The following is a 45271-nucleotide window of genomic DNA, read 5'->3' as shown; positions in this document are numbered from 1 at the left end:
AAACCAGACCGTGGTGTTCAGCGCCAACGTCGGTTCCGGCCCCGTCTTCATCCGCGTCAGCTAGGTATTCCCGGTGCCGGCCTGAACGGACGCCGGCCAAAGGATCGCCTCAGGGACCCCTGCCAACAAGGCAGGGGTCCTTTGTTGTTAAAATCTCCCAGCAGGTCGCGTTCACTCGGCTTCCCGCCCCGGCCGCCAGAGAGGGCCGCCGCGTGGGCGATTACCTGATTTTGCACTTCTTTGCTTACTCTTGTGATGTCGATCCATAGCCCGGACATGCCGAGGGCAGCCGGCCCTCGTGCCCCTGACGGGTGCGGCCGTGAAGAGGTAAGTGCATGCGCACTCTCGTTCTGAATGCTGGATATGAACCGCTGGCGGTAATCACCTTCCGCCGGGCGCTGGTGCTTGTGCTCACGGGCAAGGCCAGCGTTGTGGCCGAAGGGGACGACCCCGTTGTGGGCCCAACCGACGTCCTGGGGCGCCCGTCCGTGATCCTCCTCAACAGATACATCCGGCCCCGGTACAACCACTCCACGGCGGTCAGCCGCAGGGGTGTGCTCCGGCGCGATGGACACAAATGTGCGTATTGCGGCAAGGCGGCGCACACGATCGACCACGTGCACCCAAAGTCACGCGGCGGGGCCGATTCGTGGGAGAACCTGGTAGCCGCCTGCCTGCGCTGCAACAACGTCAAAGGTGACCACACTCCTGCTGAGATGGGTTGGACCCTGCGGTTTGTGCCCGAGCCGCCGCGGGGAACGATCTGGCAGATCAAGGAACTCGAGAAGCCAACCCCGGCATGGGATCCCTTCCTGCTTCCGGAGCGCGCTGCCTGATCCGTCCTGCGTCCGATGGAGCGTCCGGTCGCTAGGCTGGGTGGATGGAAGCGAACAGGCTGGTCTTTGATGCCCTGGTCCTGGCAGGCGGACGTTCTTCGCGGTTGGGCGGCGTCCCCAAACAGTCGCTGGTCTTCCAGGGCCAGACGCTGCTGGAGCGTGCCGTGGCTGCCTCGGCGGGCGCCCGCCGAACGGTTGTAGTGGGCGGGATTGATGTCCTGCGGGCCGGCGCCTCTACTCGGATCCCGCTGGTTCCGCCGCCCTGGGCGTCCGGCCTGCTGACCTGCCGGGAAGATCCACCTTTTGCCGGCCCCGCGGCTGCCATCGCCGCTGGCCTGGCCACCCTGGCGGACAATGCGGGACCAGCACCACACACCCTGGTGCTGGCCTGCGACATGCCGCTGGCGGCCGGGGCTGTGTCAGTGCTGCGTGACGCACTTGCCGACTGCCCTGCCCCACGATTGGCCGGGGGAGCCATCCGGGGCGTCATGGCGAAGGATGAGGGCGGCAGGGTACAGCCGCTGGCAGCTTTTTATAGCACGGCGGAGCTAAATAGGGCGTGCGGGGAATTGGCCGCACGCAACGCCCTGGTCAACGCGTCCGTCCGTGCGCTCCTTGCTAGTCTGGACATGCAGCTAGTCACAGTCCCCGCCGGGTCCACCTCCGATGTGGATACCTGGGAGGATGCTGCCGCGCTGGGGATCGCCGCCGGGAACCAGTGCGGGAGCGAGGACCGGCGTGCAGGCGGAGCTAACGTGGGAGGCAATACGTGAAAAGCCAGGACGAAACGCTGGAAGAGTGGTGCAGGGCGCTCCTCCAGGCCTACAAGCTTGAGGACGTCCAGGTGGACGTCAACGCGGTGCTGTCACTTGCAGGCGTCGCCGCCCATGCCGTCGTCCGGCCTGCCGCTCCGCTGACCACCTTCATTGCCGGCTTCGCTGCAGGCCTGGCCGCTGCACCGGGCAGGGAAATGGACTCCGCCTCCATGGATTCGGCGCTGGCCGTAGCGCGTTCCCTGGCAGTTGACTACGGCAAGGAAGCCACCGCCGGGACTCCCGGCGAATGACGGCAGGACCCCTGAGCCGTCCCCACGATCCGCCGGGGACGGAAGCACCAGCCCGGGCCGGAGAAACCGAACCTGCAGAAGCCAGCACCGATGGGGCAGGACCAGTGGATGCCGGCCACGGCGAAGCTGAACCGCATCACATTGCCCACCATCACGCTGCCCACACTTGGGAAGAGGCAAGGCAGGCGGCGTACGATGCCGCCACTCCCATTCCTCCGGGGCCCGTGGCGTTGCGGCTGGCCCTGGGCCGCAGGCTTGACCAGGACATCGTGGCACTTCAGGACATGCCGCATTACGCCTCTTCAGCGATGGACGGCTGGGTGGTCAATGGAAGCGGCCCGTGGATTCCCGTGGAGCCCGGAACCAGGTTGGCGCCGCACCAGGCGAGCCCCATAGCCACGGGAGGGCTGATCCCTTCCGGCGGCAAGGCGGTCCTCCGCACCGAGAGCGCTGTCCTTGGCCGGGACGACGACGGCCTGCCCGTCCTGATGACAGGGGGCAAGGCGCGGCCCGGAGAGCCCCGCGCCGGCGAACACATCAGGAAGGCCGGGGAGGAAGCCCTTGAAGGGGACATCCTGGTCAAGGCTGGGGTGGAACTCAACCCCGCCCATCTGGCCCTGGCAGCCCTGGCCGGCTACGACGAAGTGCAGGTCCAGGGCAAGCCCGTGGTGCGCCTGGTGCTGACCGGCGGCGAGGTGGTGGAACGCGGCACCCCCGCCCCCGGACAGGTGCGCGACACGTTCGGTCCGCAACTGCCTGACGTCGTTTCGATGCTGGGTGGCATTCCTGCGGGGCAGCAGCGGATCGGCGACTCGTACGCTGAATGGCTCGCAGCGCTCGAAGACCTGGTGCCGGCGGTGCCGGACGTGCCGGACCTTCCTGCCGACGTCGTCATCACCACCGGAGGTACTGGCCGTTCGGGAACAGACCATCTCCGGCGCGCAGTGGCCGAACTGGGCGGCCGGCTGATCATCGACGGCGTGGCCATGAGGCCGGGCCACCCTGCGGTTCTCGCCGAACTTCCGGACGGGCGCTTTGTCCTGGGATTGCCCGGCAACCCCCTGGCAGCCATGATGGCCCTCTCCACCGTCGGTGGCCCGCTGCTCGCTGCCCTGGGCCACCGTGCAATGCCCGCGGTGGAGGAGGTTCCCTGCGGGACAATGATCGAACCAGACCCCGGCCGTACGAGGCTCATGCCGTTCCGCCTGCTGTACGGCATGGCCGCCCCGGCACAGCACACAGGGCCCGGGATGATGCGCGGGCTCGCCGCTGCCGATGGTGTGCTGGTGGTGCCCCCGCACGGTGTGCAACTGGGTGAGGCAGTACCTGCCTTTGCCCTGCCCTGGGGGCCGCCGATACAGCGGACGCAGGAAACGCCGGCGAAACCTAAACCGCGAAGCAGTCCCCGGACCGGACAAACCAAAGGCAAACCGGCGAACAGCGGACCCGTGGACTGGAGCGCGCTCCTGGGCTGAAGCGCTTGGGCTCCTGCACAGGGGCCGACCGGATGGTGCCATGATGGAGTAATGATCAGGCAGGCTGGAACATGGGACGCGTAACCCAGCGCCGCAAGGTGCACAAATATCTCCTGGACGGTTCGCCGGGTGCACTTGAATACCCGGTGCGCCACCGCGAAGACGTCCTCGCTGTTGAAGAACCGCTCGAAATCCGGCTGGGCACGCTGTCCTACTCGGTAACCATGCGCACCCCCGGCGACGACTTTGACCTGGTGGCGGGGTTCCTGGTGTCCGAGGGCGTCATCTGGACACCCGGCCAGCTTGTCTCCCTGCGGTTCTGCGCCGGCGAGGACGAGGACGGCGTCCAGACCTTCAATGTGGTGGAAGCCCAGTTGCGCCCGGACGTTCCGCTTCCCGATACCGGCCGGAAGGTCTACACATCGAGCTCCTGCGGCATCTGCGGGACGGACTCCATCGAAGCCGTCCGGAAGTCTTCCCACTTCAGTCCCAAGGACGACCCGCTGGAGATTGATGCACGGGTGCTCGCTTCCCTTCCCTCGCTGCTGCGGGAATCCCAGCGCGTCTTCGATGACACCGGGGGCGTGCACGCAGCGGGCCTTTTCAGCATTGACGACGACGGCGCCCCGCGGCTTCTGTGCCTGCGGGAGGACGTTGGCCGTCACAACGCCGTGGACAAGGTGGTGGGGTGGGCGCTCCGTGAAGGCCTCCTGCCGCTGGCCGGCACGGTTCTCCAGGTGTCCGGCAGGGCGTCCTTTGAGCTGGTGCAAAAGGCGGCCCTCGCCGGCATCCCCGTCCTGTCCGCTGTCAGTGCCCCTTCCAGCCTCGCCGTCGAACTGGCCGAGGCGAATGGGTTGACTGTGGCCGGCTTCAGCCGCGGCACCAGCTTCAACGTATATGCGGGGGACTCCCGGATCCTTCGGCCCCAACCCGTGGTGCCAAGTGCCTAGGGCCAACAGCGGGCGGCATGGGCAGGGGGTTGGTTGCGGTGACTCCAGCAGGTAGATTTGTCCATCGAATGGACGCGATGATCCAGTCTCAAGGTTAAAGAGGACACATATTGCATGACGACCGCAGGATCACGGAAGTCCGGCTGGCAAGGTTTGTGCGCGAGCGCATCGACCCTGCCGTGTACAGCAGGTCGGTCCCGCTTGCCTTAAGCAGCTGGGAAGTCCCTGACGAACCGGTTCCTGCGCTGGAAGCGATGCGGCAGGAGTTCCAGCCGCAGGAGCACGGCGCCGCGTGGGGGCGGCCATGGGGCACCACCTGGCTGCGGCTGCAGGGGGAGGTACCTGAGTCCTGGGGCGGCCCGGACACCACGGTGGAAGTGGTGGTGGACCTCGGGTTCACTACCGAAGCGCCTGGATTCCAGTGCGAAGGCATAGCGTGGCGGGCTGACGGCAGCATCATCAAGGCAATCTCGCCCCGGAACCAGTACATCCCGCTCAAACTCCTGGGCAGCGGCATGGCAGTGGACTTTTACGTCGAGGCGGCAGCAAACCCTGATATGGCGCAGGGCTGGACTTTCGCCGCCACCCCGTTGGGCGACAAAGCGACCGCCGGGGGAGCGCCGCAGTACCGGCTGGGAAGCATTGCCATTGCCGAGCTGAACCAGTGTGTGTGGGAACTTCAACAGGACATCTGGACGCTGGCCGGGCTGATGGAACAACTCCCGCTGGAACTTCCGCGCCGCCACGAGATCCTGCGGGCCCTGGAACGCATGATGGATGTCATGGATCCCGACGACGTCGCCGGGACCGCCGCGGCCGGCCGCCGCGCGCTCGCCGAGGTCCTCGCCCGGCCCGCCTACGCCTCCGCGCACCAACTGGTTGCCACCGGACATGCGCATATCGACTCCGCCTGGCTGTGGCCCGTGCGGGAAACCATCCGCAAATGCGCCAGGACATTTTCCAACGTCGTGGCGCTCATGGACGAGGACCCGGACTTTGTCTTTTCCTGTTCATCCGCCCAGCAACTGGCCTGGATCAAGGAGTTGTACCCGGAACTCTTCAGCCGGATCCGCGACAAGGTGCGGACGGGCCAGTTCGTTCCGGTAGGCGGCATGTGGGTGGAGTCGGATACCAACATGCCCGGTGGCGAAGCCATGGCCAGGCAGTTCGTGGAAGGCAAGGGCTTCTTCCTGGCCGAGTTCGGCATCGAGTGCAGGGAAGCGTGGCTTCCGGACTCATTCGGCTACAGTGCGGCCCTGCCGCAGATCGTCAAGGCTGCGGGCAGCCGTTGGTTCCTCACGCAGAAGATCTCCTGGAACCAGACCAACAGGATGCCGCACCACACCTTCAACTGGGAGGGGATCGACGGCACCCGGCTGTTCACCCACTTCCCTCCGGTGGACACCTACAACTCCGACCTCAGCGGCAGGGACCTGGCCCATGCCGAACGAAACTACCGGGACCACGGGCGCGGCACCGTGTCACTGGTGCCGTTCGGTTATGGCGACGGCGGCGGCGGCCCCACCCGCGAAATGCTTGCGGCAGCAGCACGCACCGCGGACCTGGAAGGATCCCCCAAGGTCCGCATCGGTTCAGCGGAGAGTTTCTTCCTGCAGGCCGAGGAAGACTATCCGGCCCTTCCGGTCTGGGTGGGCGAAATGTACCTGGAGCTGCACCGCGGCACCTATACCAGCCAGGCCCGCACCAAGAAGGGCAACCGGCGCAGCGAACACCTGCTGCGCGAAGCGGAGCTGTGGTGCGCCACTGCGGCAGTCCGGTCCGGCGGCACCTTTGAGTACCCCGGGGCGGAGCTCAAGCGTCTTTGGCAACTGGTGCTGCTGCAGCAGTTCCACGACATCCTTCCGGGCAGCTCCATCGCGTGGGTCCACCAGGACGCCGAACGTAACTACCAGGCCATCGCGGCCGCGTTGGAGGCACTGATCAGCCAGGCAGTTGCCGCCATGCTGGGATCCGGTGACCGGACGTTCCTGCTTAACGCTGCCCCGCACGCCAGGGACGGTGTCCCCGCGCTGGCTGTGGGCGAACCGGAGCCTTCCCCGGAACCGGCACGGGTCCTGCCGCAGGACGGCGGCTACATCCTGGACAACGGGATCATCCGCGCCGTGGTGGACGCTGACGGACTCATCTCCTCCCTGCGCGATTACGCCAGCGGCCGCGAGGCAATCGCCCCGGGTCAGAGCGGCAACCTCCTGGAACTGCACCGGGACACCCCCAATGAATGGGACGCCTGGGACATCGACGAGTTCTACCGGCGGAACGTCACCCCACTGGTCCATGCGGAGTCTGTCCGCAGTGCCAGTGACGGCGGGAGCGCCGTGGTGGTGGTGGAGCGGCTGGCCGGCACGTCGCCGTTGACCCAGCGCATCACCCTGGCCCCGGGCAGCCCGGCCCTGGAAATCACCACGTCCGTGGACTGGCAGGAGCGCGAGAAGCTGCTGAAGCTTGGCTTCGCCCTGGACGTCCGGGCGGACCGGTCGGCTGCCGAAACGCAGTTCGGCCACGTCTTCCGGCCCACGCACACCAATACCTCCTGGGAGGCGGCGAAGTTCGAAATCTGCGCCCACCGGTGGATCCATGTGGGCGAGGCCGGCTACGGCGTGGCGGTGTCCAATTCGTCCACGTACGGCCACGACGTTGCCAGGAGCATCAGGGATTCCGACGGCGGGACCACCACCACTGTGCGCCTGTCCCTGCTGCGGGCGCCTAAGTTCCCGGACCCGGACGCCGACCGTGGCCATCACGAGCTGACGGTAACCGTTCGGCCAGGTGCCGATATTGCCGACGCCGTCCAGGAGGGGTACCGGGCCAACCTTAGGCCCCGGCACGTTCAGGGCGCCTCGGCGGTGCAACCGCTGTTCTCTGTCGATAACCCCGCCGTGGTTGTTGAGGCGGTGAAACTGGCCCAGGACGGTTCAGGTGACGTGGTGGTCCGCCTCTACGAGTCCCTGGGGCAGCGCTCCGCCGGAACCCTCACCGCCAATTTCCCGGTTCAGGATGTTGCGGCTACGGATCTTTTGGAGCGCCGTGCCGAAACCCCCGGAGTTGTGACCGGTGCGGGCAGCGCCGAGCTGACGCTCCGCCCGTTCCAGCTGGTCACCCTGCGCTTCGCCAGGAAGTAACCGGGGCGGCGGGTCGGCGGGCTGTTTGAGCCTGAAGGGGGCTTAAACAGGCTGAGTGGGGGCGGTTCCCCAACGATCCGCCACCACTCATCCCCCCAATGTGTGCAAAGGCCCCCGGGGCTCCGGCATTCCAGAATTTATCCCCGTTCGAAAACGCCGGGCAGCCCCGCCTTCACACATTCATAATTGTTTCACATTCTAATGATTTTGTGAAAGCCGGAGAAGGTTACGTTTCGGTAGATGTCCTGCGCCGGGCCGCACTGCGTCCGTTGACCACCCTTGCGGCCCAGATCAGGGCCAGTCCAATGACAAAGCACAGGATGGCCGTGTAGTTGATGATGAACTCAATCGAGCCAAGCGAGGGCGGGATAACCGGAAACAACAGCGTAAGGGCCACGGCGATTCCGCCCAGGGCCAGCAGCGCAGCGGCGATGCGGACCAGCACGGGGAGCCTGTCGCGGACGGCCCGCACCATGGACGGCAGCAGGGCCAGGGCAACGTAGGCGGGATAGGCGCGGCCTGCCGCGCCATAGTACTCAACGAGTGCGAAATGGCGGGCATCCTTCCCGGAAATGGCTACCAGTCCGGCGGAGGACCCGGAAGTGTCCATCATGAAGAACAGCGCAACCATGACAACTGAGACGGCGATCAGGACCACCATCCCGGCCTTCCCGGTGATGAGCCGGTGGGCGCTGTCAGCCCCGAAGCCCCTTGAGATGCGGATGCCCAAAAAGAAGATGGCCCCGAAGATCACAAAACGCAGCAGCAGGTTGGCCAGGTTCATCCCGCCCATCGCCTGGTCAATCACCACGTACGGCCCCTGGATGCTCAGCAGGATCGCGAGGGTCATCAAGGAAAAAATGCCGAACAGGGAGCGGTTCTCCCCGCGGAGGGTGCTGGGGATGCGGGCCGCTGCGACAAGGGCGCAAATCGCCAGCGTGCTCCACTGAAGTATCTCGATCATCCCAGGTTCTCCCAAATCTTCTCTGTCTGCGCTTGGTCCTGCTCCTGCCGGCGCAGCACTTTCCCCAATGATTGAAGCCTCTCCCCGGCAAGTGCCGTGAGCTCCCCGTCGGAGAGGCTGTCGAGGGCTGCCTGCCTTGCCTCCGGAGGCCAGCCCGCCTCCTCCTCAGTGATGACCCCGGTTGCCACCAGGCCGCCGGCCGGGCCCACCCCGGCCGCCAGGGCCGTAGCCACCGCAAGCTCGGGGGAGAGCCGATTGGCCGTTAACTGGGCGGAATAGTTTTGCGGGGCCACCCCCGTGGCGGCAGACACGCGGTGCCGCACCTCGCCGTCGTCAATGGCGTCCACCCAGTTCTTGACCGAGGTAGCGTGCGGGGCAGGGGTGAGCGCGGGTGCGGCCGGTCCGCGGACCGGGTCCATGGCTGGCCGGGCAAGCAGCGCGCGCAGGAGGTCCGCCGTGGAGATCTGGCTTACCAGTTCATTCCTGGTGGGGGGACGCGTCGGCCCTGCAAGGACCCTGTAGGCGTCAAACCCGGCAAGCGCGGCGAAAGGATTGATGTTGTAGGCGCGGCTGACGCTGACTACCGTGCTCACGGATACCTTCCCGCGGACCAGCTGCTGCGCCAGCGTGGTCCGTTTGATCCCGGAGATCCGGCAGACATCGGCGGTGCTCGCATCCGGGGCGATGCTTTGCAGCCAGCGCTGGAACGCCTTGGCGGAAAGGGTCATGGAGGACTCTCTGCGGGATGGTAGGGGTGTGACTGATTTTACCGTGGCCGGGCCCGTGCGCGGTGCCACGGATTTTGCCGACAGTCCGCAGTCGTCTATAGTTGATGGTCGAGCCCGCTGGTCCGTACACCCCCCAAGTCCGGACCAGCGGGTTCTTCTATGTCCTGCAGCCCCAGCGGCGCCGCGGCCCGGTTTTTGCCGCCTCTGCCGGCCGTCAAAGGCTGCCCGGGCAGCGGCGAAAGGACGAATTCGATGACTGCAACCCTTGTTGCCAAGGACATCTCCGGAGGCCACGGCCACCGCACGCTTTTTTCCAGGCTCTCGCTGACGGTGGCCCCGGGCGACGTGGTGGGCGTTGTCGGCGCCAACGGTGCCGGAAAGTCCACCCTGCTGCGCCTCCTGGCCGGCGTGGACCAGCCACAGGAAGGGGCGGTCAGCCTCGCCCCCTCGGACGCCTTTGTCGGCTGGCTGCCCCAGGAGCACGAGCGCGTCCCCGGGGAGACAGTAGCCGCCTACATCTCCCGCCGGACCGGCTGCACGGAAGCAACCCGCGAGATGGAATCCACCGCCGAGGCTTTGGGGTCCGGGGCTCCGGGCGCCGACGACGCCTACGCCCGCGCCTTTGACCGCTGGATGGCCTCCGGTGCCGCCGACCTGGACGACCGCATCCCGGCAGTGCTCGCGGACCTCGGCCTGGACGCCGGCCCGGATGCGCTGATGACCGGGCTTTCCGGCGGCCAGGCGGCCCGCGTGGCCCTGGCCGCCCTCCTGCTGAGCCGCTTCGACGTCGTCCTGCTGGATGAGCCCACCAATGACCTCGACCTCGCCGGCCTCGCCACTCTCGAGAACTTCGTGACGGGGCTGCGCGGCGGAGTGGTGCTGGTGAGCCATGACCGCGAGTTCCTGGCCCGCTGCGTGACCCGGGTGGTCGAGCTGGACCTTGCGCAGAACAGCGTGGCCGTCTACGACGGCGGCTACGACGCCTTCCTGGAGGAACGCGCCGTCTCGCGCCGGCACGCCCGCGAGAAATACGAGGAGTTTGCCGCCACCAAGGCAGACCTGGTGTCGCGCGCGCGGACCCAGCGGGAATGGAGCTCGCAGGGCGTCAGGAACGCCATGAAGAAGAACCCGGACAACGACAAGATCCGGCGCGCCGCCAGCACGGAGTCCTCGGAGAAGCAGGCCCAGAAGGTCCGGCAAATGGAATCGCGCATCGCCCGGCTGGACGTGGTGGAGGAGCCCCGGAAGGAATGGCAGCTCCAATTCAGCATCGGCCAGGCACCGCGCTCGAGTGCCGTCGTCGCCACTTTGCGCAACGCGGTGGCACGCCAGGGCGGGTTCACGCTGGGACCGGTCAACCTCCAGCTCAACGGCGGCGAGCGGGTGGGCATCACCGGCCCCAACGGGGCCGGCAAGTCCACCCTCCTGCGCCTGCTGCTGGGAACCCAGGAACCGGACGACGGCGATGCCTCCATGGGCGCCTCCGTCGCCGTCGGCGAAATCGACCAGGCCCGCGGCCTGCTGGACGGGGGGCTGCCTCTGGGCGACGCCGTCGAAGCGGTGCTGCCGGACTGGAACAGTGCCGACGTGCGAACGCTCCTGGCCAAGTTCGGCCTCAAGGCGGACCACACCTCGAGGGCCGTGGACTCCCTGTCGCCGGGGGAGCGGACGCGGGCAGCCCTGGCCCTGCTCCAGGCGCGCGGCGTGAACCTGCTGGTGCTTGACGAACCAACCAACCACCTCGACCTGCCCGCCATCGAGCAGCTGGAAGAGGCCCTTGAAAGCTACGACGGAGCACTGCTGCTGGTCACCCACGACCGCCGGCTGCTGGAAAACGTCCGACTCGACTACCGGTGGCACCTGGAAGACGGCACGGTCCAGGAGCTCCACCACACCCCAAGCCAGGAGAAATAACCATGAGTATGGACCGCGTGGCCTGGAGCTCGCTCTACAACATCAGCACCGCCAAGAGCGGCTCCAAGCCGTTCTCCAAGGAAACCCTGAAGCGGGTGCTGGCATTCGCCGCTCCCCACAAGGGCAAGCTCATCGCCTTCGTGCTCTCTTCAATCGCAGCGGCCTTCCTGGCCGTCGCCACCCCGGTGCTTGCCGGCCAGGTGGTTGACGCCATCATCGCCAAGACAGATGCCGGTACCGTGATCTGGCTGGCGGTGCTGATCGCCATCGTGGCCGTGGGCGAAGCGGGGGTGGGGCTGTTGACCCGCTGGCTGTCCTCGACCATCGGCGAAGGCGTCATCGTGGACCTGCGCACCCGGGTGTTCGACCACGTGCAGCGCATGCCCATTGCCTTCTTCACCCGCACCCGGACTGGAGCCTTGGTCAGCCGCCTCAACAACGACGTCATCGGAGCGCAGTCCGCCTTTGCCGGCACGCTCTCCGGCGTGGTGAGCAACTCCGTGGCGCTGGCCCTGACCCTGGTCGTGATGCTCAATAAGTCCTGGCTGGTCACCGTGCTCGCCATGGTCCTGCTGCCGATCTTCCTGATCCCGGCCCGGCGCATGGGCTCCAAACTGGCGGACCTGCGCCGCGAAGCCGCTGCGCACAACGCCGCCATGGGCACCCAGATGACGGAGCGGTTCTCCGCACCCGGCGCCACGCTGGTGAAGCTGTTCGGCCGCCCCGATGAGGAATCCCGCGAGTTCGCTGCCCGCGCGGGCCGCGTCCGCGACATCGGCGTCCGCATGGCCATGCTGCAGTTCACGTTCGTCACGGCCCTGACCCTGGTGTCCGCGCTCGCGCTTGCGCTGGTCTACGGACTGGGCGGCTGGCTCGCCCTGGGCGGCCAGCTCGCGCCCGGGGACGTGGTGGTCCTGGCGCTGCTGCTGACACGGCTCTATGCCCCGCTCACGGCGCTGTCCAACGCCCGCGTTGAAGTCATGAGCGCACTGGTCAGTTTTGAACGGGTCTTTGAGATCCTGGACCTGAAACCGCTGATCCAGCAGAAGCCGGACGCCGTGCCCGTTCCTGCCGGGCCCGTGTCCGTGGAGTTCGACAACGTCCGGTTCGCCTACCCCTCCGCGGAAAAGGTCTCCCTGGCATCCCTGGAAGAAGTTTCGACCCTTGACACCAGGGGCGGCGAGGAAGTGCTGCACGGCGTCAGCTTCCGGGTGGAACCAGGGCAGACGGTGGCCCTGGTGGGCTCCTCCGGCGCCGGCAAGTCCACGATTGCCCAGCTGCTGTCGAGGCTTTATGACGTCGACTCGGGCGCCGTCCGGCTCGGCGGCACCGCGCCGGGGACGGGGCTGGACGTCCGGGACACTACCTTCGACTCGCTGCGGGACACCCTGGGCATGGTCACCCAGGACGGCCACCTGTTCCACGAAACCATCGCCTCGAACCTTCGGCTGGCCCGGCCCGACGCCACGGACGACGACATGTGGGACGTCCTGCGCCAGGCCCGGCTGGAGACCATGATCAGGTCCCTGCCGGACGGCCTGGAGACAGTGGTGGGGGAGCGCGGTTACCGGCTTTCCGGCGGCGAACGCCAGCGCCTGACCATCGCCCGGCTCCTCATTGCCCAGCCGCGGGTCGTCATCCTCGATGAGGCCACTGCCGCGCTCGACTCCACGAACGAAGCCGCCGTGCAGGCAGCCCTGGGCGCCGCACTCGAGGGGCGTACCGCCGTCGTGATTGCGCACCGGCTCTCCACCGTCCGCGCCGCAGACGCGATCCTGGTGGTGGAGGGCGGCCAAATCGTGGAACGCGGAACCCATACCGAGCTGCTGGCAGCCGGCGGCCGCTACGCCGAGCTGTACCGGACGCAGTTTGCCGAGGCCACGGCCGTGGCGCAGGAAGCCGTCCCCGAGTTCTAGTCCCGCAGTTCCATGGGGGCGGCCGCCAGCAGGGGCAGGATGTGGTCCGTCAGCAGCGGCGCCAGGTCCCGGGGGAGGGCCTGGCCGCCGCCAGGACCCCTGATGTCCAGCCACCGGATCTCGGCGATCTCGGCCGCCGGGCTGGCCTGCCATGTGCCCGGGGCGAGGAATACGGTAGCTTCGATGTCTGTGGCGGCCTCGTTGGCGGCGTCCGCGATCCAGACCCCCAAGAGTTCAAGATCCTCGGGTTGGACCACGATGCCCACTTCTTCGGCGAGCTCACGTGCGGCGGCCTGGACCGCGGTCTCGCCGGGTTCGGGTTTGCCGCCGGGATGCATGAACATGCCCGTACCGCGTTTCCGTACGGTCAGGAGGCGTCCGCCGTCGTCGAAGACGCAGACGGCGGACACCACGATCCGGTCCTTCATGCGCAAATCCTTTCCAAGTGCGAGACCAGCAACAGGTCCTTGCGGGGGCCGGTGACATCCCAGCTGTAGCTGAAAGCGTCCGGGCCCTGGCGGGTGTAGGAGACACGGTAGGTGTCGGGGTCGCACCAGTGGGTGTCCAGGCTGGCATCCGGGGTGAAGCTCATGCGGTGGAACGGGCGGCCGTCTGGAAAGAACACGTCCAGAGCGTCGGGGCGGGGCGCGCGCTTCAGCACATACTCACGCGTGGCGGGGCCGGTGAAGGATGGCCAGCGCATGGTGCCTTCCTCGCGAAGGAACAGGCCGGCGTCGTCCATTGGAGTGAAAAGCACGACGCCGGAAAAGGTTCCGCGGGTGCCGTCCGACCTGTCCAGCAGGTCACGCTCCACCTGCCAGCGGCCCGCTGCACCGGGCGCGATGGTCCGGTGGCTGCCCAGCAGGTAGGCGCGGAGGCCGGGCTCCGGGGAACTGGAGTTCAAGTGCCCTCGATTGGAATCGAACCAACGACACCGGCTTTAGGAGAGCCGTGCTCTATCCACTGAGCTACGAGGGCGGGCATCCGGCGGTTCGGCTGGGCCGGTCCGTCCGGACACGGTTACAAGCATACAAGGTGCCGGGCCGTACTACGCTCAAGGCATGAGTCCAGCCCCTGGTGCCGCTCCTGCCGTTGCCTTCATCCCGAACGTTGCGTCTACCCGGCATTACATCGGTGCGTGGGCAGTTTTGAGCGTCCTGCAGTATTTCCTGGCGGAAGCCGTGGTGGCTATGGCATGGGCCGGCCCCCGCCCCTACAACCTGCGCACCGGATACATCAGCGACCTGGGTGCACTCCGTTGCGGGATCTACTCGGGCCGTGATGTCTGCTCGCCGTTGAACTGGCTGATGAACGCCTCATTCGTGGTCCAGGGCCTGGGGCTGATGGTGGGCGCAGTTCTGCTGACCTCGGGGCTGCTGCGGGTGGCCGCCCGGGCCGGCACGCGGGTGGACTGGGGGAGCAGGAAGCCGTGGCTGGCGGCCACCGTGGTCCGCCTGCTCACCGGAGCCGCCGGGGTTGGAACCGTGGTGGTGGGACTGGTGCCGGAAGACGCCGGCTCCCCGTGGCACTACACCGGCGCGGTCATGTACTTTGTGGCCGGCGGGGCGGCATTGGTGGTCCTGGGCCTTCTCTGGCTGCGGAAAACCGGGATGGCGTGGTTCCTGCTGGTGTGCGGCAGCGTCTCACTGGCGGCGCTCACCACTGGCGGCCTGACCCACATGAGGGTGCCGGAACCAGGGACGCTGGAACGGCTGATGGGTTATCCGGTAACCGTGGGAATGGCCGCCGCCGGGCTGGTCATTGCCCAGCGGGTGCACCGGCACCGGAAGCAACGGCGCGAGGCAGTGGCCGCCGCCCGGGCAACCGCTGGCTAGTGCTGCTTCCGGTTCCTTCTGTTGAGGAACACTGCCACGGCGGCGGCCGCGAGGCTGAGCAGGAAGAGCACCCAGCCGGCAACGGTGAGGGAGGATGCCAAGGCCACCTGCCCGGCGTCGGGACCTGGCGTGCCCATCATGGCGTCAATGGCCACGTTGCCCCACAGCCGGACCACTACGAACAGCATGGGGACAGCCCACAAGGCCCGGCGCAGTGCCTTCCGTGCCACGTTGGTGCCGATGAGCAGCAGCCACGTAAAGCCGAAGATCAGCGGAAATAGGGTTCCGGCGGTCTTGTGGACATAGCTCAACTGGCCCAGGGCATCGGCGTTCATGACGCCCTGCAGCCGGCCGATGTAACCGGCGTCGAACCCGCCCACCAGCGAATCCGGCATGGCCATATCCTGGGAGAGCTGGGTCATCTGGTTCAGGGTCAGCAAGTGCAGGTACCAGAACAGGAACAGGCTCGCCACCACCCCGGCGATCACGATCAGGTTGCTGTTGGCCTGGGCTTTCTCGGGTGTGCGCGCCGTGGTGGGGTTGACCACCGGTGGTAGATGATGCTGCGGCACAACCGCATTGGCGCCGTGCTTCTTGATCCGCTGGGCAGGGGTTTTGGCCATGGCACCATTATCCCGCCCCATAAACTGAACCCATGACCACTGGCCGACACAGCGCAGCTGTTCTTGACCCCTCATTGGACGACTACGAACTGGCGGCGGCGCTGGTACGCGAAGCCGGACAGCTGGCGCTCCTCATGCGCATGGCCGGCCTGGAATCCGAACAAAAGACCTCCGTCTCCGATGTGGTGACCGCGGCGGACCACGCCGCCGAGGCCTACGTGCTGGAGCAGCTGCGGCGCTGCCGGCCGGAGGACGGCATCCTGGGGGAGGAAGGCGCCTCCGTCCAGGGCACCAGCGGCCGAACCTGGGTGATCGACCCCGTGGACGGCACCTACAACTTCCTGCACGGCTCCACGTACTGGTGTTCAGCCATAGCCCTCAAGGACCACAACGATGTGCTGCTGGGCGCTGTCTTCCAGCCCGAGGAAAACAAACTGTGGCTGGGCGGGAATGACCGTCCCGCCACCCTCAATGGTGATCCGATTACATCCTTTGCCGAGGACGGCGGCAGGCGCAACGCCACGAATGTCGCCGAACTTGGTGCGGCCACCTATATCCACCCCACGTGGCTGATGGACCCCATGTGCGCCATGCCCTGGCACGCGGCCGCCACCTCCGCAGCCTCCCTTCGCATGCTTGGGTCCGGTTCCTGCGACCTGGGCCGCGTGGCGGAGGGGCAGTTGGGGTGTTGGTTCCAGCACAGCTGCCCGGAATGGGACTGGCTGCCGGGCAAGGCGATCGTCCGGGCGGCCGGAGGTGCCGTGGACACCGTGCGCGTCAACGGTCTGGAGTGGTTCATAGCCGGCGGAACGACGGCGGTGCGCGAGTTGCGTGCAGCCCTTGAGTCAGCGTCGGTGGGCTGAGCCAGTTGCCCGCGCAGCGGGAGTAATCCACAGGCTGGAAGGCGTTGTCGGTCCCACCGCCTAGACTTGTAGGCACCATGGATATGTTGTTTGACCCGTACTCTGACGGACCGTTCAAGGCCGCTACGGCCGCCACCGCCCGCACCAGGACGGGGCCTGAGGGCGTCGCCACCACGGCCGGCCCGGGCGGAATGCGGGTTCCGGACGTTGACGGTCAGCACCAGCCCGGCGGCTGGCAGCAGTCCAACCGGAACGGCGGCAACCAGCACGACGCCGGCGGCCACCATGGCCACCGCCGCCCGGATGCTGCCCAGTTGCTGGAGGGATTGAACCCGCAGCAGGAGGAAGCGGTTAAACACGCCGGCGCGGCCCTGCTGATCGTTGCCGGCGCCGGTTCGGGCAAAACGCGGGTGCTCAGTAACCGGATCGCGTACCTGATTGCCACCGGCCGGGCCCACCATGGCGAGATCCTGGCCATCACCTTCACCAACAAGGCGGCTGCCGAGATGCGGGAGCGCATCGAAGCCCTGGTGGGCGGCCGGGCCAAGATCATGTGGATCTCCACCTTCCACTCTTCCTGCGTGCGGATCCTGCGCCAGGAAGCCGCGAATGTCGGGCTGAAGTCCAACTTCTCCATCTATGACTCGGCGGACTCCCTGCGCCTTGTCACCCAGGTGTCCAAGGCACTGGACCTGGACCCCAAGAAGTTCGCGCCCAAGGCCATCCAGCACAAGATTTCCGCGTTGAAGAACGAACTTATTGACGCCGACTCCTTTGCCTCTGCCGCCAACTACAACGACCCCTTCGAACACGCCGTGGCAGACGTGTACAAGGGCTACACGCAGCGCCTTCGCCAGGCCAACGCCATGGACTTCGACGACCTCATTGCCGAGACCGTCTACATGTTCCGGGCCTTCCCGGCACTGGCCGAGTCCTACCGCCGCCGCTTCCGCCACGTCCTGGTGGACGAATACCAGGACACCAACCACGCCCAGTACGCCCTGGTCCGCGAAATCGTGGGCGAAGGGCCCGGCGCCTCCGAGCTCACGGTGGTGGGTGACTCGGACCAGTCCATCTACGCCTTCCGCGGAGCAGACATCCGCAACATCGTGGAGTTCGAAAAGGACTACCCCGAAGCCCGCACCATCAAGCTGGAGCAGAACTACCGTTCCACCCAGAACATCCTGAGCGCCGCCAACTCGGTCATCTCGCGCAACCCCAACCGGCCCGAAAAACGGCTGTGGACCGCCGAAGGCGAAGGCCACAAGATCATCGGGTACGTGGGTGAGAACGAGCACGACGAAGCACAGTTCATTGCCAAGGAAATCGACAGGCTCCAGGACGAGGAGAACCTGCGTCCGGGCGACGTCGCCATCTTCTACCGGACCAACGCCCAGTCCCGCTCCATCGAGGACGTCCTGGTTCGCGTGGGCCTGCCTTACAAGGTGGTTGGCGGCACCCGCTTCTATGAGCGCAAGGAAATCAAGGATGCCCTTGCGTACCTGCGCGTGCTGGTCAATCCTGATGACGACGTCAACCTCCGCCGGGTGCTGAATGAGCCAAAGCGCGGCATCGGCGACCGCGCCGAGGGGGCCGTTGCTGCTTTGGCTGAGCGTGAGCGGACGTCCTTCATGGCCGCGGCACGCCGCGCCGACCAGGCCCCCGGAATGGCCACCCGTTCCGTCAACGCCGTGCTGGGCTTCGTGAAGATGCTGGACGACCTTGCCGAGGTAGCCGCCGGGTCGGGTGCCGCCGCGGCACTCGAGGCGGTCCTGGAGCAGACCGGCTATCTCGCCGCCCTGCGCTCCAGCACCGATCCCCAGGACGAGGCCCGCGTGGAGAACCTGGCCGAGCTCGTGGCCGTGGTGCGGGAGTACGAGCAGGAAAACCCCGAGGGGTCACTGGCCGCGTTCCTGGAACAGGTGTCCCTGGTGGCGGATGCTGACCAGATCCCCGATGCTCCCGGAGCGGACATTGATGAAGCGGTAGCCGAGGCCAAGCGCCTGGGCGTGGTGACCCTGATGACCCTGCACACGGCCAAGGGCCTGGAATTCCCCGTAGTCTTCCTCACCGGCATGGAGCACGGGCTGTTCCCGCACCAGCGCTCGGCCACCGACCCCAAGGAACTGGCCGAGGAACGCCGGCTGGCGTACGTGGGCCTCACCCGTGCCCGGAAGCGGCTCTACGTGACCCGGTCCGAGGTGCGCAGCATGTGGGGACAGAGCCAGTACAACCCCGCCAGCCAGTTCCTTGAGGAAATCCCCGCCGAACTCCTGGAATGGAAGCGCGAAGGAACCAGTCGGCAGGCGTGGGGAGGCGGCGGCTCCATTGGCTCAGGCCGCTACAGCGGATCCTTCTGGGGCGCCGGCACCTCACGGGGTGCTGCGGCGGATTCCTCCGCGGGCTTCAACGCCGACGTCCCCGCCTTCATCGCGAAAAACAGGGTGCAGCCGCAAAAGGAAATCATCGCCGTCAGCGTGGGGGACAGGGTCAACCACACGAGCTTTGGCAATGGAACCGTCCTGGCCCTCGAAGGGGCAGGGGACAAAACGGTTGCCAAGGTCAAGTTCGACGTCGGGGAAAAGCGCCTGCTGCTGCGGTACGCGCCGCTGACCAAGCTCGAGGCCTGAGCGGCGTGGTGGCCCACCCCTCGGGGGCCACCGGCACTTGTGCCGCCAATGGCCCTTTCGGTGACCGGAGCCGGGCATAATGGAGGCCATGCGACGGACTGTATGGGGGATGCTCGCCGCCCTTTTCCTTGCCTCGGCCACGGGGTGCAGCGTGACCACCAAGGACCCGTCCTACGTTCCCCCGGCTCCCCTGCCGCCCATCCAGCAGTTGGAACAAGCTCCCCTTGCCGACGCGAAGGCCTTCTCCAGCGGCACCGACGTCGTCTCCTTCATCACCTCGGACCGGACCATCGCATGCTCACTTACCTCGGCCCGGGGGGAACACCTGAACCTGCCCTATGAACAGAACCGCTACAGCGACGCCGCCAACAACAAGTTGCCCATCGTCCCGGTGGCCCACTGTGAGCTGGCCACCTACCCCGCCCCCCAGCCCGGCGACATCAAGGACGACTGCGCCGGAACCCACCTTGGCTACCTGGGCGGCGTTGCCCTGCTGACCCCGGACGCTGCACGTTACGGCGAATGCCGTTCGGGCGTCACAAGCATGGAGGCAGCCTACGGGCCCAAGGGGAGCAAGGCCGGCCCGCTGGCCCAGTTGCCCGTCCTCGAGGACGGCCAGAACCTGGAACGCAACGGCCTTCGCTGTTCTGCCTACAACGGCGGTGTGGCGTGCGGAAACGTCTCTGCCGGGGTGGGGTTCTTTGTTTCCCCCGAACGTTACGAACTGATCCAGGGCCCGGCGGGGAGCACCCGGAATACGCAGCCGGAGGCCCCAAAAACCCCGTAAATCCGCGGTTTTTCTACGATCCATAGAATAGTGTGCTTACTCACATAAGCGGTACTCTGGGACGGCCCGGTCCCTCCAAAGGACTAGAGTTCCCCATGGAGCATTACGCCGCGTGGCTCGTTTCCAACAGGCCGCCGGTGCGTGCAATCCGCAGCCCGGTCATCGTCTTCCAGATGGTGTCCGACTGTACAGAAACTACTTCGACGTAGAAGGACACTAAACCGTGGACCTGTTTGAATACCAGGCGCGCGATATGTTCGAGGCGCACGGTGTACCCGTGCTTGCCGGCATCGTGGCGTACACCCCAGAAGAAGCAAAGGCAGCTGCCGAGAAGATCGGCGGCGTTACCGTTGTCAAGGCACAGGTCAAGGTAGGCGGCCGCGGCAAGGCCGGCGGCGTCAAGGTCGCAAAGTCCGCCGATGAGGCGTTTGAGCACGCCTCCAACATCCTGGGCATGGACATCAAGGGCCACACCGTCAAAAAGGTGATGATTGCCCAGGGTGCGGACATCGCCGAGGAATACTACTTCTCCGTCCTGCTGGACCGGGCCAACCGCAACTACCTGGCCATGTGCTCGGTCGAGGGCGGCATGGAAATCGAGCAGCTCGCCGTCGAACGCCCCGAAGCGCTGGCCAAGATCGCCATCGACCCCGCCGTGGGCATCGACCAGGCCAAGGCCGACGAAATCGTCGCCGCTGCCGGCTTCGCCGAGGAACTCCGCGCCAAGGTAGCCGGCGTCATCCTCAAGCTCTGGGACGTCTTCAAGAAGGAAGACGCCACCCTGGTTGAGGTCAACCCGCTGGTCAAGACCGGCAACGGTGACATCCTCGCCCTTGACGGCAAGGTATCCCTGGACGAAAACGCCGACTTCCGCCACCCCAAGCACGCCCAGCTTGAGGACAAGGACGCAGCAGACCCGCTTGAGGCCAAGGCAAAGGCGCAGGACCTCAACTACGTCAAGCTCGACGGCGAAGTAGGCATCATCGGCAACGGCGCCGGCCTGGTCATGTCCACGCTCGACGTTGTTGCGTACGCCGGCGAGAACCACGGCAACGTCAAGCCCGCCAACTTCCTGGACATCGGCGGCGGAGCCTCGGCTGAGGTCATGGCAGCCGGCCTGGACGTCATCCTGGGTGACGAGCAGGTCAAGTCCGTATTCGTCAACGTCTTCGGCGGCATCACCGCGTGCGACGCTGTCGCCAAGGGCATCGTCGGTGCACTGGCCGAGCTCGGCCAGTCCGCCAACAAGCCGCTGGTAGTCCGCCTCGACGGCAACAACGTCGAGGAAGGCCGCCGCATCCTCACCGAGGCCAACCACCCGCTGGTTACCCTGGCCGCCACCATGGACGAGGGCGCCGACAAGGCCGCCGAGCTCGCCAACGCAGCGAAGTAAGGGACGCACCATGTCTATCTACCTCAACAAGGACTCCAAGGTCATCGTCCAGGGCATCACCGGCGGCGAAGGCACCAAGCACACCGCCCTGATGCTCAAGGCCGGCACCAACATCGTCGGCGGCGTGAACGCCCGCAAGGCCGGTACCACGGTCCTGCACGGCGACAAGGAAATCAGCGTCTACGGCACCGTCAAGGAAGCCATGGCTGAAACCGGCGCCGACGTCTCCATCGTCTTCGTCCCGCCGGCATTCACCAAGAACGCCGTTGTCGAAGCCATCGAGGCCGGCATCGGCCTGGTCGTCGTGATCACCGAGGGCGTTCCCGTCCAGGACTCCGCCGAATTCTGGGCCCTGGCCCAGTCCAAGGTGGACGCCGACGGCAACCAGGTCACCCGCATCATCGGCCCGAACTGCCCCGGCATCATCACCCCGGGCGAGGCACTGGTCGGCATCACACCGGCCAACATCACCGGCAAGGGCCCCATCGGCCTGGTTTCCAAGTCCGGCACGCTGACCTACCAGATGATGTACGAACTGCGCGACCTGGGCTTCTCCACCGCCATCGGCATCGGCGGCGACCCCGTCATCGGCACCACCCACATCGACGCCCTGGCTGCGTTCGAGGCTGACCCCGAGACCAAGGCCATCGTCATGATCGGCGAGATCGGCGGCGACGCGGAAGAGCGCGCAGCCGACTTCATCAAGGCCCACGTCACCAAGCCGGTCGTCGGCTACGTGGCCGGCTTCACCGCCCCCGAGGGCAAGACCATGGGCCACGCAGGCGCCATCGTCTCCGGCTCCGCCGGTACTGCCCAGGCCAAGAAGGAAGCCCTCGAGGCCGCCGGCGTGAAGGTTGGCAAGACGCCGTCCGAGACCGCCAAGCTGCTCCGTGAGGTCTTCTCAGCCCTCTAGCAACACCGCGCCTTTAGCAACACTGCGCAGCGCGGGGTCACCCCCTCCGGCCCACTCGACGGGACGGGCCGGGGTGGCCCCGCGTTCCTTGTTTAAGCCACCGTTCAAAGCGCGACGGCGGCCCGGCGGCGTGGGCCCAACCACGTCGAGTAATGTTGGGGAAGGAAAATCGCGGCGCCGTGGGCGCGCAGGCAGGGGAATGACGATGGCAGCAAAGCGACCAACCCTGGTCGACGCCGTCGTGGACAAGGTCCTGGAGCACATCCTGAGCGGCGATATCAAGGCCGACGACGCCCTGCCGCCCGAGGCCGACATCGCAAAGGAATCCGGCGTCAGCAGGCTGACGGCCCGGGAGGCGATGAATGTACTGAAAGCCCAGGACGTTGTGTACGTGAAGCGCGGCCTGGGGACGTTCGTCAATCCGCCCGAGCGCTGGACCGGGCTGGACGCCATCATGCGGGCCGCCTCCAGGGGAGTGGCATCCGACCAGGTGGCCCTTCGCCTGCTGGAGGTCCGCCGCATGGTGGAGACCGGGGCAGCCGAACTGGCCGCCTCGCGCCATCGTCCGGCGGACCTGACAGCCCTGCGGGAGAGCGTCGAGCAAATGGAGGCGGCACACCACGCCGGGGACGTCGATGCGCTGACCGTGGCCGACATCGCCTTCCACGACACGGTGCTGCGCGCCTCCGGTAACCCGTTCGTGCCCGCACTGCTCGGCCAGCTCTCAACCCTGCTGTATGCCATGCGGCGCGAGACCTCCGCGTTCCCGGACGTACAGCGCCATGCCATCCACCACCACAAGATGGTCCTGGCGGCCATCGCCGCAGGTGATCCTGCCACGGCCCGCTCCGCCATGGACGCCCATATCACCCAGACCTTCGAGGACTACGAGCAGTTCCTTGCCATGTCCAGCCGTACCGGTACCACTGCCCGCTGAACGGCCTGAATCTCGTCCCTGTCGGCTCGCGGGCCGCCGAGGCCTGACCTCCTGAGGGACGCCCCGCCCCCTGTGTTGACGCTCGCGCTGCGCTGTGACTAGAATCTCAGTCAGACATCAGACATCTGATATCAAAATCCCCATCTAATGCCGCCAGCCAAAGGAGTCTTCATGCGCGCGCATTCCCTTTTTGAGGGTCCCCACATCACTGCCGGAGGCCCGCGATGAGCTCCCGTGCCGCCGCCCCCATCCTCAGCGAACTCGGCGAGACCACCCTCCGCAAAGTCCGCCGGAGGCTCATGCCCCTGATCGTCCTGCTGTACTTCGTCGCCTACCTTGACCGGAACAACGTCGGTTTCGCAAAGCTCGGCATGCAGGGCGACATCGGCATCACAGAGGCCGCCTACGGGCTGGGCGCAGGCATCTTCTTCCTGGGCTATGCGCTGCTGGAAATCCCCAGCAACGGCGGCATGTACCGCTTCGGCGCCCGCAAGTGGATCGCCCGCATCCTGATCAGCTGGGGCATCTTTGCCACCGCCATGTTCCTGGTGAACGGCGAGGCCACGTTCTATGTCATCCGCTTCCTCCTTGGCGCAGCGGAAGCCGGCTTCTTCCCGGCCATTCTCTTCTACCTGACCCTGTGGTTCCCGGCAGCGCAGCGGGTCACCGTGCTGGGCATCTTCATCCTTGCCCAGCCCATCTCCAACGCCCTGGGCGCCCCCGTCTCCGGCATGCTCCTTAACCTCGAAGGAGTGGCCGGCCTGCACGGCTGGCAGTGGCTCTACATCCTTGAGGGCATCCCGGCAATCGTGCTGGGCATCATCACCCCCTTCGTCATGACCGACCGGCCCGAGCACGCCAAGTGGCTCACGCCGGAAGAGCGCGAATGGCTGTCCACCACAATGAGCGAGGAGTTGGCCCATAAGCAGAAGGCCGGGAAGCACAACTTCCTCGCAGGCCTGAAGGACCCCCGCACCATCGCCTACTCGGCGCTGTACTTCGGCCTTGTGTGCGGCATCTACGGCCTCGGCCTCTGGCTGCCCACCATCGTCAAGGCGCTTGGAAAGTTCGACTCAACCCAGGTGGGGTTCATCGTCTTCATCCCATACGCAATCGCTGCGGTGTTCGTCTACTTCTGGAGCAAGCGCTCCGACCGTACCGGCAACCGCGTCTGGCACGCCAGCATGAGCATGGTGCTGGCCGCCGTCGGCCTCCTGGGCGCCGGCTTCCTGCTCCCGGTCAACGCAGTGCTCGCCATGGTCTTCCTGACCCTGGCGGCGATGGGAATCTACTCCGCGATCGCGCCCTTCCTGGCCATGCCGTCCGCGGCCCTGACCGGAGCCGCGGCTGCAGCGGGCCTGGCCATGGTCAACTCCCTCGGCAACCTGGGCGGCTTCGTGGCGCCCTACATCGTTGGCATCCTCAAGGACGCCACGGGCAACAGCCAGACCGGCCTGGTCTTCCTGGCCGCCTGCCTGGCCATCACCGCTGTCGCCACCTACCTTTATGCACGCAAGCGGCCCGAAGGTGTCTCTGCCCCCAGTGCCACCGTTCCTGCCGCCGAAACCCACTAGGACACACCAATGACTACACAGCACACCTTCCCTGCAGAGCGCACCGCGGTCCTGACCGGCGCAGCGTCAGCCCGCGGCATCGGCCGCGCCACCGCCGACCGGTTGGCCAGCGAGGGCTGGTCCATCGCCATCCTTGACCTCAACGCCGAAGACGCCAAAGCCGCTGCCCAGGAAATTGGCGCCAACCGGGCCGTCAAAGCAATCGGCGTGGGCGCGGACGTTTCGGACGAGGCGTCCGTGGACCGTGCGATCACCGAGATCGAGCAGTCGCTTCCGCCCATCGTCGGACTGGTGAACCTTGCAGGGATCAGTTCGCCCACACCCTTCATGGAAACCACCGTGGCGGAATGGGACAAGGTCTTCGCCATCAACATGCGCGGCACGTTCGTCGTATCGCAGCGGGTCCTCAAGGGCATGATCGAGCGGGAACTGGGCAGGATTGTCAGCATCTCCTCCATTTCCGCCCAGCGCGGCGGCGGCACCTACTCCAAGGTGGCGTACAGCGCATCCAAGGCCGGCATCCTCGGCTTCACCCGTGCCCTGGCCCGCGAAGTGGGCGAGCACAACATCACCGTGAACGCCATCGCCCCGGGCCCCATCGACACCGACATCATGGGCGGGACGCTGACTGACGAGCGCAAAGCGCAGATGTCCGAGGGGATCATGATGGGCCGGGTGGGCACCCGCGAGGAGGTGGCAGCCCTGATCGCGTTCCTGCTGGGCGAGGACGCCGGCTACATCACGGCCGCCACCTACGACATCAACGGCGGCCTGCAGGTTTCCTGACCGCCCACCCTTCCCGGGTGCCGTGCGGCCTGCCGGCCGCGCGGCACCCGGAGGGGCTTCACACTCGCGTTCAGGCGCGTTTTCCGGCTATAGGATTTCTACATGGCAACAAAGAACCAGGCCTCCGGCGGCGTGAGCAGGCAGGTCCTCGCCGACCACGTCTATGAGGCGCTGCTTGTTGCCCTGATGGACGGCAGGCTGGAGGCCGGCACTCCCGTCAGCATTGACGGGATGGCCAGGGAACTGGACGTCTCCCCGACGCCCGTCCGCGAGGCCCTGGCCCGGCTGGAAGCCACCGGGATGGTCCGGAGGATGGCCCTCCGCGGCTACCGGGTGGCCCCGCTGTTCACCCCCGACGAGCTGGCCGACCTCATGGATGCGCGGCTGGTCATCGAGCCCGCCAACGCATTCATGGCCTGCAAGCATGCGGACCAACAACTGACCGGCCAGCTGGAGCGGGCCATCGAGGACCTGAAGGCCGCTCCGCGGGGTCCGTCCTTTGCCGAATTCCGCGCCTATTGGGAAGCCGACGAACGGTTTCACCGGCTCATCGCCGAATCAGCCGATAACCAGTTCCTGCTGTCCGCCTACAACGCCCTGGGCGGACAGGTCCAGCGCTTCCGCTTCTTCGGTGGCCTGGGCGTCACTGATGCCGACTACGCCATCGCCGAGCACACCGAGATCCTCAGGGCCTTCGAGTCCGGCGACGCCGAGCTGGCGCGGCAGAAGATGATCGACCATATCGAGGGCGTTAAACAGCGCTCCCAGCACGACAGCGAAGTGCGCAGCTAGCGCCACCAGGCCAGGGCACTGCAGGCCCAGACCCAACCCTTCCGTTCCCCCTTCATTCGGGCAGGAATTACCCGCAACCCCTTGACATGGGGTGCAAACAACGTAGATCCTATAGGAAATGCGATTCTAGATCTGGAGTAACAATGCCGTACACCGCTGAAAACTGGCCCATCGCCGCTGCCCTGCTGCAGTTCCCGGGGACCCGGCCCGATGGGACCACTGCCCAGGGGGCCCCCGCCAGCGACTGGCAGCAGGTCTTCGAGGAGGTGGCTGACGCCGGTTTCACCAATGCCGACCTCACCGACAGCTGGGTCCGCCCCGGTGACCTCTCCAGCAGCCGGCTTGACGAGCTGAAGGCTGCCGCAACCGCTGCCGGCCTTGGCCTTCCCTCCATCTCCGCCATCCGCCGCAGCGTGATCGAAGAAGGCCGCTGGGAAGAGAACCTCGCCTACACCCACCGCACCCTGGAGGCCGCAGCCCAGCTCGGCTGCGAGGTTGTCTCGATCGGACTGCACCAGGCCATCACCCCGGAGCAGCAGAAGCAGCTCTGGTTCTGGACGGTTGAGGGCCACAAGGACCCGGTGGGGGACAAGGAGGCGTGGAACAACGCCGTAAGCCGCATCCGCGAAGTAGGCAAGCACGCGGCTGAGCTCGGGCTCCTGGTGTCGCTGGAGATGTATGAGGACACCTATCTGGGAACGGGGGACTCCTCCGTGCAGCTGGTCCAGGACATCGATCTGCCCAACGTCGGGCTGAACCCTGACCTGGGCAACCTGATCCGCCTGCACCGTCCCATCGAGGACTGGCGCGAACTGGTACACAAGACGCTGCCGTACTCCAACTACTGGCACGTCAAGAACTACATCCGCGATGAGGACCAGGCCCGCGACCACTACGTCGCCATCCCGGCCCCCATGGAATCCGGCCTCATCAGCTACCGCGAGGCGTTCCAGTTCGCCCTTTCCGTCGGTTTCCAGGGCGTCATCTGCACCGAGCACTACGGCGGAGACGGCCTGAGCGTCACGGCCGCCAACCAGGACTACCTGCGGCGCCAGGTCCTGCCCAAGCGTGACAGCTATGCCCTGGGCACCAGCCTGGTGGCCCAGGGTCGGCAGGCCCCCGCGACTGTCCCCGCACGCTGACCGGCAGAGCCATCCCCACAGGTTCAACGAGGAATCATGACAAAGATATTTGACGATCCAGCGCAGTTCGCAGACGACGCCCTCGACGGCTTCGTCGCCGCCAACCGCCAGTACGTTGCCCGCGTTGACGGCGGTGTAGTCCGCTCCACCGAATCACCCGCAGGGCAGGTGGCGGTGGTCATCGGCGGCGGCTCCGGCCACTACCCGGCGTTCGCCGGCCTGGTGGGGGCCGGGCTCGCTGCCGGAAGTGCCTGCGGCAACATGTTCGCTTCCCCCTCCGCAGGCCAGGTGTACCGGGTGGCCAAGGCTTCCCAAACCGGTGGTGGGGTCCTGCTCAGCTACGGCAACTATGCCGGTGATGTCCTGCACTTCGGGCAGGCCCAGGAAAAGCTGAACGCCGAGGGCATCGAAACCCGCACGGTCTTGATCACCGATGACATCGCCAGCGCTCCGCTCGGCGAAATCGGCAAGCGCCGCGGCATCGCCGGCGACCTCACGGTTTTCAAGGTGGCCGGGGCGGCGGCGGAGGCCGGGCTGGACCTTGACGAGGTGGAGCGCCTCGCCGTCAAGGCCAACCACCACACCCGCTCACTCGGCGTGGCCTTCGCCGGCTGCACCCTGCCGGGAGCCGGCGAGCCGCTGTTCACGGTGCCCGAAGGCATGATGTCCGTGGGGCTTGGCATCCACGGCGAACCGGGCATCTCGGAGCAGCCGCTGCCCACCGCCAGCGAGCTTGCCAAGCTGCTGGTGGACGGGCTGCTGAAGGACAAGCCGGAAAACGCAGGCACCCGCGTTGTGCCAATCCTTAACGGCCTTGGCACGGTCAAATACGACGAACTGTTCCTGCTGTTCGGCAGGATCGAGGCCCTGTTGACTGCTGCCGGACTCAAAATCGTGGAACCCGAGTGCGGTGAGCTGGTCACCAGCCTGGACATGTCCGGCCTGTCCCTGACGCTGTTCTGGCTGGACGATGAGCTGGAGAAGTTCTGGTCCGCCCCGGCTGACACGCCCGCCTTCCGCAAAGGCAACCCGGCGCCCCGCAAGGCACGGTCCGTGGCGTCCCTGGCGGAGGAGGCAACCGCGCCCGCCCTCGACGCGACCGCCGCCTCGACAGCCCTTGCCGCCACCGCGGTGGGCGCGCTGAAGGAAGCCCAGGCAGTCGTCGTCGAACATGAGGAGGCACTCGGGAAGCTGGACGCCATTGCCGGGGACGGGGACCACGGCATCGGCATGCGCCGCGGCGTGGACGCCGCCGTTGCCGCCGCGGAAAAGTCGCACGCTGCCGGCGCGGGCCTTGAGGAACTCCTCGCGGCGGCGGGGGAGCAATGGGCCGAACGTGCCGGCGGTACTTCCGGTGCCCTCTGGGGCGCGGCCGTCACCGCCGTCGGGAGGACCCTGGGCAGCAAGGATTCCTACACATCGGCAGACGCAGCGGCGGCTGTCAACGCCCTTCGCGACGCCATTGTCACCCTGGGCAAGGCCGAAGCCGGAGACAAGACCATGGTGGACGCGCTGCTTCCCTTCGCTGACACCTTCGCCAAGGCACTTGACGACGGCGGCAGCCTGGCCGGCAGCCTCCGTGCGGCAGCGGAGGCGGCGGCGGAGGCCGCTGACGCGACTGCCGCGCTCAGCCCGAAGAAAGGCCGCGCCCGGCCGCTGGCCGAAAAGAGCCTGGGCCACCCCGATCCCGGGGCAGTGTCCTTCGGCCTCATCGCCCGCCGGGTGGCCGACTACGCCGCCACCATCGAAAGCAACTAAGGAGAACCCTGATGACTGAGCAATCCCAGCCTGGCTGGCGCATCGTCGTCGGCAATGACGAAGCCGGCGTTGAATACAAGAACGCCCTGCGTGAACTGCTGGAGGCGGACCCCCGCGTGGCCTCGGTGGAGGACGTGGGAGTCGGCGCCGACGACTCCACGGCCTACCCGCACCTGGCCGTCGCCGCGGCCCGCAAGGTGGCTGCCGGCGAGGCGGACCGGGCGCTGCTGATCTGCGGCACCGGCCTGGGCGTGGCCATTTCGGCCAACAAGGTACCGGGCATCCGGGCGGTCACGGCCCACGACAGCTACTCGGTGGAACGCTCCGTGCTGTCCAACAACGCGCAGGTGCTGACCATGGGCCAGCGCGTCATCGGCCTGGAACTTGCCAAGAAGCTGGTGGGCGAGTGGCTCAACTACCGCTTCGATGAAAACTCCGCATCCGCGGCCAAAGTAGACGCCATCTGCTCCTATGAGGGCGCATCGGAAGGACTTGAAACCAAATGAGCACCCGTAACATCGCCGTCGTCGGCTCCGGCTACATGGGCGGCGGAATCGCCCAGGTCCTGGCACTCGCCGGAGCCCGCGTGGCCCTGGCCGACGTCTCCGCCGAGATCGCCCAGGGCAACTACGAGCGGCTGCTGAAGGAATCCGACGAGTTCGTCGCTGCAGGCCTCTTCCCGGCCAACGCCACGGACCTGCTCAAGGAAAACCTCTGGGCCGCCAAGGACATCGAAGAAGCAGTGGCTGACGCCGAGTACATCGAGGAGGCAGTGCCGGAAGTCCTCGAGATCAAGCACGCCACCCTCGGCCGGATCAGCGCAGCCGCCCGCCCCGACGCCATCATCGGCTCCAACACCTCCACCATTTCCATTGCCAAACTGGCCCAGGTCGTCGAAAACCCGGAGCGCTTCCTGGGCGTGCACTTCTCCAACCCCGCCCCCTTCATCCCCGGTGTGGAAGTCATCCCGCACGAGGGAACTTCCGAGGCGACGGTCCAGGCCGCCCGCACCATCGTGGGGGAGACCGGCAAGGAAACGGCCATCGTCAAGGACGTCACCGGCTTCGTGCTGAACCGGCTCCAGTACGCCCTCTTCCACGAAGCCGCCCAAGTAGTGGAGGAAGGCATCGCCAGCGCCGAGGACGTGGACACCCTGGTCCGCACCACCTTCGGCTTCCGGCTGCCGTTCTTCGGTCCGTTCGCCATCGCCGACATGGCAGGGCTGGACGTCTACGCCTTCTGCTACAAGTCACTGCAGACCGGCTTCCCGGAGCGGTTCGCCACCCCCAAGATCCTGCAGGACAAGGTCGACGCCGGCCAGCTCGGCACCAAGACCGGCTCCGGCTTCCTCGACGTCCCCGCCGACCGCACCGCAGCCCTGGTTGCCTACCGGAACAAGGCATACGTCGCCATGCAGAAGCTCATCGAGGAACTGGGCCCGGCACCGCTGTCCTGAGCTTTTTGAACCGCAGCAGCTTTTTCGACAGCAGCGCGCCCACCCTCCACATAAAGGAACACTTCATGACAGCATTCCCCGCAGACCGCACCGTCATCGTTACCGGTGCGGTCTCCGAACGCGGCATCGGGCGGGCCACCGCCGACTACCTTGCCGAGCGCGGCTGGAACATCGGCGTGATCGACCTCGATGACGCCGCCAGCAAGAACCTCGCCAGGGAACTGGCGGAAAAGCACGGCGTCAAAGCCCACGGCGCCGGGGCCAACATCGGTGACGAGGCGTCCGTCCGCGCCGCCATCGACGAAATCGAGGCCGAACTGCCCCAGCTGGTGGCGCTCGCGAACATCGCGGGGGTCAGCTCTCCGGTTCCCTACCTGGAACTCGACGGGGCCGAGTGGGACCGCGTGGTCAACATCAACATGAACGGCGTCCACTACGCCACCCGCCGGGCCGCCGAGTCCATGGCGAAGAACCGGCTCGGCAGGATCGTCAACATCTCCTCCGTCTCGGCACAGCGCGGCGGCGGAACGTTCAGCAAGACCCCGTACTCCGTTGCCAAGGCAGGCGTCATTGGCCTGACCCGTGCCACCGCCCGCGAACTGGGCGAGTACGACATCACCGTCAACGCAATTTCGCCGGGCCCGATCGATACGGACATCATGGGCGGCACCCTCAGCGAGGAACGCAAGGATGAGCTGGTGAAGGACCTCGTGGTGAACCGCGTAGGCACCACCCGGGATGTCGCGGCGGCCATCTCCTTCCTGATCGGCGAGGACGCCGGCTACATCTCCGGCCAGACCCTGAACGTCGACGGCGGCCTGTACATGCACTAACGGCGCCCGCCTTCCGCTGTCAGGAAAGCAGGCGCCATCCCAAACCCCGCGGGCCGCCGGCCCGCGGGGCACCACCAACGTCACCACTCGAAGGAGAGTGTTGTGTCTGAAACCACAGCAACATCCAAGGAGCTTCTGGCCCGTCCGGTCCTGAAGTCCGCGATTTACAAGGCGGCCCGCCGGCTCATGCCGATGCTGGTCATCCTCTACGTCGTTTCCTTCCTGGACCGCACCAACGTCGGCTTTGCCGAGGCGGCCCTGGGAACGGACAAGGGAGTGTCCGCCGCAGCCTTCGCCCTGGGCGCAGGCATCTTCTTCATCGGCTACGCCATCTTTGAAATCCCCAGCAACCTGCTCCTGAAGAAGGTGGGCGCCAAGATCTGGCTGGCCCGCATTGCCATCACCTGGGGCATCGTCTCCGCGTGCTTCGCCTTCGTCCAGGGTGAGACCTCGTTCGTGGTCCTGCGGTTCCTTTTGGGCGTGACCGAAGCCGGCCTGTTCCCCGGCGTGATCATGTACCTCGCCGAGTGGTTCCCCAACAAGGTCCGCGTGCAGATGTTCGCCATCTTCTACCTGGCCCAGCCCTTCTCCCAGATGATTGGCAACCCGCTCTCCGGCTGGCTGATCAACATCGGTGACCAGGTGCCCGGCCTCCGCGGGTGGCAGGTCATGTTCTTCGTCGAAGGCATGCTGGCCGTGCTGGCAGGCATCGCGGCGTTCTTCTTCCTGATCAATGGCCCGGAGAAGGCCAAATTCCTCAGCAAGGACGAGAAGTACGCCTTGAAGGAAGTCATGGCGCTGGAGGACACCGTCAAGGATGAGCACGGCCCCCGCGGCATCCTCGCGGCCCTGCGCAACGGCCGCGTGTGGTACTTCACCCTGATCTACTTCTGCCTGCAGATCGCCGTCTACGGCGTGACGTTCTTCCTGCCGCAGCAGGTATCGTCGCTGACCGGACAGAAGGTGGGGCTCGCCGTCGGCCTGCTGATCGCCGTGCCGTGGTTCTTCGGCATCTTCGCCTGCTACTTCATCGGCAAGGCCGCGGACACGGTGGCCAAGCGGCGCAAGTTCGGCACCATCCTTTTCATCTCCACCGGCCTGTGCATCTTCGGCTCGGCCTGGGCGGGCACCAACCACCAGCCCTTCCTGGGCATGATCTTCATAACCCTGGCAGTTTGCAGCTTCCTGGCCGTCGGGCCGGTGGTGTGGTCCTATCCCACCGCGTTCCTCGCCGGTTCAGCGGCCGCAGCCGGCATCGGCCTGATCAACTCGCTGGGCAACCTGGGCGGCTTCGTAGCGCCAATCCTCCGGACCGCCGTCAACGAGGCAACCCAGTCGCCCACAGGTTCCATGGGTGTGTACGCGCTGGGTGTCCTGCCATTCGTGGCCGCCGCGATGATGTACGCCACCAAGCGGTTCAAGAACAAGGCCGACGACCTGCTCGACTGAGCAGGCCCGCACCATCCACGCAAGGAAACCATGAGCACCTCCGGCAGCAGCACAGGCAACCGCCTCCTCTACATCGGCGTCAGCACGAAGATGTACATGGGGTACCAGGCGAGCCTGCGCTGGCTGTCGGAGGTGCGTTCCATTGTGGATGACAGGCCCGGACTGGGGGATTCCGCACAGGGCGCCCCGGTCCGGGTCTTCGTCATTCCGTCTTTTCCGGTCCTGGAGCCGGCCGGCCGGATCCTGGCCGGCTCGCCGGTACTCCTCGGCGCGCAGAACTGCGCTTGGGGGGACGGGCCGCTCACGGGAGAAGTCAGCCCCGGGATGCTGGCCGAACTCGGCGTCTCACTCGTCGAGATCGGCCATGCCGAAAGGCGCAAACTCTTCGGTGAGGACGACGCAGTGGTGGCACGCAAGGTGCGTGCCGCCGTCGGCCATTCCCTCACCCCGTTGCTCTGCATCGGTGAGCCGGACAGGGTCCACGCCGGAGCTGCCGCCGCTTTCTGCGTCGAGCAGGTCCGTGCCGCCATGGGCGGCGATGCCGCCCTGCTCACCCGCTTGGTCCTGGCCTACGAACCGGTGTGGGCCATCGGAGCACAGGAGCCCGCCCCGCCGCAGCACGTCAACGCCGTCCTGGCGCAGATCCGTGCCGAGCTGGGTCCGGACTGCCCCCTCATCTACGGCGGCAGCGCCGGCCCCGGGCTGCTTCCCCAACTGCCGGCCACGGACGGACTCTTCCTGGGCCGCTTTGCCCACGACGCCGCCAACCTGGGCCGCGTACTGGACGAAGCCCTCGTCCTTGCCAAGACCCGCCGCTAAGACAGCCGCTAAGACACGCGGCTAAGATGCCGGTTCAGACCCGCGCGCCAGCCAGCAATTCTTCAAGCCGCTCGTAGCCTTCGCTCAAGCCGCCTTCCATTCCCGACTGGGCCATGCCGTCACGTGCGGCCTGGCTGGGGTACACCGAGTGCCCCCGCAACCGGGTACGTCCGTTGCCCAGGTCCTCGAACGCCATGAAGTCCAGGCTGACCACATCCGGGTACCCGCCGAACTCGAAGGTCTGCAGGGCGAACTCGTTTTCGCGCACCGTGTGGAAGATGCCACGGAACTCGTACGGCACCCCGTCGGGACCGGTGTGGATATACCGGTAGCTGCCGCCCGTGCGGAAATCGTAGTGGTCCATCTCCATCTTCATGCCCCGCGGGCCCAGCCACTGGACAATCAGGTCCGGCTCTTTGTGTGCGCGGAACACATCCGCCACCGGGAAATCGAACTCGCGCTCGTAATCGATAAAGGGGACGCCCTCAGGAACGCTGAGTTTCAGGGAATTGCTCATCATGACTCCTTGGAGGATTGGCCGCCGCTCGCGGCCGCCTGTGATGCCAGCGCGGCGTCGAGGTTGCGGAACTGACTTTCCCGGACCAAGCGGTACTGATCGATCCACGCAGTAAGTGCCTCAAGCCGTGCCGGGTTCAGGTGCACGGGTCGGCGCTGGGCGTCCCGGGTGCGGGTAACCAACTGTGCCTGCTCAAGCACCTGGATGTGCTTCGAGACTGCCTGCTTGGAAATCTCGAACGGGTCCGCCAGTTCATTGACGGTTGCCGGGCCCTTGCTCAGCCGGGCGATGATGCTGCGACGCACGGGATCTGCCAAGGCCAGGAAAGCCGCGTCCAGGGCCACGTCGTCGGAGATCATGCCGGCCTCTCGAAATGTATTCAACCAAAACGTTTATCAACCTCTCGATTGATTAATGCTAGGCCTGCTCCGCAGCTCACGCAAGAGGAGTCTTGCTTCTCCGGAAGCTACTTTGTTAGTATGTCAGTACAAACTAGCAAGGGAGAAGCTTTATGCCACTGGTACGTATTGACGTCAACGAAGGGCGCACCCCGGAGGATCTGCAGCAGCTCAGTCGCGGGATCCATGACGCCATCCTTGCCGAGTACGGCATTCCGGAGCGCGACTACTTCCATATCCTCACCGAACACCCCCAGGGCCAGATCTTTGCCCAGGACGCAGGACTGGGCTTTGAACGCACCGGGGGAGTCGTGATGATCCAGATCTTCACCCAGGCCGGCCGTTCCCAGGAGGCCAAGCAGCGGCTGTTTGCTGCCGTTGCCGAGAAGCTTGCGGCAGTCGGTGTAGCGGGCGAAGACGTCTTCATCGGCTACGTCGAAAATACCGCCGGTGACTGGTCCTTCGGCTTCGGCAAGGCACAGTACGTGACGGGCGAATTGGCGGTTCCCATGAAGTAGCCGGGGCGCCCATCAATTGGGGGATGGGCGTTCATAGCTTCTGTTGTAAGTATGTCAGTACAAACCTTTGACAGGACATTCGATCTAGGGCAAAGTAGTGCCTGTGGCCCACACCACGGCCTGCCAGTTCCGGAACTCCTGCCTTCAAAGATTCGAGTTCCACACCAGAAAGGTCCACGATTCCCGTGACCCACGAACTTCTTACGATCGGGCGCATCAGCGTTGATATCTACCCGAACGACATTGGGGTCGGCCTGGAGGACGTCAATTCCTTCGGCAAGTACCTGGGCGGTTCGCCGTCGAACGTCGCTGTTGCCGCTGCCCGCCACGGACGCCGGACCGGCGTGATCACCCGCACCGGGGACGACCCGTTCGGGGCCTACCTGCACCGCGAGCTGCGCAAGTTCAATGTTGACGACTCCTTCGTAACTCCGGTCGCCGGCCTGCAGACGGCGGTGACGTTCTGTGCAATCAAGCCGGCCACGGATGAGTTCCCGCTCTATTTCTACGGCCGTTTCCCCACCGCCCCGGATCTGCAGATCAAGGCCGAAGAGCTGGACCTGGCCGCCATCCGCAACGCCGGGATCTTCTGGTCCACGGTGACCGGACTGTCCCAGGAACCCTCCCGGGCCGCCCACATCGCCGCCCACGAAGCAAGGGACAGGGACAGCCTGCGGATCGGTCAGTTCACCATCCTGGACCTGGACTACCGGCCGATGTTCTGGGCATCCGAGGAGGAAGCCCGTGCCGAGGTCGCCAAGATCCTTCCGCACGTCACCGTCGCGATCGGCAACGACAAGGAATGCGCCGTTGCCGTAGGTGAAGGCACCCCTGACGAACAGGCGGACCGGTTGCTGGCTGCCGGCGTGGAAATCGCCGTCGTCAAGCTCGGCCCCGAAGGCGTGATGGCCAAGACCCGCACCGAACGCGTCGTCTCCGCCCCCGTCCCGGTGGAGACCCTCAACGGGCTCGGTGCCGGCGACTCCTTTGGAGGCGCCTTCTGCCACGGCCTGCTTTCGGGCTGGCCCCTGGCCCAGGTTCTTGACTACGCCAACGCCGCCGGCGCGCTTGTCGCTTCCCGCCTTTCCTGCGCCGATGCCATGCCGACGCCGGTCGAGGTCACCTCACTGCTGGCCGAACGCGGCCGCCCGGTCCCCGGTGCCGGTACTGCCGCTCAGCTTGCCACCGAAGGAGCAGCACTGTGACCCTCACCCCTGTAACCCCTGGCAGCGCCGTGGACGATGATCCGCGCCGCTACGAGCACCTGAGCACCATCCGCCTGGAAGACCCGGACGCCGTGGCCCGCGCCGCGAAGGCCCGGCGCCGCCACCCCGGCCTGAAAGCCGGGCGGCAGAACTTCATCGTCGCCGCCGACCACCCCGCCCGCGGCGCCCTGGCCGTCGGCAACGACCCCGTGGCCATGGCCGACCGGCGGCAGTTGTTGGACCGGTTGCAGATCGCCCTGGCGAATCCGGCCGTCGACGGTGTCCTGGCCTCCCCGGACATCATGGACGACCTGCTCCTGCTGGGCGCCCTGGACGGCAAGCTGGTGTTCGGTTCGATGAACCGCGGCGGCCTGTCCGGGCTGGTCAACGAGTTCGATGACCGCTTCACCGGCCACACCGCCGCTGCGCTGCAGGCCTTGGGTGCTGACGGCGGGAAGATGCTGACCCGCATCTGCCTCGGCGACCCCGACACAGTAGCCACCCTGGAGGCAACCGCCAAGGCGATTGATTCGCTGGCGGAGCGGAAGCTGATCGCCATGGTGGAGCCGTTCCTGTCCGTCCGCGAGAATGGCCGGGTCCGCAACGACCTGTCCACCAACGCGGTGATCAAGTCCATCGCGATCGCCGAGGGCCTGGGGTCCACCAGCGCCTACACCTGGATGAAGCTTCCGGTGGTGGCGGAGATGGAACGCGTCATGGCCGCAACCACCATGCCCACCGTGCTGCTGGGCGGTGACCCGGCCGGGTCCCAGGATGAAGTGTTCGCCACCTGGGGAGCCGCCCTGGCACTGCCGGGCGTACAGGGCCTCACCGTCGGCCGGACCCTGCTCTACCCCGCAGATGGGGACGTCGCCGGGGCCGTCGCTGCGGCCGCCTCGCTCCTGCACCACACCACAGAAGTATCGGAGTAGTCGCCATGGGATCCGCATCAGGAACGCGCAGAATGACGGTGGCGCAGGCCGTCGTCGAATACCTTTCCAAGCAGTACACCGTGGACTCGGTCAACGGCGTTGAGTACCGTGAGCGGCTCATTCCGGGCACGTTCGGTATCTTCGGGCACGGCAACGTGGCCGGAGTGGGCCAGGCCCTGAAGCAGTACCAGCAGCTGGACCCGGCCATCATGCCGTACTACCAGGGCCGGAACGAACAAGCCCAGGTCCACCAGGCCGTCGGCTACGCCCGGCACACCCGCCGCCGCCAGACCTACGCGGTCAGCACCTCCATCGGTCCGGGTTCTTCGAACCTGCTCACTGGTGCCGCGCTGGCGACCACCAACCGTTTGCCGGTGCTCTTGCTGCCGTCCGATACCTTCGCCACCCGCGCCGCAGACCCTGTCCTGCAGCAGCTCGAGCAGCCGTACGCCTACGACATCACCGTTAACGACGCGTTCCGGCCGCTGTCCAAATTCTTCGACCGGGTCAACCGGCCCGAGCAGCTGTTCTCCGCGTTCCACCACGGCCTGCGCGTCCTCACCGACCCGGCCGAAACCGGCGCTGTCACGGTATCGCTGCCGCAGGACGTCCAGGCCGAGGCCTTCGACGTCCCCGTCGAGTTCCTCGCCGAGCGTGAATGGCGGATCCGCCGCCCCGACGCCGACGACGAGGACATCGCCCGCGCCGCCGCAGCCATCCGCGCCGCCAAGCGTCCGCTGATCATCGCCGGCGGCGGCGTCCTCTACGCCTACGCCAACGACGAACTGGCCAAACTGGCCGAGCTGACCGGTATCCCCGTGGGCAACACGCAGGCCGGCGTCGGCGTCCTGCCCTGGGACCACCAGTTCTCCCTCGGCGCCATCGGCTCCACCGGCACGACAGCGGCGAACGCCATCGCTGCCGAGTCGGACCTGATCATCGGCATCGGCACCCGCTACGAGGACTTCACCACCGCGTCCCGGACCGCGTTCCAGAACCCGGACGTGAAATTCGTGAACATCAACGTCGCCCCGATCGACGCGTACAAGCACGGCACCACGCTGCCGATCGTCGCCGACGCCCGCAAGGCCCTGGTCAAGCTCAACGCAGCCCTCGGCGGGTACCGCGTCGGCGCCGACCTGTCGCGACGCGTCGAGGCCGAGAAGAAGCGCTGGAACGCCACCGTGGACGAGGCCTTCGACACCCGCTACACGCCGCTGCCGGCCCAGAACGAAATCATCGGCGCCACCAACCGCGCCATGGACGCCCGCGACGTGGTCATCTGCGCCGCCGGATCCCTGCCCGGTGACCTGCACAAGATGTGGCGCGTCCGGGACCCCTTCGGCTACCACGTCGAATATGCCTACTCCTGCATGGGGTACGAGATCCCTGGCGGCCTCGGCGTCAAACGTGCGGCGATCGCCGAAGCGAAAAGCGCGACGGCGGCAGGCGCCTCTGACGCGGAGGTGCGGGACGTCGTCGTGATGGTGGGGGACGGCTCCTACCTGATGATGCACACCGAACTGGTCACCGCCGTCGCCGAACGCATCAAACTGATCGTGGTCCTGATCCAGAACCACGGCTACGCCTCCATCGGCTCCCTCTCCGAATCCCTGGGCTCGCAGCGATTCGGTACCCAGTACCGGGAGCTGGATGAAGCGCAGCACAGCTTCGACGAAGGCGAGACCCTGCCCGTGGACCTGGCCTTGAACGCCGAGTCCCTGGGCGTGAAGGTCATCCGGATCGAGCCCGGCGAGAAGGTCATCGCCGAACTCGAACAGGCCATCCGGGACGCCAAGGCCGCCCCCGAGCGCAGCGGACCGATCCTGATCCACGTCGAATCCGACCCGCTGCTGGACGCTCCGTCCTCCGAGTCCTGGTGGGACGTCCCCGTCTCCCAGGTCTCCGAGCTGGATTCCACGAGACAGGCGTTCCAGACCTACGTCGACCACAAGTCACGCCAGCGCAAACTGCTTGGCTGATTCCCGCTCCCTCCAAGACCAACCCACTCAAGGAAGAGTCCCATGACTGCCACCACCACTGAAGCAACCGTCATCAACCACTTCATCGACGGCGCCGAGACCGCTGGCGAGGGCGACCGCACCACCGCCGTGTACAACCCGGCCACCGGCGCCGTGACCGGCGAACTGCGCCTGGCCAACCGCGCCGACCTGGACACCGCCGTCGCTGCAGCCCGCAAGGCCGCCGACGCCTGGGGTGACATCTCCCTGGCCAAGCGCACCGCCGTCCTGTTCAAGTTCCGCGAACTCGTCGCCGCCCACGTGGACGAACTCGCCCAACTGGTCACTGCCGAGCACGGCAAGGTCCTTTCCGACGCCAAAGGCGAGATCGGCCGCGGCCTGGAAGTGGTGGAGTACGCCTGCGGTGTGCCCACCCTGCTCAAGGGCGACTACTCGGACCAGGTCTCCACCGGCATCGACGTCTTCTCCTTCCGCGAGCCGCTCGGCGTCGTGGCCGGCATTACCCCGTTCAACTTCCCCGTCATGGTGCCGCTGTGGATGGCGCCGATGGCCATCGCCACGGGCAACGCGTTCATCCTCAAGCCCTCCGAACGGGACCCTTCCGCGTCGCTGCTGCTGGCCAGGCTCTGGAAGGAAGCTGGGCTGCCTGACGGTGTGTTCCAGGTCCTGCACGGCGACAAGGAAACTGTCGACGGGCTGCTGACCCACCCTGACGTGGACGGCATTAGTTTTGTTGGTTCCACCCCGATCGCCCAGTACGTCCACGAAACCGCCACCAGGCACGGCAAGCGCGTCCAGGCCCTGGGCGGGGCGAAGAACCACGCGATCATCCTGCCCGACGCCGACCTCGACAACGCCGCCGACCACCTCGCTGCCGCCGCGTTCGGCTCCGCCGGGGAACGCTGCATGGCCATCTCGGTCGCCGTCGCCGTCGGGAACGCCGCGGACGCCCTGGTCGCCAAAGTCCAGGAACGCGCCGAAGCCGTCAAGGTCAACAACGGCACCGAACCCGACGCCGAAATGGGCCCGGTCATCACCCCGGCCTCCAAGGAACGCATCGTCAGGATCGTCACCGAAGCAGAAACCGCCGGCGCCGCCATGGTGGTGGACGGCCGCGACCTGGTGGTCCCCGGCCACGAGAACGGCTTCTGGGTGGGCCCCACCGTCCTGGACCACGTCAAGACCGAAATGACGGCCTACCAGGAGGAAATCTTCGGACCCGTCCTCGTGGTGGTCCGCGTGGACACCCTCGAAGAGGGCATCAAGCTCATCAACGCCAACCCCTACGGCAACGGCACCGCCATCTTCACCTCCTCCGGCGCCGCCGCCCGCAAGTTCCAGCGCAGTGTCACCGTGGGCATGATCGGCATCAACGTGCCCCTCCCGGTGCCGGTGGCCTACCACTCCTTTGGCGGCTGGAAAGCCTCCCTCTTCGGCGACAAGCACATCTACGGACCCGAAGGCGTAAGCTTCTACACCCGCGGCAAGGTCATCACCTCCCGCTGGCCCGAAACCCACCACGCCTCCGGCGCCTCCTACAACTTCCCCTCGAACTAGTCCCCACCGCCACCCTCGCCTCGCAAGCTCGGCCAGGGAACCCTGGCGGCGTGGGCCCAACCCCGTCGGTTGCTCCGTACTTGTCGTTTTGAGCGTCCAAAACGACAACAACGGAGCAACCGATGCAAAGAGAAAGACAACGCTGTCATGACTGAGAACAAGCTGATCATCGGCACGGCGCCGGACTCCTGGGGCGTCTGGTTCGCGGACGATCCCAAGCAGACCCCGTGGGAACGCTTCCTCGATGAAGTGGCCGAGTCCGGCTACAAGTGGATCGAACTGGGCCCGTACGGCTACCTGCCCACCGACCCCGCCCGCCTGGCCGAAGAACTGAAGCAACGCGACCTGCAGATCTCCGCCGGCACCGTTTTCACCGCCTTCCACCGCGGCCTTGACCAGTGGGAAACCGCGTGGGAGCCTGCCCGTAAGGTGGCTGAGCTTACGGCGGCCATGGGCGGCGAGCACATCGTGGTCATCCCCGCCATGTGGCGCGATGACGTCACCGGTGAAGCGGTTGAAAGCGGCACCCTAAGCGAGAGGGCCTGGAACGACCTGTTCGCCGGCCACAACCGCCTGGGCAAGACCCTCCTGGAGGACTTCGGCCTGAAGCAGCAGTTCCACTCGCACGCCGACTCCCATGTCGGAGCGCAGGAGGACATCGAAACGCTGCTCGGGGCCACGGACCCCAAATACCTGAACCTCTGCCTGGACACCGGACACGCCGAATACTGTGGCGCCTCCAGCCTGGAACTGATCAAGAACTACCCGGACCGCATCGGCTACCTGCACCTGAAGCAGATCAACCCGGACATCCTCAGGAAGGTCAACGAGGAAAATATGACCTGGGCAGCCGCCAACCTGGCCGGCGTCATGACCGAACCGCCCAACGGCCTGCCGGACCTGCGCGCCGTCATCGAAGCGGTGGAAGCCCTGGAGCGGCCCATCTTCGGGATCGTGGAGCAGGACATGTATCCCGTGGCCTTCGACGTTCCCATGCCGATCGCCAAGCGTACCCGTAACTACCTGCTGTCCTGCGGCTCCCGTACCGCCGTCAGCTAACCCCCGCCACAGAGACCACAAAGGACAGAACAATGACTGAAACCCTCCGCGTTGCCGTCATCGGCGCAGGCCGCATGGGCGCCGACCACATCCAGCGCCTCAACAAGCGAATCCACGGAGCCGAAGTTGCCGCCGTCGTGGACGTCGACCTCGCCCGCGCCCAGGCCGCCATCGAAGGCATCCCCGGTGCCGTGGCCCTCGCCGACGCTGACGAAGCACTGAACAACGGCGACGTCAATGCCGTCCTGATCGCCACTCCCGGCTTCCTGCACGAGGACATCCTGCTCAAGGCCCTCGCAAAAGACATCCCGATCCTTTGCGAAAAGCCGCTCACCCCCGACGCCGAATCCTCCTGGAAAATCGTGGAGGCCGAGGTGGCACTGGGCCACAAACGCATCCAGGTGGGCTTCATGCGCCGCTTCGACGCGGAATACGCAGCGCTCGGATCGATCATCCGTAACCAGGAACTGGGCGAACTGCTGATGCTGCACCACCAGCACCGCAACCCCAGCACCCCCGAGGGCTTCACCAACGAGATGCTCATCAACGATTCCGTGGTCCACGAATTCGACGCCATCCGGTACTTTACCGGCGAGGAGATCACCAGCGTCCAGGTCCGTCTGGGCAAGGCCACCAAGAATGCGCCCTCTGGCCAGCACGACCCGCAGCAGGTCCTGATCGAAACCGAGTCCGGCGTTCTGGCCGACGTCGAAATTTACGTCAACGCCAAGTTCGGCTACGAGGTAGCCACCCAGGCATCCTTCGAGGACGGCGTCGTCAGCATTGGCGGCGACAAGGGACCCTACACGCGCAGCAACGGCCGCTGGGGCGGCAACGTCACACCCGGCTTCGAGGAGCGTTTCGGTGCGGCGTACGACGTCGAAATCCAGTCGTGGGTGGACGCGGCACTGAAGGGCGGCATCGGAGGCCCCTCCGCTTGGGACGGGTACGCCACCGCCGCGTGCTGCGAAGCAGGCGTTGAAGCCCAGAAGAACGGCGAAAAGGTCGCCGTTAAGCTGGCGGCCAAGCCCGCCCTCTACAAGTAGGACCAAGAAAAGGGGGCGGAGCCATCCGTCCCCTTTTGCGTCCCCATCCTGACTGACCCACAATGGAGTGTTTACGTGAAAATCGCCCTTGACCCCACCCCGTTCCACCACTCCCACAGCCTGCTGGAGTTCCCCAAGGTGGTGGCCGACCTCGGCTACAAGTACATGCAGATGACCCCGCACGCGGACTTCATCCCGTTCTACAACCACCCCAAAGCGGATGACGATCTGGTGGGCCAGCTGAAGAAGGCCTGCCGGGACGCCGGGATCGAGATTGCCTCCGTCCTGCCGGTGCTCCGCTGGTCCGGGCCGGACGAAGACGCCCGCGAGGCAGCAGTCCGCTACTGGAAGCGCGCCATCCAGATCACCGTGGACCTGGGCGTCAGCACCATGAACACCGAGTTCAGCGGCCGTCCCGAGAAAGCGGAGGAGTCCGAGCGGGCCTTCTACCGTTCCATGGAGGAGCTGCTGCCGATCATCGAGCGGGAAGGCATCGACCTGCTGATCGACCCGCACCCGGACGACTTCGTTGAGGAAGGCCTGGCCGCCATCCGCGTCATCCGTGGCGTGAACTCGAAGAATGTGGGCATGGTTTACGTGGCCTCCCACAGCTTCCACATGAAGAACAGCCCACTGGACATCATGCGCACCGCGGGGGACAAGCTGCGGCTGGTCCACGTGGCAGACACCATGGACCACCACGCTTCCCACGGGCTGCGCTACATTACCAACCCGCCAGGCAACCCGGTCCGCGTCCACCAGCACCTGAAGATCGGCGACGGCGACGTGAACTGGGACGAGTTCTTCGGCGGCCTGAAGGAGATCGGCTTCCTCGACCGCGACGACACCGTAATGGTGTCCAGCGTCTTCGCCGAAGACGAGAACGCCGAAGAGGTCTCCCGCTATCAGCTGGAGACCATGAAGCAGTACGTCCAGAAGGTCAGCCTATGAGTTCGCGTGCGCATAGTGACACGCGCCCCGGCAACCATCAGCGGGCCCTGCGCACCGTCACCATCATCTCCACCTTCGGCGGCCTGCTCTTCGGCTACGACACCGGCGTGATCAACGGCGCGTTGCCGTACATGCAGGAGGACCTGGGGCTGACCCCGCTGACCGAGGGCCTGGTCACCTCGTCCCTGCTGTTCGGTGCCGCCTTCGGTGCGCTGTTCGGCGGACGCCTGGCGGACCGCAACGGCCGGCGCAGGATGATTATGGTCCTCGCCGTCGTCTTCCTCCTGGGCACCCTGGGCTGCACGTTCTCGCCGACCACGGAAGTCATGATCGCCGCAAGGCTTGTGCTGGGACTCGCCGTCGGCGGGGCATCGGTGACCGTTCCGGTGTACCTGGCGGAAGTATCGCCGAGCAACCGGCGCGGCCGCATCGTCACGCAGAACGAGCTCATGATCGTCACCGGGCAGTTGCTCGCGTTCATCTTCAATGCCTACCTTGGCAACTCATTCGGTGAGTCCCACGGCATCTGGCGCTGGATGCTGGTCATCGCCACCTTGCCGGCCATCGCACTGTGGATCGGGATGAACTTCATGCCCGAGAGCCCGCGCTGGCTGGCCTCCATCGGCAGCTTTGGCGAGACGCTCAGCGTGCTGCAGCGGATCCGCTCGCCGGAGGTGGCCCGCAGGGAGTTCGAAGAAGTCAAGGCCATGGCCGTGGAGGACTATAAGTCCAAGATGGGTTCATGGAAGGACCTGGGCGTTCCGTGGCTGCGCCGGATCTTCGTGGTGGGACTGGGCCTCGCGGTGATCCAGCAGATCACCGGCGTGAACTCCATCATGTATTACGGAACCCAGATCCTGTCGCAGTCCGGTTTTGGCCGTGAAGCGGCGCTTACGGCCAACATCGCCAACGGCGTGATCTCGGTCCTGGCTACATTCGTCGGGATTTGGCTGCTGGGCAAGGTGGGCCGGCGCCGCATGCTGATCTCCGGCCAGGCAGGCACGACGACGGCGCTGCTGCTGATCGGCCTCTTCTCGCTGATCCTGCCGGAAGGCACAGCCCGGGGCTTCGTCATCCTGGCGCTCACCGTGACGTTCCTGGCGTTCCAGCAGGGCGCTATCTCCCCGGTGACCTGGTTGATGCTCTCGGAAATCTTCCCGCTGAAGATCCGCGGCCTGGGCATGGGGGCGTCCGCTTTCCTGCTGTGGCTCGTCAACTTTCTGATCGGCTTCGGCTTCCCGCAGCTGCTTGCCGCCATCGGCATCTCCAACACGTTCTTCGTCTTCGCCGTCCTTGGGGTGGGGGCCATCGCCTTCGCGGCCAAGTACGTTCCGGAAACCAAGGACAAGAGCCTCGAGGACCTGGAGCACTACTTCAAGAACGTCGACGGCAGCAAGGCCCAATCGGCTGAGACAGCAGTTCACTGACGGTGCGGCCAGCTAAGTCATAACCACGCCCGCTCCACCACCCCCGTGCCCCCTTGAGCATCGCTCAAGGGGGCACGGCTCGCGTCCGAGGGCAGTTTCG

41 protein-coding genes and 1 tRNA gene are annotated in these 45271 nt (G+C 66.2%); 34 read left to right on the top strand and 8 right to left on the bottom strand.

Translation table 11 applies throughout. The features are described 5' to 3' along the window. Positions 1–335 precede the first annotated feature (335 nt). The 6 genes from VXJ37_RS15295 to VXJ37_RS15270 all read left to right on the top strand — a co-directional run bounded on the left by VXJ37_RS15295 (position 336) and on the right by VXJ37_RS15270 (position 7467). Complete coding sequence (locus tag VXJ37_RS15295; protein WP_141943486.1) at positions 336–836, top strand: HNH endonuclease; 501 nt, start codon at positions 336–338, stop codon at positions 834–836. A 44-nt stretch (positions 837–880) separates the two neighbouring features. Next, positions 881–1609 carry a molybdenum cofactor guanylyltransferase gene (gene mobA, locus VXJ37_RS15290; protein WP_331323884.1) on the top strand — a complete coding sequence of 243 codons (729 nt, stop codon included), beginning with the start codon at positions 881–883 and terminating at the stop codon, positions 1607–1609. Further along, complete coding sequence (locus VXJ37_RS15285; protein WP_331323883.1) at positions 1606–1902, top strand: DUF6457 domain-containing protein; 297 nt, start codon at positions 1606–1608, stop codon at positions 1900–1902. Before mobA ends, VXJ37_RS15285 begins: the two co-directional genes overlap by 4 nt. Continuing rightward, the gene (locus VXJ37_RS15280; RefSeq protein WP_331323882.1) at positions 1899–3377 is read left to right on the top strand and encodes a molybdopterin molybdotransferase MoeA; all 1479 of its coding nucleotides are present in this window, start codon (positions 1899–1901) and stop codon (positions 3375–3377) included. The genes VXJ37_RS15285 and VXJ37_RS15280 overlap by 4 nt, the downstream gene beginning before the upstream one ends. A 71-nt stretch (positions 3378–3448) precedes the next feature. After that, positions 3449–4327, top strand: coding sequence for a formate dehydrogenase accessory sulfurtransferase FdhD (gene fdhD, locus VXJ37_RS15275; protein ID WP_331323881.1), 879 nt, complete (start codon positions 3449–3451; stop codon positions 4325–4327). A gap of 110 nt (positions 4328–4437) precedes the next feature. Further along, positions 4438–7467, top strand: coding sequence for an alpha-mannosidase (locus tag VXJ37_RS15270; protein WP_331323880.1), 3030 nt, complete (start codon positions 4438–4440; stop codon positions 7465–7467). Between the two features lie 226 nt (positions 7468–7693). Here the strand turns inward: VXJ37_RS15270 and VXJ37_RS15265 are convergent, their stop codons facing one another. After that, complete coding sequence (locus VXJ37_RS15265) at positions 7694–8431, bottom strand: hypothetical protein (protein WP_331323879.1); 738 nt, start codon at positions 8429–8431, stop codon at positions 7694–7696. Beyond that, positions 8428–9159: a hypothetical protein gene (locus tag VXJ37_RS15260; protein WP_331323878.1), complete on the bottom strand. Its 732-nt coding sequence runs from the start codon at positions 9157–9159 to the stop codon at positions 8428–8430. The genes VXJ37_RS15265 and VXJ37_RS15260 overlap by 4 nt, the downstream gene beginning before the upstream one ends. 252 nt (positions 9160–9411) lie before the next feature. On the opposite strand from VXJ37_RS15260, the gene VXJ37_RS15255 reads away from it, so the two are divergent. Then, positions 9412–11073 carry an ABC-F family ATP-binding cassette domain-containing protein gene (locus VXJ37_RS15255; protein ID WP_331323877.1) on the top strand — a complete coding sequence of 554 codons (1662 nt, stop codon included), beginning with the start codon at positions 9412–9414 and terminating at the stop codon, positions 11071–11073. 2 nt (positions 11074–11075) lie between these two features. Then, complete coding sequence (locus VXJ37_RS15250) at positions 11076–12989, top strand: ABC transporter ATP-binding protein (RefSeq protein WP_331323876.1); 1914 nt, start codon at positions 11076–11078, stop codon at positions 12987–12989. Here VXJ37_RS15250 and VXJ37_RS15245 read toward each other — a convergent pair. The 3 genes from VXJ37_RS15245 to VXJ37_RS15235 all read right to left on the bottom strand — a co-directional run bounded on the left by VXJ37_RS15245 (position 12986) and on the right by VXJ37_RS15235 (position 13967). Beyond that, positions 12986–13417 carry an NUDIX hydrolase gene (locus tag VXJ37_RS15245; RefSeq protein ID WP_331323875.1) on the bottom strand — a complete coding sequence of 144 codons (432 nt, stop codon included), beginning with the start codon at positions 13415–13417 and terminating at the stop codon, positions 12986–12988. The two genes, VXJ37_RS15250 and VXJ37_RS15245, sit on opposite strands and share 4 nt — an antisense overlap. Further along, positions 13414–13893, bottom strand: coding sequence for a DUF6314 family protein (locus VXJ37_RS15240; protein ID WP_331323874.1), 480 nt, complete (start codon positions 13891–13893; stop codon positions 13414–13416). The genes VXJ37_RS15245 and VXJ37_RS15240 overlap by 4 nt, the downstream gene beginning before the upstream one ends. Before the next feature lies 1 nt (position 13894). After that, a tRNA-Arg gene (locus VXJ37_RS15235) sits at positions 13895–13967 on the bottom strand. 83 nt (positions 13968–14050) lie between these two features. On the opposite strand from VXJ37_RS15235, the gene VXJ37_RS15230 reads away from it, so the two are divergent. After that, entirely contained in the window at positions 14051–14824 is a 774-nt protein-coding gene (locus VXJ37_RS15230; RefSeq protein ID WP_331323873.1) for a DUF998 domain-containing protein, read from the top strand. Here the strand turns inward: VXJ37_RS15230 and VXJ37_RS15225 are convergent. Next, on the bottom strand, positions 14821–15447 hold the full coding sequence (locus VXJ37_RS15225) for a hypothetical protein (RefSeq protein WP_331323872.1): 627 nt from the start codon (positions 15445–15447) through the stop codon (positions 14821–14823). The two genes, VXJ37_RS15230 and VXJ37_RS15225, sit on opposite strands and share 4 nt — an antisense overlap. A 32-nt stretch (positions 15448–15479) precedes the next feature. On the opposite strand from VXJ37_RS15225, the gene VXJ37_RS15220 reads away from it, so the two are divergent. The 16 genes from VXJ37_RS15220 to VXJ37_RS15145 all read left to right on the top strand — a co-directional run bounded on the left by VXJ37_RS15220 (position 15480) and on the right by VXJ37_RS15145 (position 33579). Then, positions 15480–16310, top strand: a complete 831-nt coding sequence (locus VXJ37_RS15220) for an inositol monophosphatase family protein (protein ID WP_331323871.1) — start codon at positions 15480–15482, stop codon at positions 16308–16310. A gap of 83 nt (positions 16311–16393) precedes the next feature. Then, the gene (gene pcrA / locus VXJ37_RS15215) at positions 16394–18940 is read left to right on the top strand and encodes a DNA helicase PcrA (RefSeq protein WP_440589821.1); all 2547 of its coding nucleotides are present in this window, start codon (positions 16394–16396) and stop codon (positions 18938–18940) included. Between the two features lie 79 nt (positions 18941–19019). Next, positions 19020–19727, top strand: coding sequence for a hypothetical protein (locus tag VXJ37_RS15210; protein WP_331323869.1), 708 nt, complete (start codon positions 19020–19022; stop codon positions 19725–19727). Between the two features lie 223 nt (positions 19728–19950). Continuing rightward, the gene (gene sucC / locus VXJ37_RS15205; RefSeq protein ID WP_331323868.1) at positions 19951–21120 is read left to right on the top strand and encodes an ADP-forming succinate--CoA ligase subunit beta; all 1170 of its coding nucleotides are present in this window, start codon (positions 19951–19953) and stop codon (positions 21118–21120) included. A gap of 10 nt (positions 21121–21130) precedes the next feature. Next, positions 21131–22033, top strand: coding sequence for a succinate--CoA ligase subunit alpha (gene sucD / locus VXJ37_RS15200; protein ID WP_331323866.1), 903 nt, complete (start codon positions 21131–21133; stop codon positions 22031–22033). A gap of 205 nt (positions 22034–22238) precedes the next feature. After that, entirely contained in the window at positions 22239–22970 is a 732-nt protein-coding gene (locus tag VXJ37_RS15195; protein WP_331323889.1) for a FadR/GntR family transcriptional regulator, read from the top strand. Positions 22971–23194: 224 nt separating this feature from the next. Then, positions 23195–24544, top strand: a complete 1350-nt coding sequence (locus tag VXJ37_RS15190) for an MFS transporter (RefSeq protein ID WP_331323865.1) — start codon at positions 23195–23197, stop codon at positions 24542–24544. Between the two features lie 9 nt (positions 24545–24553). Further along, complete coding sequence (locus VXJ37_RS15185; RefSeq protein WP_331323864.1) at positions 24554–25330, top strand: SDR family NAD(P)-dependent oxidoreductase; 777 nt, start codon at positions 24554–24556, stop codon at positions 25328–25330. Positions 25331–25432: 102 nt separating this feature from the next. Beyond that, a complete protein-coding gene (locus VXJ37_RS15180; protein WP_331323863.1) occupies positions 25433–26122 on the top strand; it encodes a GntR family transcriptional regulator in 690 nt (229 codons plus the stop codon). A 143-nt stretch (positions 26123–26265) separates the two neighbouring features. After that, positions 26266–27264: a sugar phosphate isomerase/epimerase family protein gene (locus VXJ37_RS15175; protein ID WP_331323862.1), complete on the top strand. Its 999-nt coding sequence runs from the start codon at positions 26266–26268 to the stop codon at positions 27262–27264. A gap of 36 nt (positions 27265–27300) precedes the next feature. Continuing rightward, the gene (locus VXJ37_RS15170) at positions 27301–29022 is read left to right on the top strand and encodes a dihydroxyacetone kinase family protein (protein WP_331323861.1); all 1722 of its coding nucleotides are present in this window, start codon (positions 27301–27303) and stop codon (positions 29020–29022) included. Between the two features lie 11 nt (positions 29023–29033). After that, positions 29034–29528 carry a ribose-5-phosphate isomerase gene (locus tag VXJ37_RS15165; RefSeq protein WP_331323860.1) on the top strand — a complete coding sequence of 165 codons (495 nt, stop codon included), beginning with the start codon at positions 29034–29036 and terminating at the stop codon, positions 29526–29528. Then, the gene (locus tag VXJ37_RS15160) at positions 29525–30478 is read left to right on the top strand and encodes a 3-hydroxyacyl-CoA dehydrogenase family protein (protein ID WP_331323859.1); all 954 of its coding nucleotides are present in this window, start codon (positions 29525–29527) and stop codon (positions 30476–30478) included. The genes VXJ37_RS15165 and VXJ37_RS15160 overlap by 4 nt, the downstream gene beginning before the upstream one ends. A 65-nt stretch (positions 30479–30543) precedes the next feature. Continuing rightward, positions 30544–31311: an SDR family NAD(P)-dependent oxidoreductase gene (locus tag VXJ37_RS15155; protein WP_331323858.1), complete on the top strand. Its 768-nt coding sequence runs from the start codon at positions 30544–30546 to the stop codon at positions 31309–31311. A gap of 102 nt (positions 31312–31413) precedes the next feature. Beyond that, positions 31414–32760 (top strand): MFS transporter, encoded by a 1347-nt coding sequence (locus VXJ37_RS15150; RefSeq protein WP_307310164.1) that lies wholly within the window; start codon positions 31414–31416, stop codon positions 32758–32760. A 30-nt stretch (positions 32761–32790) separates the two neighbouring features. After that, entirely contained in the window at positions 32791–33579 is a 789-nt protein-coding gene (locus tag VXJ37_RS15145) for a triose-phosphate isomerase family protein (protein ID WP_331323857.1), read from the top strand. Positions 33580–33613: 34 nt separating this feature from the next. Here VXJ37_RS15145 and VXJ37_RS15140 read toward each other — a convergent pair whose 3' ends face one another. Together VXJ37_RS15140 and VXJ37_RS15135 are read right to left on the bottom strand one after the other, a co-directional pair. Beyond that, on the bottom strand, positions 33614–34096 hold the full coding sequence (locus VXJ37_RS15140; protein ID WP_331323856.1) for an SRPBCC family protein: 483 nt from the start codon (positions 34094–34096) through the stop codon (positions 33614–33616). Next, positions 34096–34455 (bottom strand): ArsR/SmtB family transcription factor, encoded by a 360-nt coding sequence (locus VXJ37_RS15135; RefSeq protein ID WP_331323888.1) that lies wholly within the window; start codon positions 34453–34455, stop codon positions 34096–34098. The genes VXJ37_RS15140 and VXJ37_RS15135 overlap by 1 nt, the downstream gene beginning before the upstream one ends. A gap of 152 nt (positions 34456–34607) precedes the next feature. On the opposite strand from VXJ37_RS15135, the gene VXJ37_RS15130 reads away from it, so the two are divergent. The 9 genes from VXJ37_RS15130 to VXJ37_RS15090 all read left to right on the top strand — a co-directional run bounded on the left by VXJ37_RS15130 (position 34608) and on the right by VXJ37_RS15090 (position 45171). Then, on the top strand, positions 34608–35012 hold the full coding sequence (locus VXJ37_RS15130) for a tautomerase family protein (protein WP_331323855.1): 405 nt from the start codon (positions 34608–34610) through the stop codon (positions 35010–35012). A 185-nt stretch (positions 35013–35197) separates the two neighbouring features. Then, positions 35198–36217 carry a 5-dehydro-2-deoxygluconokinase gene (gene iolC, locus VXJ37_RS15125; protein ID WP_331323854.1) on the top strand — a complete coding sequence of 340 codons (1020 nt, stop codon included), beginning with the start codon at positions 35198–35200 and terminating at the stop codon, positions 36215–36217. Next, positions 36214–37149: a Cgl0159 family (beta/alpha)8-fold protein gene (locus tag VXJ37_RS15120; protein WP_331323853.1), complete on the top strand. Its 936-nt coding sequence runs from the start codon at positions 36214–36216 to the stop codon at positions 37147–37149. The genes iolC and VXJ37_RS15120 overlap by 4 nt, the downstream gene beginning before the upstream one ends. Before the next feature lie 32 nt (positions 37150–37181). Continuing rightward, positions 37182–39131 carry a 3D-(3,5/4)-trihydroxycyclohexane-1,2-dione acylhydrolase (decyclizing) gene (gene iolD / locus VXJ37_RS15115; RefSeq protein ID WP_331323852.1) on the top strand — a complete coding sequence of 650 codons (1950 nt, stop codon included), beginning with the start codon at positions 37182–37184 and terminating at the stop codon, positions 39129–39131. A 42-nt stretch (positions 39132–39173) separates the two neighbouring features. Beyond that, entirely contained in the window at positions 39174–40688 is a 1515-nt protein-coding gene (locus VXJ37_RS15110) for a CoA-acylating methylmalonate-semialdehyde dehydrogenase (protein WP_331323851.1), read from the top strand. A gap of 147 nt (positions 40689–40835) precedes the next feature. Next, entirely contained in the window at positions 40836–41747 is a 912-nt protein-coding gene (locus tag VXJ37_RS15105; protein WP_331323850.1) for a sugar phosphate isomerase/epimerase family protein, read from the top strand. Positions 41748–41779: 32 nt separating this feature from the next. Then, complete coding sequence (locus tag VXJ37_RS15100; RefSeq protein ID WP_331323849.1) at positions 41780–42793, top strand: Gfo/Idh/MocA family protein; 1014 nt, start codon at positions 41780–41782, stop codon at positions 42791–42793. 75 nt (positions 42794–42868) lie between these two features. Beyond that, positions 42869–43744: a sugar phosphate isomerase/epimerase family protein gene (locus VXJ37_RS15095; protein ID WP_331323848.1), complete on the top strand. Its 876-nt coding sequence runs from the start codon at positions 42869–42871 to the stop codon at positions 43742–43744. Continuing rightward, positions 43741–45171 (top strand): sugar porter family MFS transporter, encoded by a 1431-nt coding sequence (locus VXJ37_RS15090; protein ID WP_331323847.1) that lies wholly within the window; start codon positions 43741–43743, stop codon positions 45169–45171. Before VXJ37_RS15095 ends, VXJ37_RS15090 begins: the two co-directional genes overlap by 4 nt. Positions 45172–45271: the final 100 nt, after the last annotated feature.

The organism is Pseudarthrobacter phenanthrenivorans (assembly GCF_036455295.1).
Lineage (GTDB): Bacteria > Actinomycetota > Actinomycetes > Actinomycetales > Micrococcaceae > Arthrobacter > Arthrobacter phenanthrenivorans_C.
Note: the sequence above shows the minus strand (reverse complement) of the source record. Positions and strands in the feature narration are given on the sequence as shown.

Excerpts from the sequence above, each read along its gene's own strand:
- VXJ37_RS15295 (WP_141943486.1), top strand. The coding sequence starts at position 336 with ATGCGCACTCTCGTTCTGAATGCTGGATATGAACCGCTGGCGGTAATC.
- mobA (WP_331323884.1), top strand. The coding sequence starts at position 881 with ATGGAAGCGAACAGGCTGGTCTTTGATGCCCTGGTCCTGGCAGGCGGA.
- VXJ37_RS15280 (WP_331323882.1), top strand. The coding sequence starts at position 1,899 with ATGACGGCAGGACCCCTGAGCCGTCCCCACGATCCGCCGGGGACGGAA.
- fdhD (WP_331323881.1), top strand. The coding sequence starts at position 3,449 with ATGGGACGCGTAACCCAGCGCCGCAAGGTGCACAAATATCTCCTGGAC.
- VXJ37_RS15265 (WP_331323879.1), bottom strand. The coding sequence starts at position 8,431 with ATGATCGAGATACTTCAGTGGAGCACGCTGGCGATTTGCGCCCTTGTC.
- VXJ37_RS15260 (WP_331323878.1), bottom strand. The coding sequence starts at position 9,159 with ATGACCCTTTCCGCCAAGGCGTTCCAGCGCTGGCTGCAAAGCATCGCC.
- VXJ37_RS15255 (WP_331323877.1), top strand. The coding sequence starts at position 9,412 with ATGACTGCAACCCTTGTTGCCAAGGACATCTCCGGAGGCCACGGCCAC.
- VXJ37_RS15250 (WP_331323876.1), top strand. The coding sequence starts at position 11,076 with ATGAGTATGGACCGCGTGGCCTGGAGCTCGCTCTACAACATCAGCACC.
- VXJ37_RS15245 (WP_331323875.1), bottom strand. The coding sequence starts at position 13,417 with ATGAAGGACCGGATCGTGGTGTCCGCCGTCTGCGTCTTCGACGACGGC.
- VXJ37_RS15230 (WP_331323873.1), top strand. The coding sequence starts at position 14,051 with ATGAGTCCAGCCCCTGGTGCCGCTCCTGCCGTTGCCTTCATCCCGAAC.
- VXJ37_RS15225 (WP_331323872.1), bottom strand. The coding sequence starts at position 15,447 with ATGGCCAAAACCCCTGCCCAGCGGATCAAGAAGCACGGCGCCAATGCG.
- VXJ37_RS15220 (WP_331323871.1), top strand. The coding sequence starts at position 15,480 with ATGACCACTGGCCGACACAGCGCAGCTGTTCTTGACCCCTCATTGGAC.
- pcrA (WP_440589821.1), top strand. The coding sequence starts at position 16,394 with ATGTTGTTTGACCCGTACTCTGACGGACCGTTCAAGGCCGCTACGGCC.
- VXJ37_RS15210 (WP_331323869.1), top strand. The coding sequence starts at position 19,020 with ATGGAGGCCATGCGACGGACTGTATGGGGGATGCTCGCCGCCCTTTTC.
- sucD (WP_331323866.1), top strand. The coding sequence starts at position 21,131 with ATGTCTATCTACCTCAACAAGGACTCCAAGGTCATCGTCCAGGGCATC.
- VXJ37_RS15195 (WP_331323889.1), top strand. The coding sequence starts at position 22,239 with ATGGCAGCAAAGCGACCAACCCTGGTCGACGCCGTCGTGGACAAGGTC.
- VXJ37_RS15190 (WP_331323865.1), top strand. The coding sequence starts at position 23,195 with ATGAGCTCCCGTGCCGCCGCCCCCATCCTCAGCGAACTCGGCGAGACC.
- VXJ37_RS15185 (WP_331323864.1), top strand. The coding sequence starts at position 24,554 with ATGACTACACAGCACACCTTCCCTGCAGAGCGCACCGCGGTCCTGACC.
- VXJ37_RS15180 (WP_331323863.1), top strand. The coding sequence starts at position 25,433 with ATGGCAACAAAGAACCAGGCCTCCGGCGGCGTGAGCAGGCAGGTCCTC.
- VXJ37_RS15175 (WP_331323862.1), top strand. The coding sequence starts at position 26,266 with ATGCCGTACACCGCTGAAAACTGGCCCATCGCCGCTGCCCTGCTGCAG.
- VXJ37_RS15170 (WP_331323861.1), top strand. The coding sequence starts at position 27,301 with ATGACAAAGATATTTGACGATCCAGCGCAGTTCGCAGACGACGCCCTC.
- VXJ37_RS15165 (WP_331323860.1), top strand. The coding sequence starts at position 29,034 with ATGACTGAGCAATCCCAGCCTGGCTGGCGCATCGTCGTCGGCAATGAC.
- VXJ37_RS15160 (WP_331323859.1), top strand. The coding sequence starts at position 29,525 with ATGAGCACCCGTAACATCGCCGTCGTCGGCTCCGGCTACATGGGCGGC.
- VXJ37_RS15155 (WP_331323858.1), top strand. The coding sequence starts at position 30,544 with ATGACAGCATTCCCCGCAGACCGCACCGTCATCGTTACCGGTGCGGTC.
- VXJ37_RS15145 (WP_331323857.1), top strand. The coding sequence starts at position 32,791 with ATGAGCACCTCCGGCAGCAGCACAGGCAACCGCCTCCTCTACATCGGC.
- VXJ37_RS15140 (WP_331323856.1), bottom strand. The coding sequence starts at position 34,096 with ATGAGCAATTCCCTGAAACTCAGCGTTCCTGAGGGCGTCCCCTTTATC.
- VXJ37_RS15135 (WP_331323888.1), bottom strand. The coding sequence starts at position 34,455 with ATGATCTCCGACGACGTGGCCCTGGACGCGGCTTTCCTGGCCTTGGCA.
- VXJ37_RS15130 (WP_331323855.1), top strand. The coding sequence starts at position 34,608 with ATGCCACTGGTACGTATTGACGTCAACGAAGGGCGCACCCCGGAGGAT.
- iolD (WP_331323852.1), top strand. The coding sequence starts at position 37,182 with ATGACGGTGGCGCAGGCCGTCGTCGAATACCTTTCCAAGCAGTACACC.
- VXJ37_RS15110 (WP_331323851.1), top strand. The coding sequence starts at position 39,174 with ATGACTGCCACCACCACTGAAGCAACCGTCATCAACCACTTCATCGAC.
- VXJ37_RS15105 (WP_331323850.1), top strand. The coding sequence starts at position 40,836 with ATGACTGAGAACAAGCTGATCATCGGCACGGCGCCGGACTCCTGGGGC.
- VXJ37_RS15100 (WP_331323849.1), top strand. The coding sequence starts at position 41,780 with ATGACTGAAACCCTCCGCGTTGCCGTCATCGGCGCAGGCCGCATGGGC.
- VXJ37_RS15090 (WP_331323847.1), top strand. The coding sequence starts at position 43,741 with ATGAGTTCGCGTGCGCATAGTGACACGCGCCCCGGCAACCATCAGCGG.